This is a genomic window from Herbiconiux oxytropis (assembly GCF_024979315.1).
Classification (GTDB): domain Bacteria; phylum Actinomycetota; class Actinomycetes; order Actinomycetales; family Microbacteriaceae; genus Herbiconiux; species Herbiconiux oxytropis.
The window spans coordinates 1-55,967 of record NZ_JANLCK010000013.1 but is presented as its reverse complement, the minus strand read 5'-3'; the positions used below and the strand labels follow the sequence as shown (position 1 = coordinate 55,967).

General features: G+C 70.7%; 54 protein-coding genes, 1 pseudogene and 2 riboswitches (1 of these 57 running past the window's edge). Of the genes and pseudogenes, 18 read left to right on the top strand and 37 right to left on the bottom strand.

Annotated features, from left to right (window positions below; genetic code table 11):
- On the top strand, positions 1-599 hold the 3' portion of the coding sequence (locus N1028_RS17510; RefSeq protein ID WP_259530711.1) for a CPBP family intramembrane glutamic endopeptidase. Its footprint begins 178 nt before the window's first position; the window shows 599 of its 777 coding nt (coding positions 179-777); the start codon falls outside the window, past its left edge; it ends in the stop codon at positions 597-599.
- Between the two features lie 16 nt (positions 600-615).
- On the opposite strand, the gene N1028_RS17505 is transcribed toward N1028_RS17510, so the two are convergent.
- From N1028_RS17505 to N1028_RS17475, 7 genes are all read right to left on the bottom strand, one after another.
- Positions 616-1,377: a pentapeptide repeat-containing protein gene (locus N1028_RS17505; RefSeq protein ID WP_259530710.1), complete on the bottom strand. Its 762-nt coding sequence runs from the start codon at positions 1,375-1,377 to the stop codon at positions 616-618.
- Between the two features lie 36 nt (positions 1,378-1,413).
- Positions 1,414-4,380, bottom strand: a complete 2,967-nt coding sequence (gene gcvP / locus N1028_RS17500) for an aminomethyl-transferring glycine dehydrogenase (RefSeq protein ID WP_259530709.1) — start codon at positions 4,378-4,380, stop codon at positions 1,414-1,416.
- Between the two features lie 6 nt (positions 4,381-4,386).
- Positions 4,387-4,764 carry a glycine cleavage system protein GcvH gene (gcvH, locus tag N1028_RS17495; protein WP_259530708.1) on the bottom strand — a complete coding sequence of 126 codons (378 nt, stop codon included), beginning with the start codon at positions 4,762-4,764 and terminating at the stop codon, positions 4,387-4,389.
- A gap of 1 nt (position 4,765) precedes the next feature.
- Positions 4,766-5,893, bottom strand: coding sequence for a glycine cleavage system aminomethyltransferase GcvT (gcvT, locus tag N1028_RS17490; RefSeq protein WP_259530707.1), 1,128 nt, complete (start codon positions 5,891-5,893; stop codon positions 4,766-4,768).
- Between the two features lie 67 nt (positions 5,894-5,960).
- Positions 5,961-6,060, bottom strand: a riboswitch (glycine riboswitch).
- Between the two features lies 1 nt (position 6,061).
- A riboswitch (glycine riboswitch) is annotated at positions 6,062-6,170 on the bottom strand.
- Between the two features lie 53 nt (positions 6,171-6,223).
- Positions 6,224-6,952 carry a copper resistance CopC family protein gene (locus N1028_RS17485; protein ID WP_259530706.1) on the bottom strand — a complete coding sequence of 243 codons (729 nt, stop codon included), beginning with the start codon at positions 6,950-6,952 and terminating at the stop codon, positions 6,224-6,226.
- A 29-nt stretch (positions 6,953-6,981) separates the two neighbouring features.
- Positions 6,982-8,076, bottom strand: a complete 1,095-nt coding sequence (locus N1028_RS17480) for a fatty acid desaturase family protein (protein WP_259530746.1) — start codon at positions 8,074-8,076, stop codon at positions 6,982-6,984.
- Positions 8,077-8,266: 190 nt separating this feature from the next.
- Positions 8,267-8,473 carry a cold-shock protein gene (locus N1028_RS17475; protein ID WP_259530705.1) on the bottom strand — a complete coding sequence of 69 codons (207 nt, stop codon included), beginning with the start codon at positions 8,471-8,473 and terminating at the stop codon, positions 8,267-8,269.
- A 234-nt stretch (positions 8,474-8,707) separates the two neighbouring features.
- On the opposite strand from N1028_RS17475, the gene lgt reads away from it, so the two are divergent.
- Both lgt and N1028_RS17465 read left to right on the top strand, forming a co-directional pair.
- Positions 8,708-9,700 carry a prolipoprotein diacylglyceryl transferase gene (lgt, locus tag N1028_RS17470; RefSeq protein WP_259530745.1) on the top strand — a complete coding sequence of 331 codons (993 nt, stop codon included), beginning with the start codon at positions 8,708-8,710 and terminating at the stop codon, positions 9,698-9,700.
- Between the two features lie 15 nt (positions 9,701-9,715).
- Positions 9,716-10,303: a carboxymuconolactone decarboxylase family protein gene (locus N1028_RS17465; protein ID WP_259530704.1), complete on the top strand. Its 588-nt coding sequence runs from the start codon at positions 9,716-9,718 to the stop codon at positions 10,301-10,303.
- On the opposite strand, the gene N1028_RS17460 is transcribed toward N1028_RS17465, so the two are convergent.
- The 4 genes from N1028_RS17460 to N1028_RS17445 all read right to left on the bottom strand — a co-directional run bounded on the left by N1028_RS17460 (position 10,300) and on the right by N1028_RS17445 (position 13,735).
- On the bottom strand, positions 10,300-11,139 hold the full coding sequence (locus N1028_RS17460) for a hypothetical protein (RefSeq protein ID WP_259530703.1): 840 nt from the start codon (positions 11,137-11,139) through the stop codon (positions 10,300-10,302). The two genes, N1028_RS17465 and N1028_RS17460, sit on opposite strands and share 4 nt — an antisense overlap.
- Positions 11,140-11,175: 36 nt before the next feature.
- A complete protein-coding gene (locus N1028_RS17455; RefSeq protein WP_259530701.1) occupies positions 11,176-12,534 on the bottom strand; it encodes an FAD-binding oxidoreductase in 1,359 nt (452 codons plus the stop codon).
- 62 nt (positions 12,535-12,596) lie between these two features.
- A complete protein-coding gene (locus N1028_RS17450) occupies positions 12,597-13,055 on the bottom strand; it encodes an aromatic ring-opening dioxygenase LigA (protein ID WP_259530700.1) in 459 nt (152 codons plus the stop codon).
- Between the two features lie 77 nt (positions 13,056-13,132).
- Positions 13,133-13,735 (bottom strand): LON peptidase substrate-binding domain-containing protein, encoded by a 603-nt coding sequence (locus tag N1028_RS17445; RefSeq protein ID WP_259530699.1) that lies wholly within the window; start codon positions 13,733-13,735, stop codon positions 13,133-13,135.
- A 35-nt stretch (positions 13,736-13,770) separates the two neighbouring features.
- On the opposite strand from N1028_RS17445, the gene N1028_RS17440 reads away from it, so the two are divergent.
- Positions 13,771-14,268 (top strand): DUF427 domain-containing protein, encoded by a 498-nt coding sequence (locus N1028_RS17440; RefSeq protein WP_259530698.1) that lies wholly within the window; start codon positions 13,771-13,773, stop codon positions 14,266-14,268.
- Between the two features lie 16 nt (positions 14,269-14,284).
- On the opposite strand, the gene ychF is transcribed toward N1028_RS17440, so the two are convergent.
- Together ychF and N1028_RS17430 are read right to left on the bottom strand one after the other, a co-directional pair.
- Positions 14,285-15,358 carry a redox-regulated ATPase YchF gene (gene ychF / locus N1028_RS17435; protein WP_259530697.1) on the bottom strand — a complete coding sequence of 358 codons (1,074 nt, stop codon included), beginning with the start codon at positions 15,356-15,358 and terminating at the stop codon, positions 14,285-14,287.
- 96 nt (positions 15,359-15,454) lie between these two features.
- Entirely contained in the window at positions 15,455-16,954 is a 1,500-nt protein-coding gene (locus N1028_RS17430) for a CoA-acylating methylmalonate-semialdehyde dehydrogenase (protein ID WP_259530696.1), read from the bottom strand.
- A 169-nt stretch (positions 16,955-17,123) separates the two neighbouring features.
- Here N1028_RS17430 and N1028_RS17425 point away from each other — a divergent pair, with 169 nt between their 5' ends.
- Complete coding sequence (locus N1028_RS17425) at positions 17,124-18,917, top strand: DNA recombination protein RmuC (RefSeq protein ID WP_259530695.1); 1,794 nt, start codon at positions 17,124-17,126, stop codon at positions 18,915-18,917.
- A gap of 89 nt (positions 18,918-19,006) precedes the next feature.
- Here N1028_RS17425 and glpX read toward each other — a convergent pair whose 3' ends face one another.
- Positions 19,007-19,990 carry a class II fructose-bisphosphatase gene (gene glpX / locus N1028_RS17420; RefSeq protein ID WP_259530693.1) on the bottom strand — a complete coding sequence of 328 codons (984 nt, stop codon included), beginning with the start codon at positions 19,988-19,990 and terminating at the stop codon, positions 19,007-19,009.
- A 139-nt stretch (positions 19,991-20,129) separates the two neighbouring features.
- On the opposite strand from glpX, the gene fbaA reads away from it, so the two are divergent.
- Both fbaA and N1028_RS17410 read left to right on the top strand, forming a co-directional pair.
- Positions 20,130-21,155 (top strand): class II fructose-bisphosphate aldolase, encoded by a 1,026-nt coding sequence (fbaA, locus tag N1028_RS17415; protein ID WP_259530692.1) that lies wholly within the window; start codon positions 20,130-20,132, stop codon positions 21,153-21,155.
- 120 nt (positions 21,156-21,275) lie between these two features.
- Positions 21,276-21,884: a DUF6264 family protein gene (locus tag N1028_RS17410; protein ID WP_259530691.1), complete on the top strand. Its 609-nt coding sequence runs from the start codon at positions 21,276-21,278 to the stop codon at positions 21,882-21,884.
- 29 nt (positions 21,885-21,913) lie between these two features.
- Here N1028_RS17410 and N1028_RS17405 read toward each other — a convergent pair whose 3' ends face one another.
- Positions 21,914-22,948 (bottom strand): 4-hydroxy-3-methylbut-2-enyl diphosphate reductase, encoded by a 1,035-nt coding sequence (locus N1028_RS17405; protein ID WP_259530744.1) that lies wholly within the window; start codon positions 22,946-22,948, stop codon positions 21,914-21,916.
- 87 nt (positions 22,949-23,035) lie between these two features.
- On the opposite strand from N1028_RS17405, the pseudogene xseA reads away from it, so the two are divergent.
- The 5 genes and pseudogenes from xseA to N1028_RS17380 all read left to right on the top strand — a co-directional run.
- Positions 23,036-24,332 (top strand): annotated as a pseudogene (xseA, locus tag N1028_RS17400) (exodeoxyribonuclease VII large subunit); the annotation flags it as partial.
- 68 nt (positions 24,333-24,400) lie between these two features.
- The gene (locus N1028_RS17395; protein WP_259530689.1) at positions 24,401-24,643 is read left to right on the top strand and encodes an exodeoxyribonuclease VII small subunit; all 243 of its coding nucleotides are present in this window, start codon (positions 24,401-24,403) and stop codon (positions 24,641-24,643) included.
- 4 nt (positions 24,644-24,647) lie between these two features.
- Positions 24,648-25,316, top strand: a complete 669-nt coding sequence (locus N1028_RS17390) for a DUF4245 domain-containing protein (RefSeq protein WP_259530688.1) — start codon at positions 24,648-24,650, stop codon at positions 25,314-25,316.
- Positions 25,313-25,975 (top strand): carbonic anhydrase, encoded by a 663-nt coding sequence (locus N1028_RS17385; protein WP_310795617.1) that lies wholly within the window; start codon positions 25,313-25,315, stop codon positions 25,973-25,975. Before N1028_RS17390 ends, N1028_RS17385 begins: the two co-directional genes overlap by 4 nt.
- 83 nt (positions 25,976-26,058) lie before the next feature.
- A complete protein-coding gene (locus N1028_RS17380) occupies positions 26,059-27,474 on the top strand; it encodes a class II fumarate hydratase (protein ID WP_259530687.1) in 1,416 nt (471 codons plus the stop codon).
- 122 nt (positions 27,475-27,596) lie between these two features.
- Here the strand turns inward: N1028_RS17380 and N1028_RS17375 are convergent, their stop codons facing one another.
- From N1028_RS17375 to N1028_RS17365, 3 genes are all read right to left on the bottom strand, one after another.
- Positions 27,597-28,019, bottom strand: a complete 423-nt coding sequence (locus N1028_RS17375) for a prepilin peptidase (protein WP_259530686.1) — start codon at positions 28,017-28,019, stop codon at positions 27,597-27,599.
- A gap of 140 nt (positions 28,020-28,159) precedes the next feature.
- Positions 28,160-29,530 (bottom strand): RNA 5'-3' helicase PhoH2, encoded by a 1,371-nt coding sequence (gene phoH2, locus N1028_RS17370; protein WP_259530680.1) that lies wholly within the window; start codon positions 29,528-29,530, stop codon positions 28,160-28,162.
- 323 nt (positions 29,531-29,853) lie between these two features.
- Complete coding sequence (locus N1028_RS17365; protein WP_259530678.1) at positions 29,854-30,639, bottom strand: isoprenyl transferase; 786 nt, start codon at positions 30,637-30,639, stop codon at positions 29,854-29,856.
- Positions 30,640-30,676: 37 nt separating this feature from the next.
- Between N1028_RS17365 and trhA the strand changes: the two genes are divergently transcribed.
- Complete coding sequence (gene trhA / locus N1028_RS17360; RefSeq protein ID WP_259530676.1) at positions 30,677-31,423, top strand: PAQR family membrane homeostasis protein TrhA; 747 nt, start codon at positions 30,677-30,679, stop codon at positions 31,421-31,423.
- Here trhA and N1028_RS17355 read toward each other — a convergent pair.
- A complete protein-coding gene (locus N1028_RS17355) occupies positions 31,349-31,723 on the bottom strand; it encodes a hypothetical protein (RefSeq protein WP_310795616.1) in 375 nt (124 codons plus the stop codon). The two genes, trhA and N1028_RS17355, sit on opposite strands and share 75 nt — an antisense overlap.
- A complete protein-coding gene (gene mca, locus N1028_RS17350) occupies positions 31,720-32,607 on the bottom strand; it encodes a mycothiol conjugate amidase Mca (protein ID WP_375163466.1) in 888 nt (295 codons plus the stop codon). The genes N1028_RS17355 and mca overlap by 4 nt, the downstream gene beginning before the upstream one ends.
- Positions 32,608-32,682: 75 nt before the next feature.
- Between mca and N1028_RS17345 the strand changes: the two genes are divergently transcribed.
- Positions 32,683-33,084 (top strand): DUF4307 domain-containing protein, encoded by a 402-nt coding sequence (locus N1028_RS17345; RefSeq protein WP_259530675.1) that lies wholly within the window; start codon positions 32,683-32,685, stop codon positions 33,082-33,084.
- Positions 33,085-33,093: 9 nt separating this feature from the next.
- Positions 33,094-33,582 carry a transcription elongation factor GreA gene (gene greA / locus N1028_RS17340; protein WP_259530674.1) on the top strand — a complete coding sequence of 163 codons (489 nt, stop codon included), beginning with the start codon at positions 33,094-33,096 and terminating at the stop codon, positions 33,580-33,582.
- Between the two features lie 6 nt (positions 33,583-33,588).
- Here greA and N1028_RS17335 read toward each other — a convergent pair whose 3' ends face one another.
- Positions 33,589-35,079 (bottom strand): glycosyltransferase family 39 protein, encoded by a 1,491-nt coding sequence (locus tag N1028_RS17335; protein WP_259530673.1) that lies wholly within the window; start codon positions 35,077-35,079, stop codon positions 33,589-33,591.
- Positions 35,063-36,538 carry a glycosyltransferase 87 family protein gene (locus N1028_RS17330; protein WP_259530672.1) on the bottom strand — a complete coding sequence of 492 codons (1,476 nt, stop codon included), beginning with the start codon at positions 36,536-36,538 and terminating at the stop codon, positions 35,063-35,065. The genes N1028_RS17335 and N1028_RS17330 overlap by 17 nt, the downstream gene beginning before the upstream one ends.
- Positions 36,539-36,743: 205 nt before the next feature.
- Between N1028_RS17330 and N1028_RS17325 the strand changes: the two genes are divergently transcribed.
- Together N1028_RS17325 and N1028_RS17320 are read left to right on the top strand one after the other, a co-directional pair.
- Positions 36,744-37,955, top strand: a complete 1,212-nt coding sequence (locus tag N1028_RS17325; protein ID WP_259530671.1) for a molybdopterin-dependent oxidoreductase — start codon at positions 36,744-36,746, stop codon at positions 37,953-37,955.
- Positions 37,952-38,392 carry a hypothetical protein gene (locus tag N1028_RS17320; protein WP_259530670.1) on the top strand — a complete coding sequence of 147 codons (441 nt, stop codon included), beginning with the start codon at positions 37,952-37,954 and terminating at the stop codon, positions 38,390-38,392. Before N1028_RS17325 ends, N1028_RS17320 begins: the two co-directional genes overlap by 4 nt.
- Positions 38,393-38,480: 88 nt before the next feature.
- Here N1028_RS17320 and N1028_RS17315 read toward each other — a convergent pair whose 3' ends face one another.
- The 9 genes from N1028_RS17315 to N1028_RS17275 are packed head-to-tail and all read right to left on the bottom strand — an operon-like array spanning position 38,481 to position 47,556.
- Positions 38,481-39,128: a TIGR04282 family arsenosugar biosynthesis glycosyltransferase gene (locus N1028_RS17315; protein WP_259530669.1), complete on the bottom strand. Its 648-nt coding sequence runs from the start codon at positions 39,126-39,128 to the stop codon at positions 38,481-38,483.
- Positions 39,129-39,167: 39 nt separating this feature from the next.
- The gene (locus N1028_RS17310) at positions 39,168-39,866 is read right to left on the bottom strand and encodes a glycosyltransferase family 2 protein (RefSeq protein WP_259530740.1); all 699 of its coding nucleotides are present in this window, start codon (positions 39,864-39,866) and stop codon (positions 39,168-39,170) included.
- A gap of 59 nt (positions 39,867-39,925) precedes the next feature.
- Complete coding sequence (locus N1028_RS17305; protein WP_259530667.1) at positions 39,926-41,017, bottom strand: NAD-dependent epimerase/dehydratase family protein; 1,092 nt, start codon at positions 41,015-41,017, stop codon at positions 39,926-39,928.
- Positions 41,014-42,321 (bottom strand): threonine ammonia-lyase, encoded by a 1,308-nt coding sequence (ilvA, locus tag N1028_RS17300; protein WP_259530665.1) that lies wholly within the window; start codon positions 42,319-42,321, stop codon positions 41,014-41,016. Before ilvA ends, N1028_RS17305 begins: the two co-directional genes overlap by 4 nt.
- Complete coding sequence (locus N1028_RS17295; protein ID WP_259530664.1) at positions 42,314-43,522, bottom strand: AI-2E family transporter; 1,209 nt, start codon at positions 43,520-43,522, stop codon at positions 42,314-42,316. Before N1028_RS17295 ends, ilvA begins: the two co-directional genes overlap by 8 nt.
- Positions 43,523-43,566: 44 nt before the next feature.
- Positions 43,567-44,649, bottom strand: a complete 1,083-nt coding sequence (locus tag N1028_RS17290) for an ABC transporter ATP-binding protein (protein ID WP_259530663.1) — start codon at positions 44,647-44,649, stop codon at positions 43,567-43,569.
- Positions 44,646-45,488, bottom strand: coding sequence for an ABC transporter permease (locus N1028_RS17285; protein ID WP_259530662.1), 843 nt, complete (start codon positions 45,486-45,488; stop codon positions 44,646-44,648). The genes N1028_RS17290 and N1028_RS17285 overlap by 4 nt, the downstream gene beginning before the upstream one ends.
- Positions 45,485-46,408 (bottom strand): ABC transporter permease, encoded by a 924-nt coding sequence (locus N1028_RS17280; protein WP_375163465.1) that lies wholly within the window; start codon positions 46,406-46,408, stop codon positions 45,485-45,487. The genes N1028_RS17285 and N1028_RS17280 overlap by 4 nt, the downstream gene beginning before the upstream one ends.
- Positions 46,405-47,556 (bottom strand): ABC transporter substrate-binding protein, encoded by a 1,152-nt coding sequence (locus N1028_RS17275; RefSeq protein WP_259530661.1) that lies wholly within the window; start codon positions 47,554-47,556, stop codon positions 46,405-46,407. Before N1028_RS17275 ends, N1028_RS17280 begins: the two co-directional genes overlap by 4 nt.
- Before the next feature lie 177 nt (positions 47,557-47,733).
- On the opposite strand from N1028_RS17275, the gene N1028_RS17270 reads away from it, so the two are divergent.
- The gene (locus N1028_RS17270) at positions 47,734-48,948 is read left to right on the top strand and encodes a winged helix-turn-helix domain-containing protein (protein WP_259530660.1); all 1,215 of its coding nucleotides are present in this window, start codon (positions 47,734-47,736) and stop codon (positions 48,946-48,948) included.
- Here the strand turns inward: N1028_RS17270 and N1028_RS17265 are convergent.
- The 6 genes from N1028_RS17265 to N1028_RS17240 are packed head-to-tail and all read right to left on the bottom strand — an operon-like array spanning position 48,945 to position 55,887.
- Complete coding sequence (locus N1028_RS17265; RefSeq protein ID WP_259530658.1) at positions 48,945-49,817, bottom strand: M48 family metallopeptidase; 873 nt, start codon at positions 49,815-49,817, stop codon at positions 48,945-48,947. The two genes, N1028_RS17270 and N1028_RS17265, sit on opposite strands and share 4 nt — an antisense overlap.
- 9 nt (positions 49,818-49,826) lie before the next feature.
- Positions 49,827-50,393, bottom strand: a complete 567-nt coding sequence (locus N1028_RS17260) for a LemA family protein (protein ID WP_259530657.1) — start codon at positions 50,391-50,393, stop codon at positions 49,827-49,829.
- A 58-nt stretch (positions 50,394-50,451) separates the two neighbouring features.
- Entirely contained in the window at positions 50,452-51,888 is a 1,437-nt protein-coding gene (locus N1028_RS17255) for a glycoside hydrolase family 1 protein (RefSeq protein WP_259530656.1), read from the bottom strand.
- Positions 51,889-51,890: 2 nt separating this feature from the next.
- The gene (locus tag N1028_RS17250; protein ID WP_259530653.1) at positions 51,891-53,204 is read right to left on the bottom strand and encodes a D-arabinono-1,4-lactone oxidase; all 1,314 of its coding nucleotides are present in this window, start codon (positions 53,202-53,204) and stop codon (positions 51,891-51,893) included.
- The gene (locus N1028_RS17245; RefSeq protein ID WP_259530652.1) at positions 53,201-54,529 is read right to left on the bottom strand and encodes an alanine racemase; all 1,329 of its coding nucleotides are present in this window, start codon (positions 54,527-54,529) and stop codon (positions 53,201-53,203) included. Before N1028_RS17245 ends, N1028_RS17250 begins: the two co-directional genes overlap by 4 nt.
- A complete protein-coding gene (locus N1028_RS17240) occupies positions 54,526-55,887 on the bottom strand; it encodes an MFS transporter (protein WP_310795618.1) in 1,362 nt (453 codons plus the stop codon). The genes N1028_RS17245 and N1028_RS17240 overlap by 4 nt, the downstream gene beginning before the upstream one ends.
- Between the last annotated feature and the right edge of the window lie 80 nt (positions 55,888-55,967).

Sequence of the window (55,967 nt, the reverse complement as noted above, 5' to 3'; positions counted from 1 at the left end):
ACCCTCGCGAGTGGCTCGACGGCACCTACCAGGTGCTCGCCATCGTGTTCGCGCTCGTGCCCGTGGCGCTCGTGTTCTACCTGCTCGCGATCTCCGGCGGCAACCCGTTCCGGCGGCTCGGCTTCGACCTGCGGGCTCCGTGGCGCGACCTCGGCCGCGGCCTCCTGCTCATGCTCGTGATCGGCGTGCCGGGCATCGCGCTCTACTTCGCCGGGCGGGCGGCCGGCATCACGGTCGACGTCGTGCCCGCACCGCTCGACACCTTCTGGTGGACCACGCCGGTGCTCATCCTCTCGGCCCTCCGCGCCGCGCTGCAGGAGGAGCTGATCGTGGTGGGCTACCTGTTCACCCGGCTGCGGCAGCTGGGCTGGCAGAAGTGGCGCATCATCCTCTCGACCGCCGTGCTGCGGGGCAGCTACCACCTCTATCAGGGCATCGGCCCGTTCGTGGGCAATGTCGTGATGGGCGTGGTGTTCGGCTGGTGCTACTGGCGCTGGGGCCGCACGATGCCGCTCGTGGTGGCCCACTGGATCATCGACATCCTGTCGTTCGTGGGCTACGCCTGGGCGGTGGCGAACCTGCCCGCGCTCTTCGGGTAGCTTCGACCTGCGGCGCCTAGCGCGAAGCGCGACGGTTCGAGACGACGAAGGCCGCGATGCCGCCCGCCACGAGCACGCCTCCGCCGATGAATCCGCCGATCATGAGCCAGTTGGGAGTGGACTCGGTGGCCGTGGGGGCGGCGGCGGAGGGATCGGGCGTGAAGAGCGGCTCCTCGGTGGGCGGCGCTGTCGCCGAAGCCGTCACGTTGACGGTCATCACGGCCGTGGCCGTGCCCTCGAACGAGGTCGAGAGGGTGCAGAGGATGTTCGAGGTGCCGATCGGGAACATCTCGCCCGAGCCGACGGGCGTCGCCACGATCGAGCAGCCGTCGAGGGTGAGGCCCGTGGGCAGATTCGGCGTGATGGGCACGGGCGCCATGCCCGAGGCATCCGCTTCGAGGTCGAGCACACCGGGCAGGATGCTCGAGCCGGTGAAGTCGGCGCCCACGATGCGGGTGTTGGTGAAGTCGGCCCCCGTGAGGTTCGCGCCGTTGAAGACCGCGCCCTGCACGTCGCCGTCGACGAACGAGGTGTTCTGCAGGTCGGCGTTCCGGAAGTCGCCCTCGCCGAACCGCGGGCCGCTGAGATCCATGCCCGCGCACTGCGCACCGCCCGGGCCCGCGTCGGCCACCCGCAGCACGGTGCAGCCGCCCTCGTCGAACACCGGTTCGGCCGAGGCCGGGGCGGCGACCCCGAGCACGGAGCCGGCCACGGCGGCCCCCGCGAGCGCCGCGCCCGTCAGGAGTGCGGACAGGCGGGCGGCACGGGGTGTCGTCATGTGTCGAACTCTAGCAAACGCGCGCATGCCCGCCCGCTACTCGAAGGCCTCCGGAGGCGGGCACGCGCAGACCAGATTGCGGTCGCCGTAGGCCTGGTCGATGCGGCGCACGGGAGGCCAGTACTTGCCGCGCACGAGCGAGGCCACGGGGTACACCGCGCTCTCGCGGTCGTAGGCGTGCTCCCACTCCCCCTGCACGACCGACTGCGCCGTGTGCGGAGCGTTCCGGAGCGGATTGTCGTCGGCCGGCCATTCCCCCGCGGCCACGCGGTCGATCTCTGCCCTGATGGCGATCATCGCGTCGACGAAGCGGTCGATCTCGGCCAGGTCCTCGCTCTCCGTGGGCTCCACCATCAGCGTGCCGGGCACCGGAAAGCTCATGGTGGGGGCGTGGAAGCCGTAGTCGACGAGCCGCTTGGCCACGTCGTCCACGCTCACGCCCGAGGCCTGGGTGATGCCGCGGAGGTCGAGGATGCACTCGTGCGCCACGAGGCCGTTCTCGCCCGTGTAGAGCACCGGGAAGTGCGGGGCGAGGCGCGCCGCCACGTAGTTGGCCGCGAGCACGGCCGAGGCCGTGGCCTCTGCGAGCCCTTCGAGGCCCATCATGCGCACGTACGCCCAGCTGATCGGCAGGATGCTCGGGCTGCCGTAGGGCGCCGCCGAGATCTGCGGCCCACCATGCACCACGGTCTCCCCGTCGATGAGCAGGTGCTCGGCCTCCTGGGTGAACGGATGCGACGGAAGGAACGGTGCGAGATGGGCCTTCGCCGCCACCGGACCGACACCGGGGCCGCCACCGCCGTGCGGGATGCAGAAGGTCTTGTGCAGGTTGAGGTGCGAGACGTCGCCGCCGAAGTCGCCGAACCGGGCGTAGCCGAGCAGGGCGTTGAGGTTGGCGCCGTCGACGTAGACCTGCCCGCCGGCCTCGTGCACGAGGCGGCAGATCTCGGTGACCTCGTGCTCGTAGACGCCGTGGGTCGAGGGGTAGGTGATCATGAGGGCCGCGAGATCGGCGCTGTGGGCCTCGATCTTCTGGCGCAGGTCGTCGAGGTCGACGTTTCCGAGCTCGTCGCAGGCCACCACGACAACCTTCATTCCCGCGAGCACCGCCGATGCGGCGTTCGTGCCGTGCGCGCTCGAGGGGATGAGGCACACGGTGCGCGCCTCGTCGCCCCGCGAGCGGTGGTAGCCGCGGATGGCGAGGAGACCGGCGAGCTCGCCCTGGCTGCCGGCGTTCGGCTGCAGCGACACGGAGTCGTACCCCGTGACGTCGGCGAGCCACTGCTCGAGCTGGCGCACGAGCTCGAGATAGCCCGCCACGTCGGCTTTCGGCGCGAAGGGGTGGATGCCGGCGAACTCACGCCAGGTCACCGCCTCCATCTCGCTCGCCGCGTTGAGCTTCATCGTGCACGACCCCAGCGGGATCATGCCGCGGTCGAGGGCGTAATCGGCGTCGGCGAGGCGCTTGAGGTAGCGCATCATGCTCGTCTCCGAGCGGTGGGTGTTGAACACCGGATGCGTGAGGAACTCGCTCGTGCGCACGAGGCCGTCGGGGATGGTCGGCACGACGTCGGTGACCTCCTCCGCCGAACCCTCCTCCGGAGAGCCTGAGGTCGTGACGCCGAAGGCGCGGGTGAGTTCGAGCAGGTCGCTGTCGGTCGTGGTCTCGTCGAGCGCGATCCGCACGGTGTCGTCGTCGACCACACCGATCAGCAGCCCGTGCTCGTGCGCCTCGGCCGCGAGCCCTCGCGCACGGCCGGGCACCAGCACCAGCACCGTGTCGAAGAAGTCGGCGTGCACGATCTCGTGACCCGCCGACGCGAGGCGTGCGGCGAGAGCCCGTGCCGATCCATTGACGCCCTCGGCGATCGCGCGGAGGCCCTCCGGACCGTGGTACACCGCGTACATGCCCGCCATCACGGCGAGCAGCACCTGCGCCGTGCAGATGTTGGAGGTGGCCTTCTCCCGGCGGATGTGCTGCTCGCGCGCCTGGAGGCTGAGCCGGTAGGCGGAGTGCCCCGCGGCATCCACGCTCACTCCCACGAGCCTCCCGGGGAGCTGTCGCTCGAGCCCCGCGCGCACCGCCATGTAACCGGCGTGCGGGCCGCCGAAGCCCATCGGCACGCCGAAGCGCTGGCTCGTGCCCACGGCGACGTCGGCGCCGAGCTCGCCGGGCGACGTCACGAGCGTGAGGGCGAGCAGGTCGGCGGCCACCACGGCGATGCCGCCGGCGGCCTGCACGGTGCCGATCACCTCATTGGGGTTCCAGAGGCGCCCCGAGGCTCCCGGGTACTGCACGAACACCCCGAAGGCGTCGACGTCGGCGTCGGAGAGCGGATGCGAAGGGTGATCGACCGAGTCGAGCACCGTCACGACGATGTCGATCCCCACGGCCTCGGCGCGGTCTCGGAGAAGCGAGATCGTCTGCGGGAACGCGTCGGCGTCGACCAGGAAGCGGTTCGACCTGCTCTTCGAGGCGCGGCGGGCGAGCAGCATGCCCTCCACGGCGGCCGTAGCCTCGTCGAGCATCGACGCGTTGGCGGTGGCGAGCCCGGTGAGGTCGGCCACCATGGTCTGGAAATTGATCAGGGCCTCGAGCCGGCCCTGCGAGATCTCGGGCTGGTAGGGCGTGTAGGCGGTGTACCAGCTGGGGTTCTCGAGCACGTTCCGCTTGATCACCGCGGGGGTCACGGTGTCGTAGTAGCCGAGGCCGAGGTAGGAGCGCGACACGCGGTTCTGCCCGGCGAGGGCGCGCAGCTCGGCGACGGCCTCGCGCTCGGTGGCGGCCGGCGGCACGAGGGAGTCGGCGAGCGAGCGGTCGAACTGGATGGCGGTGGGCACGGCGGCCCGCATCAGGTCGGCGGTCGTGTCGTAGCCGATCGTCTCGAGCATGTGCCGCTGAGCCGCGGCGTCCGTGCCGATGTGACGCGATGCGAAGAGGTCGGTGGGCCGTGTGATGTCGGCGGGCCGTGTGATGTCGGTGCGACGTGCGGTGTCGGTCATCGGCGGTCAGGCCCCGGCGCCCGTGAGCGCACCGTACTCGTCGGCGCTCAGCAGGGTGGGCAGTTCGGTGAACTCGACCTTGATCAGCCAGCCCTCGCCGAGTGGATCGCTGTTGACGAGCTCGGGCGAGTCGACCACGGCGGCGTTGGTCTCCACGACCGTGCCGTCGACGGGGGCGAAGAGCTCGCCCACCGACTTCGTCGACTCGATCTCGCCCACGACGCTGCCGCCGGCGATCGCGGTGCCCGCCTCGGGGAGATCCAGGTAGACGATGTCGCCGAGCTGGGCCGCGGCGTAGGCCGTGATGCCGATCGTGGCGACGGAGCCCTCGATGAGCACCCACTCGTGCTCGGCGGTGTAGCGGAGGTCGGTGTTCTCGGTCATGTCAGTCCTTCTTCCGGCGGTAGAACGGGAGGGTCGTGGTGCGGTAGCCGAGGCGCGTCCCCCGGATGTCGATGGAGAGCTGCGCGCCCGGCTCCCGGAAAGCGGGATCGACGTACGCCATGGCGATCGGGGTGCCGAGCGACGGCGAGAGCGCACCGCTCGTGACCTCGCCGATCGGCGTGGTCGAGTCGTCGGAGGCGTAGACGAGGTAGCCGGCCCTGGCGGCGCGACGCCCCTCGCCCACGAGCCCCACGAGCACGCGCGCATCGGCACCGGGGCCGCGCTCGAGAGCCTCGCGGCCGACGAAGCGTGGCTTGCCGAGAGCGGGCACCCGGCCGAGCCCCGCCTGCAGGGGCTGCGTATGGAGGCCGAGCTCGTGGCCGTAGAGCGGCATGCCCGCCTCGAGGCGGAGCGTGTCGCGGCTCGCGAGCCCCGCCGGCACCAGACCGAAGGGTTCACCGGCGCGGGCCACCGCCTGCCAGAGCCCCTCGGCGCGGGCGGGCTCGAGGTAGAGCTCGAAGCCGTCCTCCCCGGTGTAGCCCGTGCGGGCCAGGAGCACGGGCGTGCTCTCGAACGAGGCCGGGATCGCCCGGTAGTAGCGGAGCGTGTCGATGCCGGTGACCTCGAGGCCCGCAGTCGCCTCGAGGATCGACCGGGAGGCGGGCCCCTGCACGGCGATGAGCGCGGTGTCATCGCTCACGTCGGCGAGCTCGAACGGTGCGCTCGCCGGCTCCGCGCGCTCCTCGAGCGCTGCGGCGACGTGCTCGCGATTGGAGGCGTTCGCCACCACGAGGAACACGTCGTCGGCCGTGCGATAGACCACCAGGTCGTCGATGATCCCGCCGTCGTCGGCGAGCAGGAGCGAGTACTTCGCCTGGCCGACCTCGATGGCCGAGATCTCACCGGCGAGGGCGAGGTCGAGGAACGCGGCGGCCCCCCGGCCCGAGACCCGGAACTCGGCCATGTGCGAGAGATCGAACAGCCCGGCGGCCGCGCGCACGGCGTGGTGCTCGGCGAGGTCGCTGGAGTAGCGCACCGGCATCTGCCAGCCGGCGAAATCGGTGAAGGAGGCGCCGGCCGCTTCGTGCACGGCGTGCAGCGGGGAGGATCGGGGTGCGGTCGAGGTCACGAGTTCTCCGTTTCCCCACGGGCGTCACGGCTCGTGGGCGTCGGGAGCGCAACTGCGCTCCGAGAACTCCCCCTCTGTCATCGTGCCTGAGAGTTTCACGACGGCGGGGCCGTCGCTTTCACCGTGGGCGAGCCGCCGTCGAAGCCGCGGACTGCTTTCCAGAGTGGCCAGTTCGACGCGGTACGAGGACCTGAGAGATTATCGGGGAGGATTGCTCCTTCGGTGCCTTCGCAGTCGCCTCGGTGGAGGTGTGCGCCGGCTCTCCCGCGTCGGCCTGATGGCCAGCGGTATTCAATTGAAGGGGTGCTACGCGATCGAGCATAGCGCCGCTCAGCGTGGGTCGTCGCCACCCGCGCGCATCCGGCGCAGCACGAGCACCACGATGGCGGCGAGCACGCCGAGGCCCGCGAGCACGATCAGCACCACGGCCCAACCGGGCAGTGCTGCCGCCGAGACGTCGAGGTCGGCCGCCGCGGCGCCAGCCGTGTCGGATGCGGGCGACGGGGTCGCGGCGCTGCCGGCCTCCGCGGCCGGCGCCGAAGGCACCTCGCTGGCCGGCTCTCCGGCAGGGGCTCCAGCGCCGTCGGGCTCTCCTGCCCAGGGCTCGCCGCAGACGGCCGGATCGGTCAGTCCGTCGTGCGCGCCCTCGAGTGTGGCCGGCGAGTAGTCGAACTCGTACTGACCCGAGGTGGGGTGGCCATCGGACGAGACGACCTGCCAGGTGACCGTGTACCCGCCCGCGTCGCCGAGGGCGATCGGGGTCGTGACCGACGAGTCGGCGATCGCGACGCATCCGCTCTCGTAGTGCATGCCCTCGGCGTCGGTGACCTGCACGGCGAAGCCGTCGGTGGTCTCGCCGATCGCCATGAGCGTGTCGGAGTAGGTGAGCGACAGGGTGCCCGGATCCGCGGTGACCGACTCGCCGGCGGCGGGCGACGACGACTCGAGGGCGTCGTGGGCCGAAGCTCCGGCCGCAGGCACCAATGCCAGCGCGAAGGCCGCCGCCGTGGCGAGGGCCGGGGTCAGGATGCCGGCGGCGCCGGCGCGCGAGGTGCTCACCCCAGCAGGATAGCCGGGACGGGCTCGACTCACGCCCGGCGGGTGCGGTACTGGTTGACCAGCGGGCAGTCGAACGGGTCCGGAGCCGACAGGCCGACCTTGTTCATGTACGCGACGACCTGCTTGTGCGCCTCGAAGAACGAGGTCTCGGTGTAGGGGATCTTGTGCGTCTCGCAGTACTCGCGCACGATCGGCCGCACCTTCACCAGGCTCGGGCGGGGCATGTTCGGGAACAGGTGGTGCTCGGTCTGCAGGTCGAGACCGCCCATGAAGATGGTCATGCCCCAGTTGCCCTTGATGTTGCGGGAGGAGAGCACCTGCTTCGAGAGGAAGTCGACGCGCGAACCGGCGGGGAAGATCTTCATGCCCACGTGGTTGGGGGCGAAGGATGCGCCCATGTAGAGGCCGAACACGGCCAGCTGCACACCCAGGAAGGCGAACGCCATGCCGAGCGGCAGGAAGGAGAAGATGACGGCCACGTAGGCGACCAGTCGCACACCGATGAACCACAGCTCGATCTGGCGGCCCTCGACGGGCTTCTTGCCGAAGAGGGTCTTGAACGAGAGGAAGTGCAGGTTGAGGCCTTCGAGGAGGAGCAGCGGGTACAGCAGCCAGCCCTGCTTGCGGGTGAGCAGTGCCCAACCGCCCTTGCGGGTCGCGGCGTCTTCAGAGGTGAACGAGACGAAGTCGATGTCGATGTCGGGGTCTTTGCCCACGGTGTTCGGGTTGCCGTGGTGGCGGGTGTGCTTGGACATCCACCACGAGTAGCTCATGCCGACGAACGCTGTCGCGAGCGTGCGGCCGGCCCGGTCGTTGGCCTTGTTCGACTCGAAGACCTGGCGGTGCGAGGCCTCATGGGCGAGGAACGCGAACTGCGTGAAGATGAGGCCCAGGACTCCGGCGATGATCAGCTGGAACCAGCTGTCGCCGAGCAGCACGAAGCCGGCTGCCGCGCCGCCGAGGGCGAGCAGCAGAGCGCCGAACATGACGTAGTAGAAGGTGCGGCGCTTGCGCAGCAGCCCCATGTCTCGCACCGTGCTGAGCAGCTCGGAATAAGCCGCGGTGGGGTGCGTGGCGCCGGTCTTGCGCGGGAGGGTGGCACGCGGGGAAGTGGAGTTCGAGATGCTCAAAGGCCTGCTCACTGGTATCGAATCGGCTTCACAGCCGCGGTGCTGAGCAATTGCCCTTGGAAGATGTCTTCAACCTACGCCGTCAACCTGCGTATCGTCCGCACATCTGCCGGTACCGGCCGGTTAAAAGCGAAGAACCCGCGCCGCCGAAGCGGACACGGGTTCTCCGGAGAGGTCTGGGACCTTAGCCGAGGGGGGTGATGTTCTCAGCCTGCAGGCCCTTGCGGCCCTGGGTCACGTCGAACTCGACGCGCTGGTTCTCTTCGAGGTTCTTGTAGCCCGAACCGGTGATGCCGGAGTGGTGGGCGAACACGTCTTCTCCACCGTCATCGGGGGAGATGAAGCCGAAGCCCTTTTCGGAGTTGAACCATTTCACGGTGCCTTGAGGCATTGTTTTCTCTTTTCGAGGTAAGCGGCCCCGCCTGTCGGGGCCTACCGTCGCGGTGCACTTTGTTCCGCTCCTCAGAAAAACAAGCCCTCTCGCTCTCGACAGAAATCGAGGAAGAAGACCCTATTCAAGATTCATGGGTAACACAACAACTGTCTTAACCTTAGCCGTCCTGCGCGAGATCGGCTACAGTTCTGCGGCATTGCGCCAGAACCTTTAGAATTCAGCGTGCCCACAATCACTCCGCTCAGCATCCCGAGCCCGGATCCGGTGTTCCAGTCGTTCGCCATCGGCCCGCTCACGATCCACCTCTACGCACTCTTCATCCTCGCCGGCATCATCGTGGCGATGCTGATGGTGAATCAGAGGCTCACCAAGCGCGGAGGCGAATCCGGTGTCGTCATCGACATCGTGCTGTTCGCCGTGCCGCTCGGCATCGTCGGCGCCCGGTTCTATCACGTGTTCACGCACATGGGCGACTACTTCTACCCCGGTGCGAACATCCTGAACATCTTCGCGATCTGGGACGGCGGCAACGCCCTCTACGGCTCGCTCATCGGCGGTGCGATCGGCGCGTGGATCGGCTGCCGCTTCGCGGGCATCCGCCTGTGGTCGTTCGCCGACGCGCTCGCGCCCGCCATGCTGGCCGCCCAGGCCATCGGCCGCCTCGGCAACTACGTCAACCACGAGCTGTTCGGCCTGCCGACCACGCTCCCCTGGGGGCTCGAGATCGAGTCGACCAACCCGGCCTTCCCCGCGGGGCTCGCCGAGGGCACGCTGTTCCACCCCCTCTTCCTCTACGAGATCATCTGGAACGTCGCCGGCATCGTGCTGCTGCTCGCTCTCGAACGCAAGTTCGCTCTGCGGTGGGGCAAGCTGTTCGCCCTCTACCTCATCTGGTACGGGCTCGGCCGCTCGTGGCTCGAGGCCATCCGCATCGACCCGACCACCGACACCTTCCTCGGCATCCCGGCGAACGTGTGGGCCTCGTTCGTGGCGATCGCCCTCGGCATCGTGCTGTTCGTGGTGCAGTCGCGCCGCCACCCCGGCCTCGAGCCCTCGGTCTACACGCCGGGCCGCGGCCCGCGCGAGGTGAGGCCCAAGAAGGGCGCCGCACCGGCCACCGACACCGCGGCCGAGGGCTCCGACGAGGCCGCTGAGGCCGACACCGACGCTTCCCCGCACGGCGAGCGCTGGACCGAAGAGGAGCTTTCCTCCAGCAAGCCTTAGTGGCACCATGGCGGCATGACGATCATCCGGACGAGTACTGACCGGGAGGCCGAGGGTCTCGTGGCGGAGCTCTATCGCGACGACCTGCAGAGCCTCGGGCACGTGGCGAGCCACACCCGGGTGATGGCGGTGAATCCGGAGGCCGTGGTCGCGTTCGAGGGTCTCGTGCGCGCCGTCGTGGCAGAGCTGGGTCTCCGCCGCTACGAGCTCGTGACCCTCGCCGCGGCCAAGGGCACCGGATCGGCACACTGCCGGCTGGCCCACGGCTCGCGGATGCTGTCGCTCGGGCTCGCGACGGAGGCCGAGCTCGAGATCGTCGCCCGCGACCATCGCGAGGCGGGGCGTGCCGGCATCCTCTCCCCCGCCGAGGTCGCCATGATGACCTTCGCCGAGCGGGTGAGCGCGGATGCGGCGGCGATGTCGGAGGAGGATTCGACTCTCCTTCGTGAGCACGGCTTCAGCGACCGCGAGATCGTCGACATCACCCTGGCGGCCGCCGTGCGGAACTACTACTCCACGGCGCTCCAGGCGCTCGCGGTCGACATCGATGTGCCCGAGCAGCTGAGTCCCGACCTGCGCGCGGCTCTCGTGCAGGGGCTCTAGACCGCCTTCGCGGTGGTGCCGCCCGCCTTTCCTGCTGCGGCCCGCACCTCGTGCGGGAGGTCTTCGAGACGACGGCGGTCGCGGATGGCGACGAGACCGATGCACGCCACCCAGACGAGCCACGGGAACGTCGCGAGCATGGCCGTGGCCGCTCCCCCGGCGGCGAAGAACGAGTCGGGGCTCGTGCCGCCGAACATCGTGGGCACGCTCAGGAGGTTGAGGGCGGCGACCGCGTAGGCGAGCCAGCCCGTCCACCGCGGGAACGCCTCCGAGGTGACGATGAGGTAGCCCGAGGCCGCCGCCACCAGGGCGTTGAGCGTGCAGCCGATCGAGCCGAACATGAGGGTATGGCCGACCGTGAGTGCCCGCAGCGACGACGCATCCGGATCGAGGCCCATGGTGTCGAGCGCGGTGCCGCCCTCCATGGCGTCGCCCACGAGCGTGACCGCGATGAAGAGCAGGCCCGAGGCGAACGCGATGTCGGCGATCCACTGCAGGTCGGGCCGGGTGTGCGTGATGAGCTGGCGGAATCCGCTCAGGAACACGATCAGCGACGCCATGAGGAACGTGTCGATGAGGATCGTGAAGAGGGTCTGGTTGGCGGTGCGCGCCATGAACTCGGTCAGTGCCGTGCTGTCGTCGAGGGTGGGCCTCGCGCCCACGAGGAGGGCCTGCACGAGGAACTCGACCACCATGAGGCCGGCCACCGCGATGGCCGAGAGGCCCGTCCAGAGCCGCACGTCGGGGTTGAGCCGGCCGTTCTTCACCACGGTGATCATGTGGCGCTGGCGGTGCTGCCGCTGCTCGTGGTGGTGAAAGTTGGTGGTTTCAGGCATCGCGCTTCCCCCGGTGTCTCTCGGCGACGTGTCCCGTCACAGTACCAAGGCGGGGAACCCGTGGAAGAGGTGGTCGGGGTCGTAGTGCCCGCGGAGGTGCTCGACGCGGGCGCGGTCGGCGGGCGCGAACGAGCCGGGCACGCGGTCGGGGCGGTGGCGGAGGTCGGCCTCGCTGAGGAAGTGGCCGGTGGCGGTGGGCAGGAGCGCATCGGCGACCTCGTCGAGCCAGGCGCGGTTGGCGGCGTCGTCGGCCGCGTCCTCCCAGATCGTGTAGACGATGAGGAGGGTTCGGTCGTGCATCCCGTAGGCGGCTTCACCCGGGGTCACGAGGCCGGCGCCGGCGCCGTTCGCGGGCATGCCGGCGAGCACGTAGCTGCGCTTCGAGGGCGCACGCTCGAGGAGCGCGGCGAGCGGTGCGGTGGCATCGTGCAGGTCGAGGTCGGTCCAGAAGGTGTCGGCGAGGTAGCGGGCGCCCCGCGGGTAGGTGGCGTCGACGGCCTCGTGCAGGGCGCTGAACGCGACGTCGGCCGGGGCGGTGTGCGCGAGCGGATCGGCGGGCCGGCCACGGTGTGCGGCGGGGGCGCCGTGCAGCGGAGCGAGCGCGGCGTCGGCCTCGGCGACGGAGCCGGCGAAGACGGTGGCGGCCACTCCCACGACGAACGGATGCGCCGGGTCGGGTGACCCGGCGGTCACGAGCGAGAGCTCGACATTCGTGGGAAGGTCCTGCGACGCATCCGTGAGCCAGCGGGTGACCTCGCCGAGCCGGTCGAGGGGGTACGACAGGGTCTCGACGCGGATGCAGGGTGGCAGCGGGCGGAGGGCCAGCTCGAACTCGGTCACCACACCGGGGAAGCCCGGGCCGCTCCCCCGCGCGAGCCAGAACAGGTCCGGGTTCTCGGTGGGCGATGCGGTGCGGAGCTCGCCGTCGGCGGTGACCACGCGCATCCGCTCGATCGAGAAGCAGGCGGGCCGCCAGTGCCCCCAATTGACTCCGAGGCCGCCGCCGAGCAGGAAGCCGCCCACCCCGGGGTCGCCGCAGTGGCCCACAGGAAAGGCGAGTCCGGCCTCCTCGAGCGCCGCCGAGAGTCGTGCGCCGCGGACGCCGGGGCCGACGGTCGCCGTCATCCGCTCTGTGTCGAGACCGATGCCGTCGAGGGCGCCGAGGTCGATCAGCACCCCACCGTCGCGCACGGAGGCGGCCACCCAGCTGTGCCCGCCGGAGCGCACCGCGATCCGCTGCCCCGCGGCGGCCACCGCACGAACCGCCGCCACCGCCTCGGTCTCGGATCGGGGCCGCACGACGATCTCCGGGCGCTCGGCCGGCAGGAGTGCGTTGAACGACCCTTCGACGACGGCGCGCTCGAACTCGGGGTCTCCGCGCAGCAGCTCGATCATGCTGCGACCCTAGTGGCGCCGAGCGCGTGACCGCGGCCCCCGAACGGGCGCACGGGTGGGCGTCAGTCGCGGGAGCGGCGGAGCTGCGTTCCGGCGATCAGGAGGAGAGCTCCGAGGCCGCCCGCGAAGGCGCTCACACCGAAGGCGAGCACCGAGGTCATGAGCGAGGTGCGGAGCGACGCGGCGGTGGCGAGCGATGCGCTCTGCCCGCGCAGGGCGCGCTCCTCGTCGCTGCCCGACTCGACCTCGCGGAGGGCCGCGCTGACGTCGGCGAAGGTGCGGCCGCCGGCTCCCCGCTCGGCGTTGCCCTTGATCACGAGGGCCTCGACGTAGGCGGTCACGGGGCCCTGCACCGTCTTGCCGGCGAACGCGGGTGCGTTGCCCGGGACCACGATCTTCTCGTCGCGGAGCTGCTTCGAGATCACGAACCAGGCCCCAGAGCCGGCCGTCAGGAAGAGCGAGCCCGCGGCCACGGTGAGGCCGCCCACGCGTCGGAGGGAGGCTGGGGAGGAGTTCGTCATGCATCCGAGCCTACGCGGCGGCGGCGGTTCCTCCTGCCCACGAGAGGACCAGGGGTGGTGAACCGTGGACAGAGACCTCACGGGGCGGCCCAGAGCTCCTCGGCCTCGAGGACCAGGTCGATCATCTGACGGAGGAGTCCCGCCATCGATGTCGACCTCAGCAGGGTGTACCGGTCGTACTCGCCGAGCGGGGCGATCGCCGCCAGTTGCCACACGGCGGCGACGGGGTCGTCCGACAGCTCGAGAGCGGCATCCGGCTGCCGCTCCGCGACGCGGGCGGTCACACGGCGGACGACCGCTTCGGCCTGGGCCCGCAGCGGTGCGAGCGCCTCGGACCACTCCAGATCCGGCAGCGGCGAGAGCTCGGCCCTGGGATACGGATCCTCGCCGACCCAGCGCTCGACCGTGAACCGCCGGGTCCCCACTCCGACGATGATGAGGTCGTCGGCACCCGCGGTGGCGCTCACAAGACGCGCCATCGTCCCGACCGAGGCGCGCTGGTCGCCACCCCCGGCTTCGGGTCCGCGCTCGATGAGGACGACGCCGAACTCGAACCCCGGTTCATCCTCGTCGAGAAGCCGCCCGACCATGGTGAGATACCGCGGCTCGAACACCCGGAGCGGGATCGGCACGCAAGGGAACAGGACCGATCCGAGCGGGAACATCGGTGAGGCGGCCATACCCCAGTGAAGCACCGCCGACGTAGAGTGAACAGATGCCCCGACCGCGCCCGGAGACCCCAGGAACCGGACAGGAGTCCGTCTGGGACTACCCGAGGCCGCCGCGCGTCGAGCGCGTCACGGCGCCGGTCACGATCCGTCTGGGCGGGCAGCTCATCGCCCTGACCCGAGACGCCGTCCGGGTGCTCGAGACCAGCCATCCGCCGGTCTACTATCTCCCGATAGCGGACTTCTCGACCGGCTCGCTGGTCGATGCCGACGGCTCGTCGTTCTGCGAGTTCAAGGGCGCAGCACGCTATCTCGACGTCCGTGGCGGAGGCGAGGTGCGTTCGGCGTGCGCGTGGAACTATCCGCAGCCGGCGCCGGGGTTCGAGCCCCTCCGAGACCGCGTCGCCGTCTACGCACAGCAGATGGACGAGTGCACGGTCGACGGCGAGATCGTCACGCCGCAGCCCGGAGGCTTCTACGGCGGCTGGATCACCGGATCCGTCGTCGGGCCCTTCAAGGGCATACCCGGGTCGATGGGCTGGTGAACGCCCCGGCGGCTCGCTAATTGTTGAAGCGGAACTCGACGACGTCGCCGTCCTGCATCACGTAGTCCTTGCCCTCGATGCGGGCCTTGCCCTTCGCGCGGGCCTCGGCGATGGAGCCGGTCTCCACGAGGTCGTCGAACGAGATGATCTCGGCCTTGATGAAGCCCTTCTGGAAGTCGGTGTGGATGACACCGGCCGCCTGCGGAGCCGTCCAGCCCTTGCCGATCGTCCAGGCACGGCTCTCCTTCGGGCCCGCCGTGAGGTAGGTCTGGAGGCCGAGGGTGTCGAAGCCGATGCGGGCGAGCTGGTCGAGGCCGCTCTCGTCCTGGCCCGTCGATGCGAGGAGCTCGGCCGCGTCGTCGGGCTCGAGGTCGATGAGCTCGGACTCGAGCTTGGCGTCGAGGAAGATCGCCTGGGCCGGCGCCACGAGGGCGGCCAGCGCATCCTTGCGAACGGGGTCGTTCAGGATCTCCTCGTCGACGTTGAAGACGTAGATGAACGGCTTCGACGTGAGCAGACCGAGCTCGCGGATGGGCTCGAGGTCGATCGAGGAGGTCGACAGCGGCTTTCCGGTGTCGAGGTACTCACGGGCCTGCTTGGCCGTCTCGAGCACGATCGGTGCGAGCTTCTTGCCCTTGACCTCCTTCTCGTAGCGGGCTTCCGCCTTCTCGAGGGTCTGCAGGTCGGCGAGCACGAGCTCGGTGTTGATGGTCTCCATGTCGCTCGCGGCGTCGACCTTGCCGTCGACGTGCACGACATCCGAGTCGATGAAGCCCCGGATGACCTGGGCGATCGCATCCGCCTCACGGATGTTGGCGAGGAACTTGTTGCCGAGGCCCTCGCCCTCGCTCGCGCCGCGCACGATGCCCGCGATGTCGACGAACGAGACCGGTGCGGGGAGGATGCGCTCGCTGCCGAAGATCTCGGCGAGCTTGTCGAGGCGCGCGTCGGGGAGGTTCACCACACCCACGTTGGGCTCGATGGTGGCGAACGGGTAGTTCGCCGCCAGCACCTGGTTCTTCGTGAGGGCGTTGAACAGAGTGGACTTGCCGACATTGGGCAGTCCGACGATCGCGATAGTAAGAGCCACGGTCGTCCATCCTACTTTCTCTGCCGAGACGTCACTTTCCACACATCCCGAGGGATCTTGGTGTGAGAAGTGACGTCTCGGCGGAGGGCAGGCGGGCTAGTTCTGGGGGAAGCCCAGGTTGATGCCACCGTGCGAGGGGTCGAGCCAGCGGCTCGTGATGGCCTTCTCCTGCGTGAAGAAGCGGAAGCCCGCGAGACCGTAGGCCTTGGAGTCGCCGAAGATCGAGTCCTTGACCCCCCCGAACGAGTGGTAGGCCACGGGCACCGGGATCGGCACGTTGATGCCGATCATGCCGACCTCGACCTCGTTCTGGAAGCGGCGGGCCGCTCCCCCGTCGTTGGTGAAGATGGCCGTGCCGTTGCCGTAGGCGCCGTTGTTGATGAGGTCGACGCCCTCCTCGTAGGAGTGCACGCGCACGACCGAGAGCACCGGGCCGAAGATCTCGTCGAGGTAGACCTTCGACGTGGTGGGCACGTTGTCGATGAGGGTGGGGCCGAGCCAGAAGCCGGAAGCTTCGCCGTCGACCTCGATCCCGCGGCCGTCGACCACGACCGTCGCGCCGTCCTCGTGCGCCACGTCGATGTAGGAGGCCACCTTGTCGCGGTGCACCTCGGTGATGAGCGGGCCCATGTCGCAGCTGCGGCGGCCGTCGCCGGTCTTCAGGCCCGCCATGCGCTCCTGGACCTTCGCCACGAGGTCGTCGGCGATCGTGTCGACCGCCACGAGCACCGAGATGGCCATGCAGCGCTCGCCCGCCGAGCCGAAGCCCGCATTGATGGCGGCGTCGGCGGCGAGGTCGAGGTCGGCGTCGGGCAGCACGAGCATGTGGTTCTTGGCGCCTCCGAGGGCCTGCACGCGCTTGCCGTTGCGGGCCGCGGTCTCGTAGATGTACTGCGCGATGGGCGTGGAGCCGACGAACGAGATGCTCTTGACGTCGTTGTGGTTCAGCAGGCCGTCGACGGCCTCCTTGTCGCCGTGCAGCACGTTGAAGACGCCGTCGGGGAGGCCGGCCTCCTGGAAGAGGGCGGCGAGCCAGTTGGCGGCGCTCGGATCCTTCTCCGAGGGCTTCAGCACGACGGTGTTGCCGGCCGCGATGGCGATCGGGAAGAACCACATCGGCACCATGGCCGGGAAGTTGAAGGGGCTGATGATGCCCACCACGCCGAGCGGCTGCTTGGTGGAGTAGACGTCGACACCGGTCGAGACGTTCTCGGAGTACTCGCCCTTCAGCAGGTGCGGGAACCCGGTCGCGAGCTCCACGACCTCGAGGCCGCGGGTGATCTCGCCCAGGGCGTCGGAGAGCACCTTGCCGTGCTCGGCCGTGAGGATCTCGGCGAGCTCGCCCTTCCTCGCGTTGAGCAGCTCGCGGAAGGCGAAGATGACCTGCTGGCGCTTCGTGATGCTCGTGTCGCGCCAGGCGGGGAAAGCGGCCTTCGCGGCGGCCACCGCGGCGTCGATCTCGGACTGGTTCGCGAGGGCCACGCTCTTGGACTGCTCGCCCAGGGCGGGGTCGAAGACGGGCGCCGTGCGGCCGCTCGTGGACACGAGCTCCTCGCCGCCGATCCAGTGGTTCACTACGGGGAGTGCATCAGACATGATTCCTGCTTCTTTGCTCGAACGGGATTCCTGGAGCAAGCCTAGATCCTGGGGCCGTCATCCGGCTGTGCAGGTGTCCGGCTGTGCAGGTGTCCGGTGGTGCCGCTGTATGCGTTCGGTTCCGTCGTGGCGACGGCCCGGTGTCGGTGGCGGATGCGAGACTGGCCGCATGGACGCACTGCTCCCCCTCCTCCTCGGTCTTCTCGTCGGTCTCGTGCTCGGCGTGGTCGGAGGTGTGCTCTTCGCCCGGGCCCGCCAGGGCGGTGCTGCGGGCGGTTCGTCCGCGGGCACCGTCGCCATGCTCGAGAGCTCGCTCGGCGAGCGCACCGCGGCCCTCACCGAGACGCGCTCGCGGGTCGAACAGCTGGTCGAGGAGCGCGCGGGCCTGCAGAGCCGGCTCGCCGGCATCGAGGCCACCGCGTCGGGGCTCCGCGAGCAGGTGGAGGAGCGCACGCTCGCGCACCGCGAGCAGTTCGAGTCCGCCGTGCTGGCGCACCGCGCGCAGCTCGAGGGCGCCATCACCTCCCACCGCGAGCAGACCGCGCTCGCGCGGGAGCAGTTCGAGACGCAGCTGGCGTTCGCGCAGGAGCAGTCGCGCGAGCGGCTCGAGCAGCAGGATGCGCAGTACCGCGCCCAGATCGGCATCCTCGAGGAGCGGCTCACCGACTTCCAGCGCCGGCTCAAAGACGTGCAGGATGCGGAGAAGACCCGCGCCGGGGAGGACAGCAAGGTCCTGGTGGCCCTCAGCCCCGTGCAGGAGAGCCTGAAGGCCGTGCAGGCGAAGGTCGTGGAGCTCGAGGCGCAGCGCCAGCAGCAGTACGGCGAGCTCTCGCAGCAGCTCAAGTCGGCCACCGAGTCGGAGGAGCGGCTGCGCTCGACCGCCGAGTCGCTCGCCTCGGCGCTGCGCTCCAACAGCACCCGCGGCGTGTGGGGCGAGACCCAGCTCCGGAGCGTCGTCGAGGCGGCCGGGCTGATCGAGCGCGTCGACTTCGACGTGCAGACCTCGATCGTGAGCGACTCCGGAGCGGGGCGCCCCGACATGGTCGTGCACCTGCCCGGCGGCAAGAACATCGCGGTCGACGCGAAGGTGCCGTTCGACGCGTACCTCGAGGCCTCCGCCATCCAGGCCTCGGCCACGGGAGTCGAGGGCGAGCACCGCTCGCAGCTCATGAAGAAGCACGTGAAGGCGCTGCGCGAGCACATCACCGCGCTCGGCACGAAGGGCTACTGGAACGGGCTCGAGGCCTCCCCCGAGCTCGTGATCGCCTTCATCCCGAGCGAGTCGCTCGTCTCGAGCGCGCTCGAGGCCGATCCGTCGATCATGGAGTTCGCGTTCGGCAAGCGCGTGGCGCTCGCCTCCCCCGTCACCCTGTGGTCGGTGCTCAAGACGGTGGCCTTCTCCTGGCAGCAGGACGTGCTGACCCAGGAAGCGCGCCAGCTCTTCGACCTCAGCCAGCAGCTCTACACACGGCTCGGCAAGACCGCCTCGCACATCGACAAGCTCGGCCGCACGATCGACCGCACGGTGAAGGACTACAACGCCTTCGTCGGCTCGTTCGAGCGCCAGGTCTTCCCCACTGCCCGCAAGCTCGGGGCGCTCTCGAGCGAGAGCCTCTTCCCCGAGCTGTCGCCCCTCGAGGAGGCTCCGCGCGAGCTGTCGGGGCACGAGCTGCTCGCCGAGCTCGAGGCGGCGGAGGCGCCGATGGTCGAGGCTCCCGAGGTAGAGGCGGCGGAGGCGGAGGCGGAGGCGACAGCGGCCGAGGCGCAGCCGACAGCGGCCGGGCGCGACGACGACGCCGAGCGAGCCGCAGAGGTCGAGCGGGCCGTCGCGGAGTTCGACGCGCTGGGCGACCCGGCGGCGGCGCGCGACGCGGCATTCCTCGAGCACGAGTCGGGGGGCTCCGCCCAGGTGATCGACATCGAACTCGACTTCGGCAGGCCCACGGGCACCGATCCGCGCTAGCCGGTTCAGAAATGCAATCGTGGAGTGATCCGGCCCCCCAGGGGGCTCGGGTCACTCCACGATTGCGTTATTGAACCGAAGTGGGAGCCTCAGAGCCACTTCTCCACGAGGTGGTCGGCCTCGATGCGGCGGATCGTGCCCGAGTGCGAGCGCAGCACGATCGACTCGGTGCGGATGATGGGGCCGAGGCGCTTGACGCCCGCCACGAGGCCGCCGTCGGTCACGCCGGTGGCCACGAAGAACGTGTTGTCGCCGCTCACGAGGTCGTCGGCCTCATAGAGCTTGTCCATGTCGAGACCGGCGTCGATGCCCTTCTGGCGCTCGTCGTCGTCCTTCGGAGCGAGCCGGGTCTGGATGAAACCGCCGAGCGCCTTGATCGCGCACGCCGTCGCGACACCCTCGGGGCTGCCGCCGGTGCCCACGCACATGTCGATGCGGGTGCCGTAGCGCGCCGCGTTGATGCCGCCCGCGACGTCGCCGTCGAGCATCAGCCGGGTGCCGGCGCCGGCGGCACGGATGTCCTCGATGAGCTGCTGGTGCCGCGGCCGGTCGAGCACGGCCACGCGGATGTCGCCGACGTCCTTGCCCTTCGCCTTGGCGAGCGCCCGGATGTTGTCACCGATCGGCCGGTCGATGTCGATCACGCCGATGCCGTCGGCATCCGTGACGATCTTGTTCATGTAGAACACCGAGGAGGCATCGAGCATGGTGCCGCGATCCGAGGCGGCCAGCATCGAGATGGCGTTCTGCCGGCCGGCGGCGGTGAGCGAGGTGCCGTCGATGGGATCGACCGCGATGTCGCAGGCCGGGCCGCGGCCGGTGCCCACGTGCTCACCGTTGAAGAGCATGGGCGCTTCGTCCTTCTCGCCCTCGCCGATCACGATCACGCCGTCGAAGTCGACGGTGCCGAGGAACTTGCGCATCGCGTCGACCGCGGCGCCGTCGGCGGCGTTCTTGTCGCCCTTGCCGATGAACGGCTGCGCCCGGATGGCGGCGGCCTCGGTGGCACGCACCAGCTCCAGGGCCAGGTTGCGGTCGGGGTGCTCGTAGAGAGGGGCGCTGTCGGCGGTCATGCGGGAGTCCTTCCGGGGTCACCCGACCGGGCTGTGCTGACCGGCGGGCCTCGACAAGCCTATCGGGGACGGCGCTGGATAGACTCGGATCGAACGGCACCGGCCGGCGCGCCCGGTCGCGCCCACCAAAGGAGATGACATGCCCATTGCAACCCCCGACCAGTACGCAGAGATGCTCGACAAGGCCAAGACCGGCGGCTTCGCCTACCCCGCCGTGAACGTCTCGTCGTCGCAGACGCTGAACGCCGTGCTCCAGGGACTGGCCGAGGCGGGCTCGGACGGCATCATCCAGGTCACCACGGGCGGCGCCGACTACTTCGCCGGCCACACCGTCAAGGCGCGCGCCACCGGTGCGCTCGCGTTCGCCGCGTTCGCCCACGAGGTCGCGAAGAACTACCCCATCACGGTCGCGCTGCACACCGACCACTGCCCGGAGCCCGCCCTCGCCGACTTCGTCTTCCCGCTCATCGAGGCCTCTGAGGCCGAGGTCAAGGCCGGCCGCAACCCCATCTTCCAGTCGCACATGTGGGACGGCTCGGCCATCCCGCTCGGTGAGAACCTGAAGATCGCCGAGGACGTGCTGAAGCGCACCAAGGCCATCAACGCCATCCTCGAGGTCGAGATCGGCGTCGTCGGCGGCGAGGAGGACGGTGTCAGCCACGACATCAACGAGCACCTCTACACGACCCTCGACGACGCCATCGCGACCGTCGAGGCCCTCGGCTTCGGCGAGCACGGCCGCTACATGGCCGCCCTCACCTTCGGCAACGTGCACGGCGTCTACAAGCCCGGCAACGTCAAGCTCAAGCCCGAGCTGCTGAAGGAGATCCAGGACGGCCTCCAGGCCAAGTACGGCACGGGCCCGAAGCCCCTCGACCTCGTCTTCCACGGCGGATCGGGCTCCACCGACGCCGAGATCGCCGAGGCCGTTGCCAACGGCGTCATCAAGATGAACATCGACACCGACACCCAGTACGCCTTCACCCGCTCCATCGCCGACACGATGTTCAAGAACTACGACGGCGTGCTGAAGGTCGACGGCGAGGTCGGCAACAAGAAGGTCTACGACCCCCGCTCCTGGGGCAAGCTCGCGGAGTCGGCCATGGCCGCTCGCGTGGTCGAGGCCACCCAGCAGCTCGGCTCGGCCGGGCACTCGGGCAAGTAGGGTAACGTCGCGGCGGGACGGCTCCGGCCGCCCGCCCCGAACCTATCCGACCGGCCCGATCCGGTCGGCCCGATGTGACCGGCCCGATCCGACCGCACCGACACCACACGAGAGCAGCGCGTGACCGACGAACGACCCAAGCCCAAGTACGGCGAACTCGCCCCCGAGGGCTGGAAGTGGGAGCCGCCGGCCGATGCGGAGCCCGAGCAGCCGGTCGAGGTGGAGGCCCGCACCCCGGCCGCGCCGCCCGCGGTGCGCCCCGCGGCGCGCGACTCCGCGGCCGCACCGGCCTCGGGATCCACCCGCACCCCCGCCCCCGCTCCTGCGACAGCGACCTTCGGCCCCGACGGTCGCCCGGTCAACCGGGCCGACCGCATCGCCACCATCGCCCTGCTCGCCATCGGCCTGATCTGGACGGCGAACACCATCTCGTCGCTCGTGTCGCTGCCGGATGTCATGAACCAGGTCATGGAGATCTGGGGCATCGACAGCGCCTACACGGGCACCGCGACCGCGAACACCGCGGGAGTGGCGGGGGCGGCGCTGACGTTCCTCGTCTTCGCCCTCACGGCCGTCTACTCGATCCGGCGCGTGCGGCAGAACAAGCTGGCGTTCTTCATCCCGGTCATCGGTGCCGTGGTGGCGGGGCTGATCAGCTTCACCGTCGTGACCATCGCGATCATGGCCGACCCGGTCATCCTCGACACGCTCACGCGCGTCAGTCCTTAGGCCGAGCCGCCGCCGCGGCGGTGTCAGCCCTAGGCGCGGTGGCGGCCGCCGGTGGCGCGGGGGTCCTTCTTGCCGGAGGTGTCGCGGCGGAGCTCCTTCGGCAGTGAGAACACCAGGTCCTCCTCCGCGGTCTGCACGGTCTCGATGTCGCCGTAGCCGGCGCCCGCGAGGTCGTCGAGCAGCTCCTGCACGAGCACCTCGGGCACCGAGGCGCCGGAGGTGACCCCCACGGTCTCGACGCCGTCGAGCCACTCCTGCTTGACCTCGTGGGCGTAGTCGACCCGGTAGGCGGCCTTCGCGCCGTACTCGAGGGCGACCTCCACGAGGCGCACCGAGTTCGACGAGTTCGCCGAGCCCACCACGATCACGAGGCCGGCGCCCTGCGCCACCTTCTTGATGGCGACCTGGCGGTTCTGGGTGGCGTAGCAGATGTCGTCCGAGGGGGGATCCTGCAGGTTCGGGAACTTCACCCGGAGGCGGCGCACGGTCTCCATGGTCTCGTCGACCGAGAGGGTCGTCTGCGAGAGCCAGACCACCTTGTCCGGGTCCTTGACCTCGATGTCGTCCACGGCATCCGGGCTGCCGACGAGCGTGATGTGCTCGGGGGCCTCACCGGCGGTGCCCTCGACCTCCTCGTGGCCCTCGTGGCCGATCAGGAGGATCTCGAAGTCGTCGCGGGCGAAGCGCACGGCCTCGCGGTGCACCTTGGTGACGAGCGGGCAGGTGGCGTCGATGGCCTGGAGGCCGCGGTCGGCCGCGCCCTGCACGACGGCGGGCGAGACGCCATGGGCGGAGAAGACGACGTGGGCGCCCTCGGGCACCTCGTCGACCTCCTCGACGAAGATCGCGCCGCGCTTCTCGAGCGTGGAGACGACGTGCACGTTGTGCACGATCTGCTTGCGCACGTAGACGGGGGCGCCGTAGTTCTCGAGCGCCTTCTCGACGGCGACGACCGCCCTGTCCACTCCTGCACAATAGCCACGAGGGGCTGCCAGGAGCACACGCTTGTGCCCGGTCACCGGGTTATCCTTTAGCCTGTTGCGAACGCCGGGAATCCTCGGCATCGGCAGACTGATGGTCGTCGCATTGCTCACCCCCCGAGTCTACGTCGGCGCGACTGGGTGAATGCCGCCCTGAAGGAGAGTGATGGCGTGACCGACGCCCCCGCGTTCGTCTCGGGCCCGCCCACGCTCGAGAACCCGTGGCCGGTCGGCGAGCTCGCGCAGAAGATCCGCGGCTACATCGAGCGGCTCGGCACGGCCTGGGTCGAGGGCGAGATCACGCAGTGGGGTGTCTCGGGCGGCAACGTCTACGGCAAGCTCAAAGACCTCGCCGGCGACGCGACGGTGAGCTTCACCATCTGGTCGTCGGTCAAGGCGAAGCTCCCGGCCGACCTCAAGCAGGGCGACCGCGTGATCGCTCTCGTCAAGCCCAACTACTGGGTGCGCGGTGGCACGCTCACCATGCAGGTGTTCGAGATGCGCCACGTCGGCCTCGGCGACCTGCTCGAGCGGCTCGAGCGACTGAAGTCGCAGCTCGCCGCCGAGGGGCTCTTCGACCGGTCGCGCAAGAAGCCGCTCCCGTTCCTTCCCGGTGGCATCGGCCTCATCACGGGCAGAGACAGCGACGCCGAGAAAGACGTGCTGCGGAACGCGCAGCTGCGCTGGCCCTCCGTGCGGTTCCGCGTGGTGCACGCGGCGGTGCAGGGCGATCGCACGGCCCGCGAGGTCGTGGCGGCGCTCGAGGCGCTCGACGCCGATCCCTCGATCGACGTCATCATCGTGGCGCGCGGCGGCGGTGATTTCCAGAACCTGCTCGGGTTCAGCGACGAGGCGGTCGTGCGCGCCGTCGCCGCCGCCCGCACCCCCGTGGTGAGCGCCATCGGGCACGAGGCCGACTCTCCGCTCATCGACCTCGTGGCCGACCTCAGGGCGTCGACGCCGACGGATGCCGCCAAGCGGGTGGTGCCGGATGTCACGGAGGAGCTGCACCGGGTCGACCAGGCCCGCCTGCGCATCCGGGGCCGGGTGGCGAACCTCGTGTCGGTGGAGGTCGACCGGATCGCGCAGATCCGCAGCCGGCCGGTGCTCGCGGAGCCGGGGTGGATGATCGACCGCCGCTCGGAGGACCTCACGCGCTTCGTGGCCCGCGGCGAGGAGCTCGTGCGCCGGGTGATCGAGCGCGAGCAGAATACGGTGCGCGAGCTCGCCGGGCACCTGCGGGCGCTCTCCCCTCAGCGCACCCTCGACCGGGGCTACGCGATCGTGCAGGCCACGAGCGGGCCGCACGCCGGGCACATCGTGCGCGCCGACTCCGAGGCGCCTGCGGGGAGCAGCCTCACCGTGACGGTGGCCGAGGGAGTCTTCGACGCCGAGTCGCTCGGCCGCACCCCCCGCGGTGGCGCGGCCTCCAGGGGCGCCGCCGCCGACCGCGCCGCCGCCGACCGGGCCGGGGCAGACCGGGCCGGGGACGCCCTCGCCGCCGAATCCGCACCTCGAGATCGTTAGGATCGAAGCATGCCCGTCACACCCGCATCCGCCGGCGCCCCTGCGCCCGGTGCCGACGCCGAGTCGCTGAGCTACGAGGAGGCTCGCGACGAGCTCATCCGCGTGGTGGGCGAGCTCGAGCAGGGCTCGGCCACGCTCGAGCAGTCGCTCGCGCTGTGGGAGCGCGGCGAGGCGCTCGCCTCCCGGTGCGAGCAGTGGCTCATCGGCGCCCGCGAACGGCTCGACGCCGCCCGCGCGACGGCGGCGGAGTAGCGGCATGGCGCGCGCGAAGAGCGAGCAGACGATCGTCGCCGAGCTCGGCCGGCCCGAGACGCCCGATGAGACCGCGGCCCGGAAGGCCGAGGCGTCGCGGCTCTACCGCGACCGCAAGACGCTCTTCAACCTGCTCTACGCTCTCCTGGCCTCCGTGGCCCTCGTGGCGGCGATCGTGCTCCTCGTGCCGCGCTCGGAGGGATCGCTGATCGATCCCGTCGACTATGCGACCGTGGCCGAGAGCGCCCAGGCGTCGATGCCCGTGCCGCTGGCGGTGCCGGACCTCCCCGAGGGCTGGACCTCGAACGCGGCCGAGATCCGCACCGCCCCGAGCGACGGTGTGATCTCGTGGTATATCGGCCTGATCTCGCCCGAGCAGGAGTACGTGGGCCTCACGCAGGCCGTGGAGGCGAACCCCTCGTGGCTCGCCGACCAGGTGGCCGGCGGGCTCGCGAGCGGCGTGGTCGACCTCGACGGCGTGGAGTGGACGGTGTACGACAACCGATCGGGCGGATCGGGCCAGGACGAGGTGGGCAACGTCGAGTACGCGCTCACCACGGAGTCCGGCGAGTCGACCTTCGTGGTGTTCGGCACCGCGGAACCGGAGGAGATCGAGGTGGTGGCGACCTCGATCGCCGGCACCGTGCTGGAGCAGGGCGAGGGAGCGGAATGACAGACCAGGACGGCAACGGCACCGAGGCCACGACACCCTCGAGAGTCTGGGCCACCATGCTGCGCGGCAACGAGCGGTTCATGGCCGGCACCCCGAAGCACCCGCGTCAGGACGTGGAGACGCGAGCCAAGACCTCGCACGTGCAGACCCCGCGTGCGGCGCTGTTCGGCTGCGCCGACTCGCGATTGGCCGCCGAGATCATCTTCGACCTCGGCCTCGGCGACCTCTTCGTGGTGCGGAACGCCGGGCAGGTCATCTCCGACTCCGTCATCGGCAGCCTCGAGTACGCCGTGGAGGTGCTCGGCGTCGCCCTCATCGTCGTGCTCGGGCACGATGAGTGCGGTGCCGTGCGCGCGGCCATCGACTCGCAGCTGCCCGACGCCGCTCCCCTGCCCGGCCACATCCGCGGCCTCGTGGAGCAGATCGTGCCCGCCCTCGACAAGGTGCCCACCGAACGCGCCGACGACGGATCGCTGCTCACGGCTCCGGATGCGGGTGCGGTCGGCAAGGCCCACCTCCGCTCCACCGTCGGCCAGCTGCTGGAGTCGTCGGAGATCATCACCCACGCGGTCGCGGAGGGTAGATTGGCTGTGGTGGGCGCGAACTACCGCCTCGCCGAAGGCCGGGCCGTCGCCGACATCGCCATCGGCGATCTCTGACCCGCGACCTCCATCAGTACGCAACCCCAGGAACACAACGCCGCTGCGCTGCGTCGCCGGCATGACGAAAGGACGACCACACAGTGGTGGACACCGCCGATCAGACCGAGTACCGCATCGAGCACGACACGATGGGCGAGGTGCGGGTTCCCGTCTCCGCCCGCTACGGCGCGCAGACCCAGCGCGCGGTCGAGAACTTCCCCATCTCCGGCGCCGGGCTCGAGACCGCCCAGATCGCCGCGCTCGCGCGCATCAAGAAGGCGGCAGCGCTCGCCAACAGCAAGCTGGGCGTGCTCGACGACACGATCGCCCAGGCCATCGCCGCGGCCGCCGACCGCGTTGTCGCCGGCGAGTTCGAGGGCGACTTCCCGATCGACGTCTACCAGACCGGATCCGGCACCTCGTCGAACATGAACATGAACGAGGTGCTCGCCTCGCTCGCCACCGAGTCCCTCGGCTCGAACGTGCACCCCAACGACCACGTGAACGCCTCGCAGTCCTCCAACGACGTGTTCCCCACCTCCGTGCACGTCGCCGTCACGGGTGCCCTCATCCACGACCTGATCCCCTCGCTCGAGCACCTGCAGAAGGCGCTCGAGGAGAAGGCCGCGCTGTGGGCCACCGCCGTCAAGGCGGGCCGCACCCACCTGATGGACGCGACGCCCGTGACCCTCGGCCAGGAGTTCGGCGGCTACGCCGCGCAGATCCGCCTCGGCATCGAGCGCGTGAAGTCGGCGCTCCCCCGCGTGGCCGAGGTTCCGCTCGGCGGCACCGCCGTGGGCACGGGCATCAACACGCCCGCCGGGTTCCCGCAGCTCGTGATCTCGCTGCTCGCCGACGAGACGGGCCTGCCGATCACCGAGGCCCGCGACCACTTCGAGGCCCAGGGTGCCCGCGATTCGCTCGTGGAGGCATCCGGAGCCCTGCGCGTGCTCGCCGTGTCGCTCACCAAGATCTGCAACGACCTGCGCTGGATGGGCTCGGGCCCGAACACCGGCATCGGCGAACTGCACATCCCCGACCTGCAGCCAGGCTCGTCGATCATGCCCGGCAAGGTCAACCCGGTCATCCCCGAGGCCGTGCTCATGGTCTGCTCGCGCGTGATCGGCAACGATGCGTCGATCGCCTGGTCGGGTGCCTCCGGCGCGTTCGAGCTCAACGTGGCCATCCCGGTGATGGGCACCGCGCTGCTCGAGTCGATCCGTCTGCTCGCGAACTCCTCGGTGCTCCTGGCCGACAAGACGGTCGTGGGTCTCGAGGCCAACCTCGAGCGCGCCCGTGCCCTCGCGGAGTCGTCGCCGTCGATCGTGACGCCGTTGAACCGCGTGATCGGCTACGAAGCGGCCGCGAAGATCGCCAAGCACTCCGTGGCCAAGGGCCTCACGGTGCGCGAGGCCGTGATCGACCTCGGCTTCGTGGAGCGCGGCGAGGTCACCCTCGAGCAGCTCGACTCGGCGCTCGACGTGCTCTCGATGACGGCCCCGCCCGCCGCGAAGTAGCTTCCCTCACCCGAAGACGACGGAGCCTCAGCCCCACAGGTGGCTGAGGCTCCGTCGTCTGCGCTGCAGGGCCCGAACTCCGTCGTCTCCCCCGCCGGCGGTGGGGGCGGTGGTGGCGGAGCTCACGGAGGCCAGGCGAGGACCGTCGCCCACCAGAAGGCCGCGAGCAGCGGCGGGCCCAGCGGGATCCGGGTGTCGCTGCAGGCGGAGACCAGTGCCGGTGCCATCAGCAGGGCGAGGGCGACGCCGGCAAGGGGCAGGACGACAGCTCCCAGGAGCGCTGCCGTGCCCGCCAGCAGCACGGCCAGCTTGACGTCGCCCATTCCCACGGCCCCGGCCAGCCAGCCGGCGCCGAAGACGGCGGCAGCGCAGGCGCAGGCGGCGAGCACGGAGAGCGCACGACCGGGCTCCTGCACCTCCGCACCGACGATCGCCCACCCGAGCAGCACCAGCCCGGGCATCACGAGCGTGTTCGGCAGTCGTTGCTCCCGCGCGTCGACGACCGCGAGCGTCACGCTCACGGCGGCCAGGTAGGACAGCGGCACGATCTCTCACGGCGGATGCGAGGAGACGGAATCGAATTCGAACGGCATGCCGGCACGCTACGCCGCGCAAGACAGCGAAGGGCCGCGACCCCCACGTCGGTGGATGGTCGCGGCCCCGATTGCTCTCTGTGCAGGAGCCGCTAGGCGAGCTCGTTCGACTCCAGCATCTCGGTGACGAGCGCGGCGATGGCGGAGCGCTCCGAGCGGGTGAGGGTGATGTGCCCGAAGAGCGAGTGGCCCTTGAGCGTCTCGATCACCGAGGCGACGCCGTCGTGCCGCCCCACCCGCAGGTTGTCGCGCTGCGCGACGTCGTGCGTGAGCACCACGCGCGAGTTCTGCCCGATGCGGGAGAGCACCGTGAGCAGCACGTTGCGCTCGAGCGATTGCGCCTCGTCGACGATCACGAACGCGTCGTGCAGCGAACGGCCCCGGATGTGGGTGAGCGGCAGCACCTCGAGAATGCCGCGATCGATCACCTCGTCGAGCACGTTCTGCGACACGAGCGAGCCGAGGGTGTCGAACACGGCCTGCGCCCACGGGTTCATCTTCTCGGCCGCGTCGCCCGGCAGGAAGCCGAGCTCCTGGCCGCCCACCGCGTAGAGCGGCCGGAACACCATGATCTTCTTGTGCTGCTGCTTCTCCAGCACCGCCTCGAGACCGGCGCACAGGGCCAGAGCGGACTTCCCCGTACCGGCTCGACCCCCCAGCGACACGATCCCGACCTCCGGGTCGAGCAGCATGTCGATCGCCACGCGCTGCTCCGCCGAGCGCCCGTGCAGACCGAAGACGTCGCGGTCGCCGCGCACGACCTGGAACGTGTCGCGTGAGACCACGCGGCCGAGCGCCGATCCCCGATCCGAGTGGATGACGAGGCCCGTGTTCAGCGGCATGTCGCGGACGAGCGGCGTGCTGAGCGTCTCCTGGTCGTAGAGCCGCGCCATCTCGTCGGAGCCGAGCGTGATCGAGTCGATGCCGGTCCAGCCGGAGTCGACCGCGAGCTCGGCGCGGTACTCCTCGGCCGCGAGGCCGATCGAGGCGGCCTTGACGCGCAGCGGCAGATCCTTCGAGACCACCGTCACGTTGAGCCCGTCGTTCGACAGGTTCTGCGCCACCGCGAGGATGCGGGTGTCGTTGTCGCCGAGCTGGAGGCCGGAGGGCAGCACCGAGGTGTTGGAGTGGTTCAGCTCCACTCGCAGCGATCCGCCCTCGGTGCCGACCGCGATCGGGAAGTCGAGCCGCTCGTGCTGCACGCGCAGCTCGTCGAGGTTGCGCAGCGCCTGCCGGGCGAAGTACCCGATCTCGGGGTCGTTGCGCTTGGACTCCAGCTCGGTGATGACGATCACCGGGAGGACCACCGCGTGCTCGGCGAACCGGAAGATCGCCTTCGGATCAGACAGAAGAACCGAGGTGTCCAGAACATAGGTCACCTCGGCGGTCGATGTCGTGCGAGTGGTGCTGGTGCTGCCTCGTGCTTCCCCTCCGGTGCTGTTCCCGCTGGTCTGATGAGTCATGGGCTCGGCCACATCCACTCCAACCCCGAACGCTCGGCGCTCGGATTCAGTAGGCGATCGGGCCACGGTGGTTGTGTCGAAACGTACTTATGTGGCCGTCTCGATCAGGCGCCATGCCTGATGTGACCGAAGCTACGCTCGTTGCCGGATGCGTGGGTTACGACACGCAACGCAGAAGATTAACAGTGTGTTACACGGGTGTAATTCGTGAGAGGCCCCACCCAACCCGACCCAAGGCGGTACCGTCGCCGCGATGCGCCGCGCAGCGACGCATCGCGGCGGCGGCACCGCATGTCGCCCGCGCCGCAGAGGCGGCGGCGCGGCTAAGAACCAAACCTCCGTTGGCGGCGGGAGTAGTCGCGGAGGGCACGCAGGAAGTCGACCTCGCGCACGTCGGGGCCGAGGGCCTCCATGAAATAGAACTCGCTGTGGGCCGACTGCCAGAGCATGAAGTCGCTGAGGCGCTGCTCGCCCGAGGTGCGGATGACGAGATCCGGATCCGGCTGGCCACCCGTGTAGAGGTGCTCGGCGATGAGCTCCTGGTCGATGTCGGCCTCGAGCTCGTCGAGCCCGTGACCGAGGTCGCGGTGCTTCTGGATGATGCTGCGCACCGCATCCGCGATCTCCGAACGACCTCCGTAGCCCACCGCGAGGTTCACGTGCAGCCCGCCGTGCTGGGCGGTTCGGGCCTCGGCGCCGTCGAGGGCCGCGATGAGCGGCTCGGGGAGGCCTGCGTTGGTGCCGACGTGCTTGACCCGCCAGTCACGGAAGCGCGAGATGTCGTCGGCGAGGTCGGCGATGATCTCGATCAGTTCGGTGAGCTCGTCGCCTGAGCGGTTGCTGAGGTTGTCGGTCGAGAGCAGGTAGAGGGTCACGACCTCGATGCCGAGATCGTCGCACCACTCGAGGAACTCGCGGATCTTCGCGGCCCCCGCCCGGTGCCCGTGCGCGGCGGTGCCGAGCGAGCGCTGCTTGGCCCAGCGACGGTTGCCGTCGAGGATCATGGCGACGTGCTTGGGCAACACCGATCCGTCGAGGTGACGGCGGATGCGCCTCTGGTAGAGGCGATAGAGAAGACCTTCTCCGACCTGCTGCTGGCGTTTCGGCACACAGTCACGTTACTCGCTGCTGGCGTAGTCTGAGCACATGGCTGCACCCGAGATCCCTGCCGCTGCCGACACCACGGCCGACGGCGGTCCCGACCTCCCGAACGTGCCCCTGCTCGACGACGAGATCGAGCACTCGCCCGCCGAGCAGAAGCCCACCTGGCGGGGCTGGATCCACGCCGGAACGTTCCCCTTCACCGTCGTGGCGGGCATCGTGCTCATCGTGCTGGCCGAGGGCGCTCCGGCGAAATGGGCGAGTGCGGTCTTCACCCTCACCTCGATGCTGCTGTTCGGCAACTCCGCGCTCTACCACCGCATCGACTGGAAACCGAAGACGAAGCTGCTCTTCAAGCGCATCGACCACGCCAACATCTTCCTGCTGATCGCGGGAACCTACACGCCGATCGCCGTGCTCGCGCTGCCGCCCGAGAAGGGCTCCCTGCTGCTCGTGGTGGTCTGGGCGGGAGCGCTCCTGGGCATCGGCTTCCGGGTGTTCTGGATCGGCGCACCGCGCTGGCTCTACGTCGTGCTCTACCTGGCGCTGGGCTGGGCGGCTGTGGCCTACCTCGGCGACATCTTCGCGGTGAATGCCGCCTCGATGATCCTGGTCGCCGCGGGAGGCCTCGCCTACACGCTCGGTGCGGTGGCCTACGCGCTCAAGAAGCCCAACGTCTTCCCCGGGAGGTTCGGCTTCCACGAGGTGTTCCACACGCTAACGGTCGTCGCGTTCCTCTGCCACTGGACCGCGATCCTGCTGCTGGCCATCGACCCGCCCTTCAACGGCTGACCCGGCCGACCCGGCTGACCCGGCCGAGCCGACCGACCCGGCCGGGGCCACTGCACCTGCGTCAGCCGCGGCAGCCGCGTCGCGCGCTGCCACCTCGGCCTCGAGCTGCTCGCGCACCTGCGCCCGGTAGTTCACCCGGCGCACCCGCCGCACCATGTCGATCACGAGCAGCACCGTCACGGCCGCCACGAAGAAGGTCGCGATGAAGCCGATGACACCCGGCGTCACCTGATCCGGATCGGGGGTGTTCTCCTCGGTCGCCACGGCCACCGCGACGAGGTGGTCGAGGAGCGCGCTCACGCCTCGTCCTCCACGCCGTCGAAGAGGTCGGTCTCGGGGTCGGTGGAGGTGACCTCCACCCGCGACTGCACGAGCTGGTAGTCCTCGTAGGGCCACGCGGTCTGCAGGATGTCGTTGGGCCAGAAGAAGAAGGGGTGGTCGGGGGCGACCTGGCTCGCGTGCGCCCGCAGGGCCGCGTCGCGCACGTCGAAAAACGCGCCGGCCGGGATGCTCACGGTGGCGAGGTTCGGCCGGCCGTCGACCCAGCCGCGCATCTCGGTCAGCGTCTTCAGCAGCGCGTGCTCGGGCAGCTCGCGGGTGAGGTAGTCGAAGACCGCCTCGAAGCGCGCGGGGTTCATGGTGCGGTCGTAGTAGAGCTTCGAGATCGACCAGGCCTCGCCGAGCTCCGGATGCGCCGACGCGTCGGCGGCGAGCTCCCAGGCCCGCAGCGACACCTCGTGGGTGCGGATGTGGTCCGGGTGCGGGTAGCCGCCGTTCTCGTCGTAGGTGATGAGCACCTGCGGGCGGAACTCGCGGATGAGCTTCACGAGCGGCTGCGCCGAGATCTCGACCGGGATGGCCCCGAACGAGTTCACGGGCAGCGGATCGCCGGACTCCGGCTCGATCCAGCCCGAGTCGTGGTAGCCGAGCCAGCGGTGCTGGAAGCCCACCGCGGCCTGAGCCGCCGCCATCTCGACGCGGCGGAGGCCCGCCATGTCGCGCTCGGCCCAGATGCGGGGCTCGAGCGACTCGTTCAGCACGGATCCGCGTTCGCCGCCCGTGCAGCTGACCACCATCACCTCGACACCGCGATCGAGATAGTAGGCGTAGGTGGCCGCGCCCTTGCTCGACTCGTCGTCGGGGTGGGCGTGAACGGCCAGGAGGCGCAGCGTCAGCGGTCTCAACTCCTCATGGAATGCGATTAGCCTGGAAACAGGACCACCCCCAAGACTAATCGTCCCGAACCGGGAGAACACCGCGTGAGCACCGACCACCTGCTCGAGGAGCGCTACGGCCGCACGCCGTCGCGTCGGCTCCGGGCCCGCGTGGTGGCCTGGGTCGCCGGATCCGCCGTGGCCGTCGTGCTCATCGCCTGGGTCGTGTGGGCGGGCCTGGACGGCACGAACGCGACCGTGGGCACGCAGGACATCGCCCACACCGTGATCGACGACAGTCACGTGGAGGTGCGCTTCGACGTCACCCTCCCCCGTGGCGAGGGCGCCCTCTGCGCCGTGCAGGCGCTCAGCGAGAAGTTCGCGGTGGTGGGCTGGAAGGTCATCGAGGTGCCGCCGTCAGACCTCGCGAACCGCTCGTTCACCGAGGTCGTGCGCACGAGCGAGCTGGCCACGACGGGTTTGATTTACGACTGCTGGCTCGCATAGTCTTTCGCAATGGCTGAAGACACCCAGGTCACCTGGCTCACTCAGGAGGCGCACGACCGCCTGACGAACGAGCTCGAGCAGCTCAGCGGCCCCGCACGCATCGAGATCGCCAAGCGCATCGAACAGGCGCGCGAAGAGGGCGACCTCAAGGAGAACGGCGGCTACCACGCCGCGAAGGACGAGCAGGGAAAGATCGAGGCCCGCATCCGCCAGCTCACGCAGCTGCTGCGCACTGCGCAGGTGGGCGAGACCCCCGTGAGTCACGGGGTGGTCGAGCCCGGAGTGGTCGTGACGGCCGTCGTCGCCGGCGGCGAGGAGCGGTTCCTGCTCGGCAGCCGCGAGATCGCCGGCAACGCCGACCTCGACGTCTACAGCGAGCAGAGCCCGCTCGGCACGGCCGTGCTCGGACTGGAGATCGGCGAGAAGACCACCTACACCGCTCCCAATGGGCGCGACATCACGGTGGAGATCACGAACGTGGAGACCTTCGAGGGCTGACCCTCCCTACTCCCGCTCGTAGACCACGACGACGAGGTTGGTCGAACGGTCGCGCTCGGTCTCACGGAAGCCCGCGGCCACGATCGCCTCCTCGTTCTCCACACGCTCGCGCCCACTCGTGACGAGGACCACGCGGTCGTACCCGGCGAGCATCTCGGCATCGACCGGATCCGCCTTCTCCCACAGGCTGGGCGATTCCTCGAGCGGCGCCGTGAGCGCGACGTCGTCGAGCCCGGAGAAGGCCTCGGGATAGGCGTACTCGACCACGCGCGCCGTGGCGCCCGGGTGGTAGGCGATGCTGCCGAAGACGACGGCCGTGGGCTCGTCTCGGTCCAGCCGCGAGACCGTGCCGGCGCCCTGCGACCAGCTCGCGTCCTGCTTCGCCTCGGGCATCCGCTGGGCCTGGTAGCTCGGCAGCGCGAGCACGCCCAGGAGAGCCACGATCACGACTCCCGCCGCGACGCGGAGGCGCACGGCCGCCACCGGGACCAAGGCCGGCACCGCCGCCATTGCGATGGCCACGGCCGGCAGGGAGAAGGTGAGGTAGCGAGGCGAGTACAGCGGGGTCACCAGCACGGAGGCGACGACGATCGCGAGCGTGGGCACGACGAGCCAGGGCAGAAGCACGAGGGCCGCCGGCCGCAGCGAGCGCCGCGCGACGAGCGCCACCAGCCCGAGCGCGACGAGGCTCCAGGCGACCATCGCGACCGCGGGGTTCTTCGGGAAGAACTGGGTGAGGAAGACGCCCCTGACGGTGTCGGCGTCGATGGGCGCCACCCAGCTGAGTTGACCCGACTGCCCCACGACCGTGAGCACGAGCGGCAGGCTCACGAGCACCACGGCCGCCACGGTCACGGCGAAGCGGATGACGGTCGCGCCCTCCCTCTGGGCGCCGCCCCGTGATCCGAGGAGCAAGCGCACGAGCACAGTGAGCGCGTGGGCCGCCACGACGAGCGCGAGGTAGAGGAAGACGGCGATCGAGAGCACGGCCAGCCCGCCGTAGACCGCCCAGCGCCACCAGCGGGCATCCGGTCGCTGGGCGGCCAGGAGGGCGAGGGTGAGGGCCACTGCGAGCAGCATGCCGAGTGCATAGGAACGGCCCTCGCCGCCCGCCCAGGTGAATCGGGGAAGCACGATGAGCACGACGCCCGCCAGGAGCCCGAGGCCCCGGCTGGAGAGGAGCCGCGCAGCGAGCACGACGGTGAGCGCGGCTGCGAGCCCCGCGAACACCGCGCTCGGGAGGCGCAGCGTGATCGGGTCGTAGCCCACGAGGTCGAACCACACGTGCATGAGGGCGTAGTAGACGGCGTGCACGGCATCGACGCTCTCGAGCATGCGGCCGAGCGACTCCCAGCTGCGAGTGGCGGAGGCGATGGTGGCGGCCTCGTCGTACCAGATCGACGGCGTCCACGATCCGATGAAGGCCGCCGCGAAGCCGAGCAGGCCGACGAGCACGACCGCCGGCGCGTCGAATCGGCGGCTACGCACGGTCGGCACGGTCGGCACGGTCCGCACGGCCGCCACCCGGCTTCGCCGCGCCGCTGGTGCCGGACACGGCCGCCGGGGTCACGGGTGCCACGCCGCCGCCGAGCGACGTCGAGCGCTCGAGGAGACCCCGGCGCCGTCGGAGCCACCACCCCGCGACCACGACCACTACGGCGAGCGCGAGCGCGACCCGCGACACGGCGAGCGAGGGCACGAGCAGCCGCGCGGTGAGCGCGAGCGGGATGGCGAGCCACTCCCACCGCCGCGTGAGCACGATGAACGGCACGAGCAGCAGGGCGTACCAGGAGTAGCGCGGGCTCAGCACCACGAGAACCGTGCCGATCAGCACGAGCTGGGCGAGCCACGGCGCGGTCGGATCAGCCTTCCACCAGCACAGCCCCGCCACCACCGCCACGATCACGAGCGCGGCCACGAGCGCTGCGTTGCCGGGCAGCACGAGCGAGAGCAGGGCGAAGCGGGATCCGTCGTCGTAGCCCTCCTCGCTGAGGTAGCCGGGCAGGTAGCCGACGACCTCGGGCCCCGACAGCACCACGTAGGGCACGTAAAGCAGGGCGAAGGTGGCGATCGAGACCAGGATGACGGTGAGCGGCCGTCGTGTGAGCAGCGGCGGCGCCACGATCACGGGGATGAGCTTCGTGGCGATGGCCGCGCCGAGCGCGATGCCGCCCCAGACCCGTCGCCCCGAGGCGATCAGGAGGCTCGCGCCGAGGGCGAGCAGCACCCCGAGGGCGTCGACGTGGGAGTTGGTGACGGCCTCGGTGGCCACGAACGGCGACCACGCCCAGAGCGCCACCCACGCGGGGTCGGCTCCGCGCCGCCGCAGCGCCACGATCAGCATCGCGCTGACCCCGAGCGACACGAGCAGGCCGCCGACCTGGAACGGGAGGTACTCCACGGTGTCGGCCACCGGCAGCCGCACGGCGGCGAAGTAGAGCTCGGCCAGCGGCGGGTAGATCGTCGGCACGTGAGGGCGGTTGATCGAGGTGCAGAGCGGATCGCCTGACGGCACCGCGGTGGTGCCGTAGACCCGCAGTTCGTCGCACACGGCCTCGCCCTCCTCCGTGAAGGCGTCGGGCTCGGCGATGAGCCAGTCGACCCGCAGGCCGGCGAGCTCATCGGCCACGGGCACATGGTCGTAGGGCGAGAGTCCCGCCCCGGCGACGATGCCGTCCCAGGCGTAGCGGGCCGAGTCGGTGCTCGTGTTCGGCGGGCCGAGGAGGGCGGCACCGCCCACGAGGAGCGCCCCCGAGACCACGAGGGGCAGCACGTGCGAGGGGCGCACCCGCCGCAGCAGCACGAAGGCCAGGGCGAAGAGGGCCCAGGCCACCGCGGTCGTGGCGACGAGGGCGGGGGTCTGCGTGCGGGAGAACAGCTCGAGGGCGACCGCCTGCCAGCCCACCACGGCGGCCAGAGCGACGACCGCGCACGCGGTGAGGATCGTTCTGACCATGGGGTGGAGCTCTCTGTTCGTCGATCGAGCACGGTGCTCGCTCACTCAAGGATGGCCTGCCCGCAGACCGGCCGCTCCCGTGCCCTCGTTGTTCGCCGTGCGCCGCGCATCCGTTTGGTGCCCCGGACGGCTCTCCCCCACCCATTTACGCCGCCGCGCCGAACACCCTGTGCCGGGCAACGGCGCGAGAGGGTTGGCTGAGCACATGCGACGACTGCTGAACGGGATGCGCCGCTCGTCGACGTCGCCGGTGCGCGATGCGCGCTCCGCGGTGGTCATCGGCCGGCTGCTGGGACTGGCGTTCCTCGTGTGCTTCGCGACCGGGCTCTACAGCCACTTCCTGCAGGATCCGCTGCCCTGGATGCGCTTCGCGACCTGGCCGCAGCTCTACCAGGTGACTCAGGGCATCCACATCACGGCGGGCATCGCCTGCTTCCCCCTGCTGCTCGGCAAGCTCTACGTCGTCTACCCGCAGCTGTTCCAGACCCCGGCGCTCAAGGGCCCGGTGCACCTGCTCGAGCGGGCCTCGATCGCGCTCTTCGTGGGGGCATCCCTCGTGCAGATCGTGATCGGATTGCTGAACACCTATCAGTGGTATCCGTTCCCGTTCAACTTCAAACAGGTGCACTGGGCGCTCTCGTTCGTGATCATCGGATCGCTCGCCATCCACATCGCCGTGAAGCTCCCGATCATCGCGCGCAACTGGTCGAGGGCCGTGCCCGAGGCCGACGACGAGCCGCCCACCGAGTCGGAGGTGCCCACAGCAGGCGTGACCGGGCGCGTCATGCGCTGGATGGACCGCACCCCGGCGCCCGAGCCCACCCTCAGCCGTCGCGGCTTCTTCACGGCCGTGGGACTCTCGACCGTCGCGGTCGTCGCCCTCACCGCCGGCCAGTCGTTCGCGGCGCTCAAGCCCCTCAACCTCTTCGGGCCGCGGCAGAAGGACATCGGGCCGCAGGGCCTGCCCATCAACCGCACCGCCGAGGCGGCGAAGGTGACCGAGTCGGCGATGGCCGCCGACTGGGTGCTCACGGTCATGGCCGCCGGCACCGTAGCCACTTTCACCCGCGCGGAGCTGCTGGCCCTCCCCCAGACCCAGGTCGACCTCCCGATCGCGTGCGTGGAGGGCTGGAGTCAGATGGCCACCTGGAAGGGCGTGCGGATGCGCGACCTGCTCGAGGCTGCCAGTGCGCCGAGCGACAAGCGGCTCATCGTGAACAGCCTCGAGGAGCGCGGTGGCTACCGCACCACCGAGATGGGGCCGGAGTATGTGGGCGACGACCTCACGCTCGTGGCCCTCGAGCTCAACGGAGGGACCCTCGACATCCAGCACGGCTACCCGGCGCGCGTGATCGCGCCCGGGCGGCCAGGGGTGCTGCAGACGAAGTGGCTGCGGTCACTGGAGGTGGCATCGTGAAGATCGCCCGGATCATCCTGCTCGCCGTCGGCCTCGCGGGTCTCGCCCTCGGCGCCGTCGTGATGCTCACCGAGGTGCGGCCCGCCCAGATCGTGGGGGTGGGCATCTGGATCCTCGGCGCGATCGTGCTGCACGACGCCGTGCTGGCCCCGGCGCTCCTCGGCATCGACGTGCTGATGCGACGGGCGGGCCGGCGGGTGCGGCCCGCGGTCGTGGTGATCGTGCAGGTCGGCGTCGTCGTCGGGGCGATCATGAGCCTGATCGTGCTGCCGGAGATCTACGCGAAGGTGCTCGGCGCGAAGAACGACACCGTGCTGCCGCTCGACTACGGGCTGAATCTGGCGGTGTTCTGGGGTGCGACGGCGCTGCTGACGGCGGTGGCGTGCGCCGTGTACGTGCGAGCGGTTCCTCGCCGGGCGGCTGCCTCCGCCGTCTGAGCGGTTCGAAACCGCAAAGCTCCCGGCATCCATGGCTCTGAGGAGCTTGGATGACGGGAGCTTTGCGGTTCTGAACCGCGCGGGCGGCTCAGGCGGTGAGGGCAGGGGTCACCGGGATGGCGCTGAGCGCCTGGGCGAACCGGGTGCCGGGGGCGAGCGCGGCGACCTCCAGGGCGTCCTGGTAGGTGTCGACGTCGTTGACCTCGGGGAGGAATCCCACGCGGAGGCCCGCGGCGCCGAGGCTCGCGAGCTGCAGGGCCCCGGTGTCGTCGCGCGACATGGGGACTCCGCGCAGCACGTCGCCCGTGGGCTCGCGCAGGGCGAGGCCCCACCAGCCGCCGTCGCTCGCGGGGCCGAACCAGGCATCCGGGCCCGTCGCTGCGTCGCTCGACCAGTCTCCGAGCACGTAATCGAGGTGCTCGCGGGTGAGCTGCGGGGTGTCCATGCCGATCAGGATCATGGGGCCCTCGACCGCGTCGAAGACCGCGCCGAGCCGAACGTCGAGGTCGCCCTCGACCTGGGGGATCACGTCGAAACCGTGAGCCTCGGACGGCAGCTGGGTGCCCGCGAAGGCGATCACGCGGCGGTCGGCCGGGAGCGAGGAGACGAACTCGAGCGTGTCGGCGAGACTCGCGGCCGCCACCTCGGCGGCCTGCTCGAGGGTGAGCGGCGGGTGCAGGCGGGTCTTGACCCGGCCGGCCACGCACTCCTTCGCGATGACGACGATGGTGAGCATTCGAACCTCCTCCGGCGCAAGACGCGAATGCGCCTCACCCTACGTGTTCGGAGGCGAAACCGCCGCGGATTGCCCGCGCACCTCCCGCAGGAGCGCCGACATGTCCTTGACGGCCACGATCGTGCCCTTGAGGGTGCCCGTGACCTTGGAACGGCCCACGCGCGGTGAGTAGGGGGCATCCACTTCGACGATGCGCCAGCTCGCCGCGTGGGCCCGCAGGAGCATCTCGAGGGGGTAGCCGCTCCTGCGGTCCTCGAGGCCGAGGGCCACGAGGGGCTCGCGGCGCGCGACCCGCAGGGGGCCGAGATCGTGCACCCGGATGCGGGCGCGCCGGCGGATGAGGAAGGCGAGCGCCCGGTTCGCGAAACGCGCGTGCAGCGGCCAGGCACCACGGCGCGTGGGCCGTCGGCGGCCGAGCACGAGCTCGGCGCGGCCTTCGTCGAGGAGCGCGACCATGGCGGGCAGCTGCGCCGGATCCATCGAGGCGTCGGCGTCGCAGAACGCGACGACGGGAGCCGTGGCGGCGGTGAGGCCCGCGTGGGCGGCCGCGCCGAAGCCGCGCCGGGACTCGGCGACGACGGTGGCGCCGAGGCCGCGGGCGACCGCGGCCGAGTCGTCGGTCGAGCCGTTGTCGACCACGATGGCCCGGTAGCCCTCCGGCAGGCGCGAGAGCACCCACGGCAACGCGCGCTCCTCGTTGAGGCACGGGAGCACGACGTCGACGAGCACCGGTGCCACGGCGCCGGCCGAAACGGGGTCGCCCGCCGAAACGGGGTCGCCCGCCGACGCGCCGTCGCTCATCGCACGGCCGAGCGGAGCGGTGCGGCGGCGAACTCACGCATCCCCTCGTCGAAGGGCACCGCGGCGCTCCAGCCGAGCTCGGCGCGGATGAGGGCGGACGACGCGGTGATGTGCCGCACGTCACCGAGGCGGTACTCCCCCGTCACCACCGGCTCGGCCCCGCCGGCGGCCCGCGAGAGCGCGGCGGCCATGTCGCCGATCGTGTGCACGGTGCTGCTGCCCACGTTGAAGGCCCTGAACGTGCCCTCGGCCTGCTCCCCCACACCGTGCACGGCGGCGAGGTTCGCCGCCGCCACGTCGCGCACGTGCACGAAGTCGCGGCGCTGGCCACCGTCTTCGAACACGCGGGGCGCCTCGCCGCGCGCGAGCGCCGAGCGGAACAGCGACGCGACCTCCGCGTAGGGCGTGTTCTGCGGCATCCCCGGCCCGTAGACGTTGTGGTAGCGGAGCCCGATGGCCCGGCCGCCGGTGGAGCGCGCCCACGACGCCGCGAGGTGCTCCTGGGCGAGCTTGGTGCTCGCATAGACGTTCCGCGGGTCCAGCGGCTCGGACTCGCCGATGAGCTCGGGCTCGAGCGGCTCGCCGGTCTCCGGATCGCGCGGCTCGAAGCGCCCCGCGTCGAGATCGGCGGCGGCACGCGGCAGCGGGCGCACCCGGCCTCGGCTGGAGCGGTAGGCGCCCTCGCCGTAGACCACCATCGACGAGGCGAACACGTAGGCACCGATGCCGGCGCGCGTCATCTCGGTGAGCAGCACCGCGGTGCCGAGGTCGTTCGAGGCCACGTAGTCGGCCGCGTCGTAGAAGTCGACCCCGAGCCCCACCTTGCCGGCCTGGTGGCAGACGGCGTCGACGCCATCCAGCGCCGACCGCACGGCCTCCGCGTCGCGCACGTCGGCCCGCACGAACTCGACGCCGTGCGGCAGAGCGGCTGCCTGCAGCGCGTCACCGGGCGAAGCGGCGGCCACTGAATGCACGTCCTCCCGCAGGGAGTCGAGCACCCGCACCCGCCAGCCCTCCCCGAGCGCGGCGGCGACCACGGCCCCGCCGATGAACCCGGCGCCACCCGTGACGAGGAGGAGCCCCGTCACTGCTCGATGCGCAGGTCGTAGCCGGCGTCGCGCAGCTTCGCCACCACGAGCTCGCGGTGGTCGGGCCCGCGCGTCTCGATGTGCAGCTCGAGCTCCACCTGGCTGATCTGCAGGCCCTTGCCGTGGCGGGTGTGCTGCACCTCCACCACGTTCGCGTTGGCCTCGGCCACGATCTCGGCGGTGCGCGCGAGCTGGCCCGGGCGGTCCGGCAGCATGATCCGCAGCTTGAGGTAGCGCTCGGAGGCCGCGAGGCCGTGGCTGATGACGCGCTGCATGAGCAACGGATCGATGTTGCCGCCCGAGAGCACCACGACGGTCGTGCCCGCGTTCTTCACCTGACCCGAGAGCATCGCCGCCACGCCCACGGCGCCGGCCGGCTCGACGACCTGTTTGGCGCGCTCGAGGAGCAGCAGCAGGGCCCTGGCGGTGTCGGCCTCGGTGACGGTGACGACCTCGTCGACGAGCTCGTGGATGATCTCGAAGTTGAGCACGCCCGGCCGGGAGACCTGGATGCCGTCGGCGATGGTGGGCGACGTGATGATCTCGACGGGCTCCCCGGCCTCGAGCGAGGGCGGGTAGGCGGCCGCATTGGCCGCCTGGACCCCGATCACGCGGATCGTGCGGCCCTCGGCCGCCGCGCGCTGCTTGACCGCGCTCGCGATGCCCGAGATGAGCCCGCCGCCGCCGATCGGCACCACCACCGTGTCGGCATCCGGGACCTGGTCGAGGATCTCGAGCCCGAGCGTGGCCTGCCCCATCACGACGTCGATGTGGTCGAACGGCGGGATGACGACGGCGCCCGTGGACTGCGAGAACTCGGCGGCGGCGCGGAGCGCCTCCTCCACCGAGTGGCCGCGCAGGATGACGTCGGCGCCGTAGTGCCGGGTGGCCTGGAGCTTCGGCAGCGGAACGCCGATGGGCATGAAGATGGTGGCCTTGATGCCGAGCTCGCGTGCGGCGAACGCCACGCCCTGGGCGTGGTTGCCGGCCGATGCGGCCACGACGCCGCGCGCCTTCTCCTCGTCGGTGAGGCTCGAGATGCGGTTGTAGGCCCCGCGGATCTTGTAGGAGCCCGTGCGCTGCAGGTTCTCGCACTTCATGAAGACCGGCGAGCCGATGATGTCGCTGAGGAAGCGCGAGCTCTCCATGGGCGTGACCTGCGCAGCCTTCGACACGCGCACGCGCGCGGCCTCGATCTCGGCGAGCGAGGGCCAGACGGAACCGTCACGGGAGGACGACCCGGACGGGGCAGAGGGCTCGGCGGGCTCCGTGGGCGGGTAGGTGAGGCTGGTGGGCTCAGACATCGGTGAGGGGATCCTTCGGTGGGATGAGGGCGCGCTCGTCGGCGGTCGCCCGCCACGCGCCCCCGGCGACGTACTTGACCATGACGTTGAGGGTGGCCACGAGCGGCACGGCGAAGAACGCACCGGCGATGCCCGCCACCATGGAGCCGCCCGCGACCGCGAGCACCACGGCGAGCGGATGCACCTTCACGGCCGTGCCCATGATGAGCGGCTGCAGCACGTGGCCCTCGATCTGCTGCACGAGCAGCACGACGCCGAGCATGATGAGGGCGATCACCCAGCCGTTGTAGACGAGGGCGATGAACACGGCCACGGCCCCCGTGAGCACGGCTCCGATGATGGGGATGAACGAGCCGAGGAACACCAGCACCGCGACCGGGATCGCGAGCGGCACCTGCAGGATCGCCGCCCCCACTCCGATGCCCACGGCATCGATCGAGGCCACGAGGATCTGCACCTTCACGAAGTTCTGCAGCGTGGCCCAGCCCGCACGGCCCGCGCCGTCGGTGGCCGCCCGGGCCCTGCGCGGGAACACGTGCACGATCCAGCGCCAGATCCGCTCACCGTCGATGAGGATGAACAGGGTCGAGAACAGGGTCAGCAGCACGCCCGCGAGCACGTGGCCGATGCTCGAGCCCACGGCGGCCGCACCCGTAATCAGCGCCTGGCCGTCCTGCTGGATCACCCCCCAGATCTGGGCGACGTAGTCGTTGAAGTCGTCTTCGGAGACCTGCAGCGGCGACTGCGCGAGGAACGCCTTGAGGTCGTTGTAGGAGTTGAGGGTCTGCGAGCGCAGGTCGTCGAACCCGGAGGTCACCTGGGTCACGACGAGGAAGATGAGGCCGGCGACAACGACGAGGGTGCCCACCTCGGCGGCCGCCACGGCGAGCCCCTTGGGCCAGCGGTGCCGCACGAGGAAGTTCTTGAAGGGCACGAGCAGCGCCGACAGCACCACAGCCACCATGAGCGGGATGATGAGCAGCCGCAGCTGGATGATGAGGAAGCCGATGGCCGCGAGCACGCCGAGCACCACGAGGATGCGCCAGGACCACGCGCCGGCCACCTGCATGCCAGGCGGCACCGACTCGAGCGGGTCGTAGCGGTCAGGACCGGGGGCGGCGGCCGGGCGGTCGACGCGCTTCACGGGCACGTCGGAAGACGACTTCGGCGCACCCCGGCGCGATCGCCCGAACGGAGACATGGGCCAAGTCTAGGAGCGCTCGTATGCGCCCGCTCGCATGCGAATCACAGCTCCCGCCGTGCGACCGCCACCGGCACCCCGGCGAACTCGAGGAAGAGCCTCTCGTCGACCTCCGGCACCAGGCCCGAGGCGTGCTGCACGGCCAGCACCGTGCCGTCGTCGAGCGCCACCGTGGTGCGCCGGAACGAACCCAGGAAGCTCGTCGAGACCACCTCCACCGCGAGCCCTGCCGTGCCGAACCGCAGATCCTCGGGCCGCACGAACGCCACCACATCGCCCTCGACCGCCGCCTGGTCGATGAGCGGCAGCCGCACCCCGCCCTCGAGCTCCACGACTCCGCCCGCCACCCGGCCCGGCAGCCGGTTGGTCTGCCCCACGAACTCGGCCACGAAGGCCGTCGCGGCCCGGCCGTAGAGGTTCTCGGGCGTGCCGATCTGCTCGATCCGCCCCGCGCGCATCACGGCCACGCGGTCGGCCACGGCCAGCGCCTCCTCCTGATCGTGCGTGACGAAGAGGGTCGTGATGCCGAATTCGCGCTGGATGCGCCGGATCTCGTCGCGCAGCTGCACGCGCACGCGGGCGTCGAGGGCCGAGAGCGGCTCGTCGAGCAGCAGCACCCTGGGCTCGGTCACGAGCGCGCGGGCGAGCGCCACGCGCTGCTGCTGCCCGCCCGAGAGCTCGTGCGCGTAGCGGCCGCCGAAACCGCCGAGGCCCACCATCTCGAGGGCGTCGCCCGCCCGCCTGCGCCGCTCTGCCGACGGCACCTTGCGCATCCGCAGACCGAACTCGACGTTGGCGAGTGCCGTGAGGTGCGGGAACAGCGAGTACGACTGGAACACCATGCCGATGTCTCGGTGGCGCGCAGGAACCCCCGAGACGTCGCGGCCGTCGACGAGCACGGATCCTCCGGTGGCCGACTCGAGACCCGCGAGCACCCGCAGCGCCGTGGTCTTGCCGCAGCCGCTCGGGCCGAGCAGGGCCACGAACTCCCCTGGCTCGATCACGAGGTCGATGCCGTCGAGGCCGCGGTGCCCGCCCGCGAACTCCTTCTCGATGGCGCGGAGCTCGACCCGGGCACCCGTCTGGATAGGGGTCGGGATCGGAGTCGGGGTCACTGTGGTGGTCATGAACGAGCTTTCTTCTCAGTGCGCGGTCCCGCGCCGATGAACCCGATGCCGATGAGCAGCACGAAGGCGAACGCCAGGGCGAGCAGGGCGAAGATGATGGCCACGAACGGATCGGCCTTCGACACGATCACGAGCGCGGTCTGCAGGTTCACCCGGTTCAGCAGCGCCGCGATCGTGTACTCGCCGAGCACCACCGCCACCGAGATGAACGAGGCTGCGAGCAGGCCCCGGCGGATGTTGGGGACCACCACGCGCAGGAGGATGGTGAGCCAGCCCGCACCGAGCGAGCGTGCCGCTTCGCTGAGCGTCACCACGTCGACGGCCCCGAGGTTGGCCTGGATGGCGCGGTAGGCGTAGGGCAGCACGAGGATGCCGTAGGCGAACGCGAGCGGCCAGACGCCGGATCCGAAGATCCTCGCCACGACGGAGTAGACGGGCGCGAGCCCCACGACCAGCACGATGGCGGGGATCGTGATGGGCAGGAGGCACACGAACTCCAGCACTCGCTCGAGCGCGGGGAATCGGATGCGCACGAGCACCATGGTGGGGACGAGCAGCACGAGCATGATGAGCACCGTGACGACCGCGAGCAGGAGCGAGTTGGTGAGGCCGGTCAGGACGGGCTTGTACTCGCCCGTGATGCCGTCGCCGCCGAACAGCTCGGCCCACCGCGCGAGGTCGTAGCCGCCCTCGAGGCCGCGTCGCAGCGTGAACTCGATCATGGCCGCGATGGGCACGAGGAAGAGGCCGCCGATGACGACCACGATCACCCATCTCGTGACACGACCCGGGCCGGGATGCACGTCGCGCATCCGCTTGGCGTTCACGACCGCGCTCATCGCTGCCACCGTGCGGCCCGACGCATGAGGAGCGAGTAGAGCGCCATCACGACCACCATCACCACGATCATGCCGAGGGCGAGAGCGCCGGCGAGGTTCTCGCGGCCGAGCACCGTCTCGCTCGTGAGCGCCGCCCGGATCTGCAGCGGAACGATCTGCGAGCCCTGGCTCGTGAGCGCCGCAGCGGTGGCGAACGAGGAGAACGCGTTGGCGAACAGCAGCAGCAGGCAGCCGAAGAACGAGGGAAGCAGCACGGGAGCGCCGATACGGCGCCAGTAGCCGAAGCGGCTGCCGCCGAGCATCGCGTTGGCCTCGGCCCACTGCGGCTTCAGGCCCTCGAGGGCCGGCAGGAACGTGATGATCATGAGCGGCACCTGGAAGTAGAGGTAGGGCAGGATGAGCCCCGGGGTGTCGTAGAGCCAGACGCCGTCGGCGAAGATGTCGGTGCCGAAGGTGTCCCGGAGCCAGAGGGTGACCATGCCCTGGATGCCGATGGTCGCGACGAATGCGAACGCGAGCATCACGCCGCCGAACTGGGCGAGCACACCGCTCGCCGCGTCGACCACCGCGCGGAGGACGCCCGTGGGCTTCGCGCCGATCAGGGCGTAGCAGAACACCGCGCCCACGATCGCGCCGACCACGGCGGTGAGCGCCGAGAGCCACAGGGAGTTGCCGAACGTGTTGAGCACCACCGGATCGCCGAGGGCGGCGATGTTGGTCCAGGTGAAGGCGCCGTCGCCGTCGACGAGTCCCGTGCCGAGCGCGAGCAGCGTAGGCAGGGCGAGGAAGAGCAGGATGTAGGCCGCGAACGGCACGAGGCCGAGGACGCTGCCCGAGATCGGGGAGCGCCCTCGGCGGGACGCCCCCGGGCCCCGCGGCGGGACGATGCCCGCCGCGGGGCTCAGGATGCGTTCGCTCACTGGACGGCGGCCGCCCACTTCTCGCCGAGCAGGGTCGAGGCCGCCTCGGCCTGTGCCGCGTCGGGCACGACGGTTTCGTCGGGGGTCTCGGGCAGTGCCGCGAAGAGCTCCTCGTCGATGGTGCCGGCCTCGGCCATGGCGTCGGCGCGCACGGGGCGGGCACCGCCCTCGAGCCACAGGTTCTGCGCCTCGTCGCTGTAGAGGAACTCCTGCCAGAGGCGCGCGGCGGCCGGGTTCGGCGCGTCGATGTTCACGGCCTGGTTGTAGTAGCCCGCGTAGCCGGTGCCGGGGAGGATGGCGACCTCCCAGTTGCGCTGGCCCTCGAGCTCGGCGCCGTAGCCCACGTTGAGGTAGTCCCAGTCGAAGACGACGGGGGTCTCGCCTGAGGCGATCGTGGCGGGGGTCGGGTCGATCTTCACGAAGTTGCCCGCGGCGTTGAGCTCCGAGAAGAAGTCGATGCCGGCCTGGAAGTCGTCGACCGATCCGCCGTTCTGCACGGCGGCGAGGCCCACCGCGGCGAAGGCTGCGCCGGCCTGGGTCGGGTCGCCGTTGATCGCGACCTTGCCCTTGTAGTCGGCGCCGAGGAGGTCTTCGAGGCTCTCGGGGGCAGGGACCGCGTCGGGGTCGTAGCCGACGGCCATGTAGCCGCCGTAGTCGCCCACCCAGAGGCCCGACTGCTCCTTGAGCGCATCCGGGATGTCGGCCCAGGTCTCGACCTGGTAGGGCGCGAACTGGTCGGTGTTCGCCAGAGCCACCGCGGCGCCCAGGTCGAAGACGTCGGGGGCGGTGTCCTGTCCGGCGAGGTTCTCGGCGGCCTGGATCTCCTCGGCGCTCGAGGCGTCGGGGCTCGCCTCGTTGATGGTGATCTCCGGGTACTTGGCGGCGAACGCGTCGAGCACGGCGCCGTAGTTGGCCCAGTCGCGCGGAAGCGCGATGACGTTGAGGCTGCCCTCGGCCTTGGCGGCCTCTTCGAGGGCTTCGAGCGAGCCGAAGTCGGCGAGGCTCGTGGCCGTCGCGGCGTCGACGGCCGATCCATCGGTGCCCTCGGTGCCCGATCCGGCCGAGGCGCCGGCGGAGCAGCCGGTGAGGCCCAGGGCGACGGCTGCGACGACGGCGAGACCCGTGATCGCGGTGCGCTTGGTGAACAAGTGATCCTCCAGGATGTCGGCCACCGGCCGCCCGCGCTGTGAGCGGGCTGTTGCGATGCCGGGGCGCCGACCTCTGCAGGCTAAGGAGCGCGGGGGTCGCCCGGCCGTCGCCACCGTGAACCGGGTGTGAACGAGCGGTGTCGAGGATGTCGGGGGCGCCGGGTAGGGTCTGGAGCCATGGTCGACACGATTTCAGCGGCACGGGCGCGGCGGATCGCCCTGGCGGCACAGGGGTTCGGCGCGCGCCAGACCGCCGGCACCGGCTCCGGTCCCGGCACCCGCCAGTTCAACCTCCTGCTGCGCCGGCTCGCGCTGCTGCAGATCGACTCGGTGAACGTCTACGAGCGCAGCCACTACCAGCCCGTGTTCGCCCGGCTCGGGCACTACGACAAGGCGCTGCTCGACGCCGTGACCTACGGCAAGGGCGTGACCGAGTACTGGGCGCACGAGGCGTCGTTCCTGCCGATCGAGACGCTGCCGCTGATGGCCTGGCGGAAGAACGACTACCGGGACAGGTTCCTGGCCGGCACGTCCGAGACGGGTTCCGCGGAGTCCGCCGAGGCGTCGATGATCCCGTGGCTGCGCGCCGAACTGGCCGCGAAGGGGCCGATGCGCGCGAGCGAGATCGAGCACGACTCCAACCGGCGCCAGGGCCCGTGGTGGGGCTGGTCGGAGGTCAAGCGCGGGCTCGAGACGATGTTCCGGGTGGGCGACGTGGTCTCGGCCGGCCGTGTGCGGTTCGAGCGGGTCTACGCGCTGCCCGAGCAGGTGCTGCCCGCATCGGTGCTGGGTGTGGAGGTGCCGAGGGAGGAGGCGGTGCGGCAGCTGATGTCGATGTCGGCGAGGGCGCACGGCATCGGAACCCTGAAGGACTTCGCCGACTACTTCCGACTCAAGACGGTCGACGCCCTGCCCGCGGTGCTCTCGCTCGTGGAGGAGGGCGAGCTCGTTCCGGTGGAGGTGGAGGGCTGGTCGAAGCCGGCGTGGCTCCACCGGGATGCACGGCGGCCGCGCCGGATCGAGGCCGAGGCGCTGCTCTCGCCGTTCGACCCCGTGGTCTGGGAGCGCTCACGCACCGAGCGCCTCTTCGACTTCCGCTACCGCATCGAGATCTACACGCCCGAGCCCAAGCGCGTCTACGGCTACTACACGCTCCCGGTGCTGATCGACGACCGCCTCCCGGCCCGCATCGACCTCAAGAGCGACCGCCAGTCCGGCGTCCTCCGCGTGCAGTCCGCCTGGGCAGAACCGGCCCTCCTGCCCGACGACGTGCCCCGCATAGCGGCCCTCCTCCGCCGAGCCGCCGCCTGGCAGAACCTCCCCGGCGACATCCACGTCACCGGCCGAGGCACCCTGGCCCCCGCCCTGGCGGCAGAACTAGCCCGCGCCTAAAATCCCCCACCCATCGTGCGCAGCCGCTCGATGCGCTCCGGCAGCGGCGGGTGCGTGGCGAAGAGCTTGTCCATGAAGCCGGGCTTCATGGGGTCGGAGATCCACATGTGCGACATCGACGACGACTGGCGGAGCATGGGGCGGCCATAGACGGCGAGCTTCTCGAGGGCGCTCGCGAGCGCATCCGGGTGCCGCGTGGTCATGGCGCCCGTGGCATCCGCGAGGTACTCGCGCTGGCGGGAGACGGCGAGCTGCACCGCGGTGGCGATGAGCGGTGCGATGAGCAGGGCCACGAGGCCGAAGATCATCATGATCGGGTTGGAGTTGTTGTTGCCGCGGCCGAAGAGGGTGAGCCGCAGGAGCATGTCGGCCACGAAGCCCACGGCCACCACGAGCCCGAACACGATCATCGAGACCCGGATGTCGTAGTTCTTGACGTGGCCGAGCTCGTGCGCCATGACCCCCTCGAGCTCCGCGTCGTCCAGGATGGCGAGGAGCCCGGTGGTGGCGGCCACGACGGCGTGCTCGGGGTCGCGCCCGGTCGCGAACGCGTTCGGCGCCGGGTCGTCGACGATATAGACCTTGGGCATCGGCATGCCCGTGGCGATCGTGAGGTTCTCCACCACGCGGTAGAGCCGCGGGTTGTCGCGCTTCTCGATCTGCCGGGCGCCGCTCATGGCGAGCGCCTGACCGCTCGCGGCGAAGTACTGGATGAGCGCATAGACGGCCGCGACCACGAGGGTGACGACGACGATCGTGAGGTTGCCGTAGATGTAGCCGGCGAGCCAGCCGAGCCCGCCGATGATCAGCAGGAACAGCGCGATGATGAAGACCGTGTTGCGCTTGTTCTTGGCTATGGCGCGATACATGGACCGGTTCTAGAACTGCACGCGAGGCGGCTCGGCGATGGCCGCCACATCGGAGACCTCGAAGAACTCGCGCTCGGCGAAGCCGAGGCGGCGCGCGAAGACGTTGTTGGGGAACTGCTGGATCTTGGTGTTGAGCTCGCGCACGCCGCCGTTGTAGAAGCGGCGCGACGCCTGCACCTTGTCCTCGGTGTCGACGATCTCGGCCTGCAGCTGCAGGAAGTTCTGGCTGGCCTGGAGCTGCGGGTAGGCCTCCGCCACGGCGAAGATGCTCTTCAGCGCCTGCTGCATGTGGTTCTCGGCCAGCGAGGCCTCCGCCGGGCCCTGGGCGCCGAGGGTCTCGGCGCGGGCCTTCGTGACGTTCTCGAAGACGGCCTTCTCGTGCGCAGCGTAACCCTTGACCGATTCGATCAGGTTCGGCAGCAGATCGGCCCGGCGCTTCAGCTGCACCGTGATGTCGCTCCACGCCTCGTCGACCCGCACCTTCAGCGAGACCAGAGAGTTGTAGGTCGCCCACAGGTAGATGCCGACGATGACGACGAGCGCGACGACGATGAGTACCGGGATCAGCCATTCCATGGCCCCGAGTATAGCGAGCCGACGGCTGTCGTTCAGGGGCCGCGGGGTGCTCTCCCAGCTACCGGGACTCGGCGAGCAGCCGGAACCAGCGGTACGAGTCCTTCGGCGTGCGAGTGAACTCGTCGAAGTCGACGTGCACGAGCCCGAACCGCTGTGTGTAGCCGGCTGCCCACTCGAAATTGTCGAGCAGCGACCAGGCGAAGTAACCCCTCAGGTCGATCGCGGATGCCGCGCCCCCGCCGGTCACGGCCCGGATCGCGGCGTCGAGGTGCTCGGCCAGGTAGTCGATCCGGCGCCCGTCGGCCACGAAGGGGGTGCCGTCGTCCTCCGCGAGCTCCACGAGGTCGGGGAAGCTCGCTCCGTTCTCGGTGATGTAGACCGGCGGCAGCAGCGATCCGTACCGCTCGGCGAGCTCGTCGAGCGCTGTGCCGAGGAACTCGGGCGCGATGGGCCAGCCGAAGCCCGTGCGGTCGAACTCGGGCCAGGGCGCGAGGTGGAACGGCAGCTTCGCCATGGCGGGCGACTCGCCGTCGGGGGTCGACGACCCGCCCGAGCCGGCCGCGATCCGGGTGGGCATGTAGTAGTTGAGGCCGAAGAAGTCGAGCGGTTGCGCGATGATCGCGAGGTCGGCCGGGTCGGCTTCGGTGAGCGCGTCGAAGAGCGGAGCGAAGCCCTCGGGCGGCTCCGGGTAGTGCCCGAGCAGCACCGGATCGGTGAAGATGCGGTTGTGCAGCAGGTCGAACAGTCCCGCGAAGACGACGTCGGGCTCGTCGGCCGTGGCCGGCACGACCGGGGAGTGCACGTTGACGATGCCGACCCCGCCCCGCACATCCGCCGCCCGGAGAGCCTGCACGGCCACACCGTGGCCGAGGAGCAGGTGATGGGCGGCAGGGAGTGCGTCGAACAGGCGCGTGGCCCCTGGCGCGTGCACGCCGAGTGCGTGGCCCTGGAGGGTGACGGTGGCGGGCTCGTTGACCGTGGCCCAGTGACCGATGCGGTCGCCGAACTCCTCCCCCAGCGCGAATGCGAGGTCGCCGAAGCGGAGGGCGGTGTCGCGGTTGAACCAGCCGCCGGGCAGGGCCGTCGGGGTGTCCCAGTGGAACAGGGTGGCGAAGCTCTGCACGCCGGCGCCGTCGAGCGCGTCGAGCAGGCGGCGGTAGACGTCGAGCCCCTCCTGGCGGAGGGCGCCCTTTCCCTCGGGCTGCAGCCTCGGCCACGAGAACGAGAAGCGATAGGCGTCGGCGCCGAGGTCGCGCAGCAGCTCGACGTCCTCCGTGTAGCGGTGCAGGTGGTCCGCCGCCCGATCGGCCGTCGAGCCGTCGAGGATGCGGCCCCGCTGATTGGTGAACGCATCCCACACCGACTCGCCCCGGCCGCCCTCGTGGGTGGCGCCCTCGATCTGGAAGGCGCTCGTGGCCGTGCCGAGCACGAAGCCCTCGGGCAGTCGGCCGGCCAGGTCGCGGGCGAACTCGCGGCGCTCCTCGGGTGATCGCACGCTCACTCCCCCAGCACGCGGTCGAGGTAGGCGTTGGTGAACAGCCGCTCCGGATCGGCGGCGTCACGGAGGGCGACGAACTCGCCGTGCCGTGGGTACAGCTCCCCCAGCTGCCCGGCCGACTTGCCGTGCAGCTTGCCCCAGTGGGGCCGGCCGTGGTGCCTGTCCATGATCTCCTCGACGGCTTCGAAGTACTCGGTGTGGTCTTCGCGATGGTACCGGTGCACGGCGATGTAGCCGGTCTCGCGCCCCGAAGCGGTCGAGAGCCACAGATCGTCGGCGGCGGCCGAGCGCACCTCCACGGGGAACGAGATGCGCCAGCCGCGCTCGGTGATGAGGGCGTCGACCGCGCGGAGCGCCTCGGGCACGGCGTCGGCCGGCAGCGCGTACTCCTGCTCGCGGAAGCGCACCGTGCGGGAGGTCGTGAACACGCGGTGCGAGTGGTCGGTGAAGCGGCGGTTCGACCAGAGCCGCTCGGCGAGGGCGTTGACGCGGGGCACGACGGCCGGCACGGCGCTCCCGGCGGCGCAGGTCACCCGGTAGAGGCCGTTGGCCATGAGCGTGTCGTCGAGAAAGGCCCGGCCTCGCCCGAGCGGCGCCAGCGGCGTGTCGGCCGGAAGGCGCGTGTTCGTCTTGGTGGCGGCGCTCCGGGTGCCGGGGAACCAGTAGAACTCGAAGTGGTCGGCGGCGGCGTGCCTGTCGGTCAGGTGCGCCAGCACGTCGTCGAGCGATTCCTGCTCCTCGACCGCGGCGAGCGCGAAGGCGGGCACGCACTGCAGGGTGACCTCCACGATCACCCCGAGGGCGCCGAGCGAGAGGGCCACGGCCGGCAGGAGCTCTGGTTCGTTCTGCTCGTCGATGCGGCGGAGCTCGCCCTCAGCCGTCACGAGGGTCACTCCCACCACTTGCGTGGCGATGCCGCCGAAACGCGCCCCCGTGCCGTGGGTGCCGGTGGAGATCGCGCCCGCGATGGACTGCCGGTCGATGTCGCCCATGTTCGCGAGGGCGAGCTCGTAGGGCCGCAGCAACTGCGGCAGCTGGTGCAGCCGGGTGCCGCCCAGCAGCGTCACCCGCCCGCGCTCGCGGTCGACCGCCACGATCCCGCTGAGGTCGTCGAGCTCGAGCAGCACGCCCGTGGCCACGGCGATGCCCGTGAAGCTGTGGCCGGCGCCGACGGCCTTCACCCGGAGCCCGGCACGCGCGGCGGCGGTGACGGCGCGCTGCACGGCGCCGATGCTCGCCGGGCGCTCGACCCGCGCCGGTTTGACCGTCTCGGTGCGCGCCCAGTTGCGCCACACCCCGTTGGCCGCCGTCACAGGAAGGCCTGCCCCTCGCCGCGATAGGTCGGCACGACGTCGACCACGGCACCGTCCTCCACCACGGCGAACTCGTTCACGTGTTCCGAGAGCTCGCCCGACTTCGTGTGCCGCAGCCACACCCGGTCGCCCGCTCGGAGTCCCGCCGCACCGCGCCCGGAGAGCGGGGTCTGCACCTCGCCCGCCATCTCGCGGGCCTGCATCGTGGTGCCCTTCGGCCAGACGATCTCGGGCAGCCGGTCGGGTGCCGGCGGGCCGGAGGCGATCCACCCCCCGCCGAGGAGCGTCGCCATGTCAGGCCGGGGCTTCCGCACGACCGGCAGCGCGAACGCCGCGGCGGGGGCGGGGCGGAACCGGGAGTAGGTGTCGAAGAGGTGCCCGCCCAGGAGGCCCGAGCCCGCGGCGATCTCGGTGACCGAGGCGTCGGCGCCCGTCGACTCGAGCGAGCCCGTGCCGCCGCCGTTCACGAACTCCAGCGGCGCGAGCGACCGCACCGCCGCCACCACCTCGCCGCGACGGCCGGCGAGCTCGGCGATCGAGCCCTTCTGCATGAGGTCGATCGCGCGCGCCATCGCGCGGCGGGCGATCGGGTTGCCGGTGGGGCGGTTGCCGACGCCGGCGATCTGCGACTCGTAGGCCATCAGGCCCACGAGGTCGAATCCGGTTCGCCGCACGATCTCACGGGCGAGGGCGATCGCGTCGTCGACGGTGGCGACGGGCGAGCGCCAGACGCCGAGGCGGCCGAGGGCCGGGGCGGTGTAGGCCGAGTCCAGCTCGATCGCCACCCTGAGAGCGGGGCGGGCACCGGCCGGAACACCGCTCGCGGCCAGGGCCGCCTCGATGAGATCGAGGTGCGCGACCGAGTCGACCATGAGCGTGATCGTCGAGGCCAGGTGCTCGTCGGCGGCGAGGGCCCGGAGCGCTGCACGGTCGACCGTGGGGTAGCCCACCACGACGTCGAACGGATGCGAGGACGCGGGCGCGCGGCCGGCCGGGTCGTCGGCGGCGGTCCTCGCCCGCTCGGCGAGCCACAGCGCCTCGGGGAGTGTGTAGGCGAGGATGCCGGCGTATCCCGGCAGCGCGAGCACCGCATCCTGAACGGCCCGCACCCGCACCGACTTGCTCGCCACCCGGATCGGCTTGCCCCCGGCTCGCGCAAGCATCGACCTCGCGTTGTGCACGAGGGCCTCGAGGCCGATCACGGCCACCGGCGGCTCGAGGTCGGCGGTCGCCGCGGTGAGACCGCGCCAGTAGCGCTGCTCGTCGCGCCACGCATCCGGATGCGCGAGGTCGCGGGCCAGGTCGAGTCCCGTCGTCGCCGTCATCGCACGCTCCGCACCCGCGACACGGCGAGGGCGCCCGCGAAGCCGAAGATCGCCGAGACGAGGAAGAGGCCGGTGAAGCCGCCCAGCCAGGTCACGACGGCGGCGCCGACGAGCGGGGCGACTGCCTGGGGAACGGCGGTGGCGATGTTCATGATGCCGAGATCCTTTCCGCGGGAGGCGGGATCGGGGAGCACTTGGGTGGCGAGGGCCTGGTCGACCGAGAGGAACGAGCCGTAGCCGAGGCCGAGGAGGGCCGCCGCGACCATGGTGACGGTGAGGTCGGGCACGAAGGCGAGCAGCAGCGCGGCGAGGGCCTGCAGCACGGCGGCGGCGAGCACGAACACGCGGCGGCGGCCCAGGCGATCGGAGAGGGAACCCGCGATCATCGAGGCCAGCACCACGAAGACCGTGTAGATCACGATGAGCACGAGCAGGTCGTCCTCCGCGTTCGGATCGTTCAATCCGAACATCAGGAAGTAGAGCAGGAGCGTGGTGCCGAGCGCGTTGCCGATGTTGACGAGCACGCGGCTGAGCAGGGTCCAGCCGAAGTCGGGATGCGCGAGGGGGCTCACCCAGAAGCCCTCGACGAGGGAGCGCAGGGTGAGGGGCGGGCGGATGCCCCGGACGACCGGCACGTCGGGAACCCAGAGGCAGAAGGGCGCGACGAGCGCGACGAGGAGCACGGCCATCGCGGTGTAGCCGAGGAACTGCCCGGTGAAGAGGGCCGTGGCCAGCAGCACGCCGAGGATGAGGCCCACGGCCTGGGGCGCCGAGATGAAGCTCGAGGCGAAGCCGCGCTGGCCCACGGGGACCTGGTCGGAGAGGAGGGCCGTGAGGGCGGCGGAGAGCACGCAGAAGCCGATGATGGCAAGGCTCCAGAAGAGGCCCACGAGCACGAGGTCGTGCTGCAGGCCGAGGAGCACGAGCGAGGCGGCGAAGAGCAGGGTGCCGCCCGCGATCCAGGGGCGACGGCGGCCGAAGCGGGAGGTCGTGCGGTCGGAGAGCGCACCCGTGAGGGGGAAGGTGAGGAGGGCGAACGCGCCCGCGATGGCCGAGATGACGCCGAAGGCCACCACGGAGTCCGTCCAGTGCCCGGTCGTGAGCTCTGCCTCGACCTGGAGCGGGAGGAGGAGCTGCACGGGGGTGAGCTGCGCCATCCAGACGCCGAGCCAGGCCGTGCCGAAGAGGGCGATCCAGGCGCCCCCGACGCGGCGGAGGGGCTCGGCGGTGGGGTTCGCGGATGCGCCGGGACGGGCGGGGCCGGACGGGCGGGTGGGGCCGGACGGGCGGGTGGGGCCGGACGGGCTGGTGGGGCCGGACGGGCGGGCGGGGCCGGACGGGCTGGTGGGGCCGGTCACGCTGCGGTCACCGCCTCGGCCGCGCTCGTCGGCGGCGGCCGGGGCGGCGCGGGCGTCTTCCGCCGCGGTCGTCGTGGGAG

What these genes read in the sequence shown, in the direction of transcription:
- N1028_RS17390 (WP_259530688.1), top strand. Translation starts at nt 24,648, where the DNA reads ATGGCGCGCGCGAAGAGCGAGCAGACGATCGTCGCCGAGCTCGGCCGG.
- N1028_RS17395 (WP_259530689.1), top strand. Translation starts at nt 24,401, where the DNA reads ATGCCCGTCACACCCGCATCCGCCGGCGCCCCTGCGCCCGGTGCCGAC.
- gcvH (WP_259530708.1), bottom strand. Translation starts at nt 4,764, where the DNA reads ATGACCGAGAACACCGACCTCCGCTACACCGCCGAGCACGAGTGGGTG.
- N1028_RS17445 (WP_259530699.1), bottom strand. Translation starts at nt 13,735, where the DNA reads ATGGCCGCCTCACCGATGTTCCCGCTCGGATCGGTCCTGTTCCCTTGC.
- N1028_RS17460 (WP_259530703.1), bottom strand. Translation starts at nt 11,139, where the DNA reads ATGCCTGAAACCACCAACTTTCACCACCACGAGCAGCGGCAGCACCGC.
- ilvA (WP_259530665.1), bottom strand. Translation starts at nt 42,321, where the DNA reads ATGTCTGAGCCCACCAGCCTCACCTACCCGCCCACGGAGCCCGCCGAG.
- N1028_RS17450 (WP_259530700.1), bottom strand. Translation starts at nt 13,055, where the DNA reads ATGACGAACTCCTCCCCAGCCTCCCTCCGACGCGTGGGCGGCCTCACC.
- N1028_RS17330 (WP_259530672.1), bottom strand. Translation starts at nt 36,538, where the DNA reads ATGGTCAGAACGATCCTCACCGCGTGCGCGGTCGTCGCTCTGGCCGCC.
- N1028_RS17325 (WP_259530671.1), top strand. Translation starts at nt 36,744, where the DNA reads ATGCGACGACTGCTGAACGGGATGCGCCGCTCGTCGACGTCGCCGGTG.
- N1028_RS17425 (WP_259530695.1), top strand. Translation starts at nt 17,124, where the DNA reads ATGGACGCACTGCTCCCCCTCCTCCTCGGTCTTCTCGTCGGTCTCGTG.
- N1028_RS17465 (WP_259530704.1), top strand. Translation starts at nt 9,716, where the DNA reads ATGACGATCATCCGGACGAGTACTGACCGGGAGGCCGAGGGTCTCGTG.
- greA (WP_259530674.1), top strand. Translation starts at nt 33,094, where the DNA reads ATGGCTGAAGACACCCAGGTCACCTGGCTCACTCAGGAGGCGCACGAC.
- N1028_RS17430 (WP_259530696.1), bottom strand. Translation starts at nt 16,954, where the DNA reads ATGTCTGATGCACTCCCCGTAGTGAACCACTGGATCGGCGGCGAGGAG.
- N1028_RS17290 (WP_259530663.1), bottom strand. Translation starts at nt 44,649, where the DNA reads ATGACCACCACAGTGACCCCGACTCCGATCCCGACCCCTATCCAGACG.
- N1028_RS17385 (WP_310795617.1), top strand. Translation starts at nt 25,313, where the DNA reads ATGACAGACCAGGACGGCAACGGCACCGAGGCCACGACACCCTCGAGA.
- trhA (WP_259530676.1), top strand. Translation starts at nt 30,677, where the DNA reads ATGGCTGCACCCGAGATCCCTGCCGCTGCCGACACCACGGCCGACGGC.
- N1028_RS17440 (WP_259530698.1), top strand. Translation starts at nt 13,771, where the DNA reads ATGCCCCGACCGCGCCCGGAGACCCCAGGAACCGGACAGGAGTCCGTC.
- gcvP (WP_259530709.1), bottom strand. Translation starts at nt 4,380, where the DNA reads ATGACCGACACCGCACGTCGCACCGACATCACACGGCCCGCCGACATC.
- N1028_RS17315 (WP_259530669.1), bottom strand. Translation starts at nt 39,128, where the DNA reads ATGCTCACCATCGTCGTCATCGCGAAGGAGTGCGTGGCCGGCCGGGTC.
- N1028_RS17270 (WP_259530660.1), top strand. Translation starts at nt 47,734, where the DNA reads ATGGTCGACACGATTTCAGCGGCACGGGCGCGGCGGATCGCCCTGGCG.
- phoH2 (WP_259530680.1), bottom strand. Translation starts at nt 29,530, where the DNA reads ATGACTCATCAGACCAGCGGGAACAGCACCGGAGGGGAAGCACGAGGC.
- N1028_RS17405 (WP_259530744.1), bottom strand. Translation starts at nt 22,948, where the DNA reads ATGCCGAGGATTCCCGGCGTTCGCAACAGGCTAAAGGATAACCCGGTG.
- N1028_RS17285 (WP_259530662.1), bottom strand. Translation starts at nt 45,488, where the DNA reads ATGAGCGCGGTCGTGAACGCCAAGCGGATGCGCGACGTGCATCCCGGC.
- N1028_RS17295 (WP_259530664.1), bottom strand. Translation starts at nt 43,522, where the DNA reads ATGTCTCCGTTCGGGCGATCGCGCCGGGGTGCGCCGAAGTCGTCTTCC.
- N1028_RS17475 (WP_259530705.1), bottom strand. Translation starts at nt 8,473, where the DNA reads ATGCCTCAAGGCACCGTGAAATGGTTCAACTCCGAAAAGGGCTTCGGC.
- N1028_RS17455 (WP_259530701.1), bottom strand. Translation starts at nt 12,534, where the DNA reads ATGATCGAGCTGCTGCGCGGAGACCCCGAGTTCGAGCGCGCCGTCGTC.
- N1028_RS17260 (WP_259530657.1), bottom strand. Translation starts at nt 50,393, where the DNA reads ATGGAATGGCTGATCCCGGTACTCATCGTCGTCGCGCTCGTCGTCATC.
- fbaA (WP_259530692.1), top strand. Translation starts at nt 20,130, where the DNA reads ATGCCCATTGCAACCCCCGACCAGTACGCAGAGATGCTCGACAAGGCC.
- N1028_RS17265 (WP_259530658.1), bottom strand. Translation starts at nt 49,817, where the DNA reads ATGTATCGCGCCATAGCCAAGAACAAGCGCAACACGGTCTTCATCATC.
- N1028_RS17505 (WP_259530710.1), bottom strand. Translation starts at nt 1,377, where the DNA reads ATGACGACACCCCGTGCCGCCCGCCTGTCCGCACTCCTGACGGGCGCG.
- glpX (WP_259530693.1), bottom strand. Translation starts at nt 19,990, where the DNA reads ATGACCGCCGACAGCGCCCCTCTCTACGAGCACCCCGACCGCAACCTG.
- N1028_RS17245 (WP_259530652.1), bottom strand. Translation starts at nt 54,529, where the DNA reads ATGACGGCGACGACGGGACTCGACCTGGCCCGCGACCTCGCGCATCCG.